54 protein-coding genes and 1 tRNA gene are annotated in these 43,000 nt (G+C 66.2%); 40 read left to right on the top strand and 15 right to left on the bottom strand.

Annotation, left to right across the window (positions count from 1 at the left end; all coding sequences use genetic code 11):
• The first annotated feature begins 111 nt into the window (after positions 1 to 111).
• Positions 112 to 705, top strand: a complete 594-nt coding sequence (locus tag ACFR9S_RS07350; RefSeq protein WP_379818352.1) for a DUF998 domain-containing protein — start codon at positions 112 to 114, stop codon at positions 703 to 705.
• Here the strand turns inward: ACFR9S_RS07350 and ACFR9S_RS07345 are convergent, their stop codons facing one another.
• On the bottom strand, positions 706 to 2,331 hold the full coding sequence (locus ACFR9S_RS07345; RefSeq protein ID WP_379818351.1) for a potassium channel family protein: 1,626 nt from the start codon (positions 2,329 to 2,331) through the stop codon (positions 706 to 708).
• Between the two features lie 50 nt (positions 2,332 to 2,381).
• The gene (locus ACFR9S_RS07340) at positions 2,382 to 3,170 is read right to left on the bottom strand and encodes an SDR family NAD(P)-dependent oxidoreductase (protein WP_379732181.1); all 789 of its coding nucleotides are present in this window, start codon (positions 3,168 to 3,170) and stop codon (positions 2,382 to 2,384) included.
• A 119-nt stretch (positions 3,171 to 3,289) separates the two neighbouring features.
• On the opposite strand from ACFR9S_RS07340, the gene ACFR9S_RS07335 reads away from it, so the two are divergent.
• Both ACFR9S_RS07335 and ACFR9S_RS07330 read left to right on the top strand, forming a co-directional pair.
• On the top strand, positions 3,290 to 3,559 hold the full coding sequence (locus ACFR9S_RS07335) for a CDGSH iron-sulfur domain-containing protein (protein ID WP_379732180.1): 270 nt from the start codon (positions 3,290 to 3,292) through the stop codon (positions 3,557 to 3,559).
• Positions 3,560 to 3,604: 45 nt separating this feature from the next.
• Entirely contained in the window at positions 3,605 to 4,093 is a 489-nt protein-coding gene (locus ACFR9S_RS07330; protein ID WP_379818350.1) for a metal-dependent hydrolase, read from the top strand.
• On the opposite strand, the gene ACFR9S_RS07325 is transcribed toward ACFR9S_RS07330, so the two are convergent.
• Complete coding sequence (locus ACFR9S_RS07325; protein ID WP_379818349.1) at positions 4,081 to 4,806, bottom strand: GNAT family N-acetyltransferase; 726 nt, start codon at positions 4,804 to 4,806, stop codon at positions 4,081 to 4,083. The two genes, ACFR9S_RS07330 and ACFR9S_RS07325, sit on opposite strands and share 13 nt — an antisense overlap.
• Before the next feature lie 71 nt (positions 4,807 to 4,877).
• Between ACFR9S_RS07325 and ACFR9S_RS07320 the strand changes: the two genes are divergently transcribed.
• Positions 4,878 to 5,459 carry a peroxidase-related enzyme gene (locus ACFR9S_RS07320; RefSeq protein ID WP_379732130.1) on the top strand — a complete coding sequence of 194 codons (582 nt, stop codon included), beginning with the start codon at positions 4,878 to 4,880 and terminating at the stop codon, positions 5,457 to 5,459.
• Between the two features lie 2 nt (positions 5,460 to 5,461).
• On the opposite strand, the gene ACFR9S_RS07315 is transcribed toward ACFR9S_RS07320, so the two are convergent.
• Positions 5,462 to 6,295 (bottom strand): ZIP family metal transporter, encoded by an 834-nt coding sequence (locus ACFR9S_RS07315; RefSeq protein WP_379818348.1) that lies wholly within the window; start codon positions 6,293 to 6,295, stop codon positions 5,462 to 5,464.
• Positions 6,296 to 6,396: 101 nt separating this feature from the next.
• On the opposite strand from ACFR9S_RS07315, the gene ACFR9S_RS07310 reads away from it, so the two are divergent.
• From ACFR9S_RS07310 to ACFR9S_RS07295, 4 genes are all read left to right on the top strand, one after another.
• Positions 6,397 to 8,037: a hypothetical protein gene (locus ACFR9S_RS07310; RefSeq protein WP_379732132.1), complete on the top strand. Its 1,641-nt coding sequence runs from the start codon at positions 6,397 to 6,399 to the stop codon at positions 8,035 to 8,037.
• A 65-nt stretch (positions 8,038 to 8,102) separates the two neighbouring features.
• Positions 8,103 to 8,978 (top strand): NOP5/NOP56 family protein, encoded by an 876-nt coding sequence (locus tag ACFR9S_RS07305; protein ID WP_379818347.1) that lies wholly within the window; start codon positions 8,103 to 8,105, stop codon positions 8,976 to 8,978.
• Positions 8,971 to 9,603: a fibrillarin-like rRNA/tRNA 2'-O-methyltransferase gene (locus ACFR9S_RS07300; protein WP_379732405.1), complete on the top strand. Its 633-nt coding sequence runs from the start codon at positions 8,971 to 8,973 to the stop codon at positions 9,601 to 9,603. Before ACFR9S_RS07305 ends, ACFR9S_RS07300 begins: the two co-directional genes overlap by 8 nt.
• A 59-nt stretch (positions 9,604 to 9,662) precedes the next feature.
• The gene (locus tag ACFR9S_RS07295) at positions 9,663 to 10,751 is read left to right on the top strand and encodes a glutamate--cysteine ligase (RefSeq protein ID WP_379732404.1); all 1,089 of its coding nucleotides are present in this window, start codon (positions 9,663 to 9,665) and stop codon (positions 10,749 to 10,751) included.
• Here the strand turns inward: ACFR9S_RS07295 and ACFR9S_RS07290 are convergent, their stop codons facing one another.
• On the bottom strand, positions 10,752 to 11,441 hold the full coding sequence (locus ACFR9S_RS07290; protein ID WP_379818346.1) for a DUF1028 domain-containing protein: 690 nt from the start codon (positions 11,439 to 11,441) through the stop codon (positions 10,752 to 10,754).
• Positions 11,442 to 11,557: 116 nt separating this feature from the next.
• Here ACFR9S_RS07290 and ACFR9S_RS07285 point away from each other — a divergent pair, with 116 nt between their 5' ends.
• Positions 11,558 to 11,875, top strand: coding sequence for a hypothetical protein (locus ACFR9S_RS07285; RefSeq protein WP_379730895.1), 318 nt, complete (start codon positions 11,558 to 11,560; stop codon positions 11,873 to 11,875).
• Positions 11,876 to 11,918: 43 nt separating this feature from the next.
• Here the strand turns inward: ACFR9S_RS07285 and ACFR9S_RS07280 are convergent, their stop codons facing one another.
• From ACFR9S_RS07280 to ACFR9S_RS07255, 6 genes are all read right to left on the bottom strand, one after another.
• Positions 11,919 to 13,079 carry an ATP-binding protein gene (locus tag ACFR9S_RS07280; RefSeq protein ID WP_379730894.1) on the bottom strand — a complete coding sequence of 387 codons (1,161 nt, stop codon included), beginning with the start codon at positions 13,077 to 13,079 and terminating at the stop codon, positions 11,919 to 11,921.
• A gap of 205 nt (positions 13,080 to 13,284) precedes the next feature.
• Positions 13,285 to 14,007, bottom strand: a complete 723-nt coding sequence (locus ACFR9S_RS07275; RefSeq protein WP_379730893.1) for a M48 family metallopeptidase — start codon at positions 14,005 to 14,007, stop codon at positions 13,285 to 13,287.
• Complete coding sequence (locus ACFR9S_RS07270) at positions 14,000 to 16,957, bottom strand: type I restriction endonuclease subunit R (RefSeq protein ID WP_379730892.1); 2,958 nt, start codon at positions 16,955 to 16,957, stop codon at positions 14,000 to 14,002. Before ACFR9S_RS07270 ends, ACFR9S_RS07275 begins: the two co-directional genes overlap by 8 nt.
• Positions 16,950 to 18,242: a restriction endonuclease subunit S gene (locus tag ACFR9S_RS07265; protein ID WP_379730891.1), complete on the bottom strand. Its 1,293-nt coding sequence runs from the start codon at positions 18,240 to 18,242 to the stop codon at positions 16,950 to 16,952. Before ACFR9S_RS07265 ends, ACFR9S_RS07270 begins: the two co-directional genes overlap by 8 nt.
• A complete protein-coding gene (locus ACFR9S_RS07260) occupies positions 18,235 to 19,737 on the bottom strand; it encodes a type I restriction-modification system subunit M (protein ID WP_379730890.1) in 1,503 nt (500 codons plus the stop codon). Before ACFR9S_RS07260 ends, ACFR9S_RS07265 begins: the two co-directional genes overlap by 8 nt.
• 163 nt (positions 19,738 to 19,900) lie before the next feature.
• A tRNA-Gly gene (locus tag ACFR9S_RS07255) sits at positions 19,901 to 19,971 on the bottom strand.
• A 242-nt stretch (positions 19,972 to 20,213) separates the two neighbouring features.
• Here ACFR9S_RS07255 and ACFR9S_RS07250 point away from each other — a divergent pair.
• From ACFR9S_RS07250 to secY, 25 genes are read left to right on the top strand one after another with little or no spacing between them, the layout of a single operon-like run.
• Positions 20,214 to 21,050, top strand: coding sequence for a putative RNA uridine N3 methyltransferase (locus ACFR9S_RS07250; RefSeq protein ID WP_379730889.1), 837 nt, complete (start codon positions 20,214 to 20,216; stop codon positions 21,048 to 21,050).
• 18 nt (positions 21,051 to 21,068) lie between these two features.
• Positions 21,069 to 22,085, top strand: a complete 1,017-nt coding sequence (locus ACFR9S_RS07245) for a 50S ribosomal protein L3 (protein ID WP_379730888.1) — start codon at positions 21,069 to 21,071, stop codon at positions 22,083 to 22,085.
• Between the two features lie 6 nt (positions 22,086 to 22,091).
• A complete protein-coding gene (gene rpl4p, locus ACFR9S_RS07240) occupies positions 22,092 to 22,838 on the top strand; it encodes a 50S ribosomal protein L4 (RefSeq protein WP_379818345.1) in 747 nt (248 codons plus the stop codon).
• Positions 22,835 to 23,089 (top strand): 50S ribosomal protein L23, encoded by a 255-nt coding sequence (locus ACFR9S_RS07235; RefSeq protein WP_053948483.1) that lies wholly within the window; start codon positions 22,835 to 22,837, stop codon positions 23,087 to 23,089. The genes rpl4p and ACFR9S_RS07235 overlap by 4 nt, the downstream gene beginning before the upstream one ends.
• Positions 23,090 to 23,092: 3 nt before the next feature.
• Complete coding sequence (locus ACFR9S_RS07230) at positions 23,093 to 23,824, top strand: 50S ribosomal protein L2 (protein WP_379730961.1); 732 nt, start codon at positions 23,093 to 23,095, stop codon at positions 23,822 to 23,824.
• Positions 23,825 to 23,827: 3 nt separating this feature from the next.
• Positions 23,828 to 24,250: a 30S ribosomal protein S19 gene (locus ACFR9S_RS07225; protein WP_379730962.1), complete on the top strand. Its 423-nt coding sequence runs from the start codon at positions 23,828 to 23,830 to the stop codon at positions 24,248 to 24,250.
• A gap of 3 nt (positions 24,251 to 24,253) precedes the next feature.
• Positions 24,254 to 24,721, top strand: coding sequence for a 50S ribosomal protein L22 (locus ACFR9S_RS07220; RefSeq protein WP_379730963.1), 468 nt, complete (start codon positions 24,254 to 24,256; stop codon positions 24,719 to 24,721).
• Entirely contained in the window at positions 24,721 to 25,668 is a 948-nt protein-coding gene (locus ACFR9S_RS07215; protein ID WP_379730964.1) for a 30S ribosomal protein S3, read from the top strand. Before ACFR9S_RS07220 ends, ACFR9S_RS07215 begins: the two co-directional genes overlap by 1 nt.
• A gap of 3 nt (positions 25,669 to 25,671) precedes the next feature.
• Positions 25,672 to 25,899, top strand: coding sequence for a 50S ribosomal protein L29 (rpmC, locus tag ACFR9S_RS07210; RefSeq protein WP_379730965.1), 228 nt, complete (start codon positions 25,672 to 25,674; stop codon positions 25,897 to 25,899).
• Positions 25,900 to 25,905: 6 nt separating this feature from the next.
• Positions 25,906 to 26,409 (top strand): ribonuclease P protein component 1, encoded by a 504-nt coding sequence (locus ACFR9S_RS07205; RefSeq protein ID WP_379730967.1) that lies wholly within the window; start codon positions 25,906 to 25,908, stop codon positions 26,407 to 26,409.
• Positions 26,394 to 26,723, top strand: coding sequence for a 30S ribosomal protein S17 (locus ACFR9S_RS07200; protein WP_053948476.1), 330 nt, complete (start codon positions 26,394 to 26,396; stop codon positions 26,721 to 26,723). The genes ACFR9S_RS07205 and ACFR9S_RS07200 overlap by 16 nt, the downstream gene beginning before the upstream one ends.
• A complete protein-coding gene (locus tag ACFR9S_RS07195; protein WP_053948475.1) occupies positions 26,723 to 27,121 on the top strand; it encodes a 50S ribosomal protein L14 in 399 nt (132 codons plus the stop codon). The genes ACFR9S_RS07200 and ACFR9S_RS07195 overlap by 1 nt, the downstream gene beginning before the upstream one ends.
• 2 nt (positions 27,122 to 27,123) lie before the next feature.
• Entirely contained in the window at positions 27,124 to 27,480 is a 357-nt protein-coding gene (rplX, locus tag ACFR9S_RS07190; RefSeq protein ID WP_379730968.1) for a 50S ribosomal protein L24, read from the top strand.
• A complete protein-coding gene (locus ACFR9S_RS07185) occupies positions 27,477 to 28,181 on the top strand; it encodes a 30S ribosomal protein S4e (RefSeq protein WP_379730969.1) in 705 nt (234 codons plus the stop codon). The genes rplX and ACFR9S_RS07185 overlap by 4 nt, the downstream gene beginning before the upstream one ends.
• Positions 28,174 to 28,698 carry a 50S ribosomal protein L5 gene (locus ACFR9S_RS07180; RefSeq protein WP_379730970.1) on the top strand — a complete coding sequence of 175 codons (525 nt, stop codon included), beginning with the start codon at positions 28,174 to 28,176 and terminating at the stop codon, positions 28,696 to 28,698. The genes ACFR9S_RS07185 and ACFR9S_RS07180 overlap by 8 nt, the downstream gene beginning before the upstream one ends.
• Positions 28,695 to 28,886 carry a 30S ribosomal protein S14 gene (locus tag ACFR9S_RS07175; protein ID WP_379730971.1) on the top strand — a complete coding sequence of 64 codons (192 nt, stop codon included), beginning with the start codon at positions 28,695 to 28,697 and terminating at the stop codon, positions 28,884 to 28,886. Before ACFR9S_RS07180 ends, ACFR9S_RS07175 begins: the two co-directional genes overlap by 4 nt.
• Before the next feature lie 2 nt (positions 28,887 to 28,888).
• Complete coding sequence (locus tag ACFR9S_RS07170) at positions 28,889 to 29,281, top strand: 30S ribosomal protein S8 (RefSeq protein WP_053948472.1); 393 nt, start codon at positions 28,889 to 28,891, stop codon at positions 29,279 to 29,281.
• Positions 29,281 to 29,817 (top strand): 50S ribosomal protein L6, encoded by a 537-nt coding sequence (locus tag ACFR9S_RS07165; RefSeq protein WP_379730972.1) that lies wholly within the window; start codon positions 29,281 to 29,283, stop codon positions 29,815 to 29,817. The genes ACFR9S_RS07170 and ACFR9S_RS07165 overlap by 1 nt, the downstream gene beginning before the upstream one ends.
• A complete protein-coding gene (locus ACFR9S_RS07160; protein ID WP_379730973.1) occupies positions 29,817 to 30,521 on the top strand; it encodes a 50S ribosomal protein L32e in 705 nt (234 codons plus the stop codon). Before ACFR9S_RS07165 ends, ACFR9S_RS07160 begins: the two co-directional genes overlap by 1 nt.
• The gene (locus ACFR9S_RS07155) at positions 30,518 to 30,985 is read left to right on the top strand and encodes a 50S ribosomal protein L19e (RefSeq protein WP_053948469.1); all 468 of its coding nucleotides are present in this window, start codon (positions 30,518 to 30,520) and stop codon (positions 30,983 to 30,985) included. The genes ACFR9S_RS07160 and ACFR9S_RS07155 overlap by 4 nt, the downstream gene beginning before the upstream one ends.
• Positions 30,985 to 31,542 (top strand): 50S ribosomal protein L18, encoded by a 558-nt coding sequence (locus ACFR9S_RS07150; protein ID WP_379730974.1) that lies wholly within the window; start codon positions 30,985 to 30,987, stop codon positions 31,540 to 31,542. Before ACFR9S_RS07155 ends, ACFR9S_RS07150 begins: the two co-directional genes overlap by 1 nt.
• Positions 31,539 to 32,192, top strand: coding sequence for a 30S ribosomal protein S5 (locus tag ACFR9S_RS07145; protein ID WP_379730975.1), 654 nt, complete (start codon positions 31,539 to 31,541; stop codon positions 32,190 to 32,192). Before ACFR9S_RS07150 ends, ACFR9S_RS07145 begins: the two co-directional genes overlap by 4 nt.
• A complete protein-coding gene (locus tag ACFR9S_RS07140) occupies positions 32,192 to 32,650 on the top strand; it encodes a 50S ribosomal protein L30 (protein WP_379730976.1) in 459 nt (152 codons plus the stop codon). The genes ACFR9S_RS07145 and ACFR9S_RS07140 overlap by 1 nt, the downstream gene beginning before the upstream one ends.
• Positions 32,650 to 33,153 (top strand): uL15m family ribosomal protein, encoded by a 504-nt coding sequence (locus ACFR9S_RS07135; protein ID WP_379818344.1) that lies wholly within the window; start codon positions 32,650 to 32,652, stop codon positions 33,151 to 33,153. Before ACFR9S_RS07140 ends, ACFR9S_RS07135 begins: the two co-directional genes overlap by 1 nt.
• Before the next feature lie 2 nt (positions 33,154 to 33,155).
• Positions 33,156 to 34,637, top strand: coding sequence for a preprotein translocase subunit SecY (gene secY / locus ACFR9S_RS07130; RefSeq protein ID WP_379731037.1), 1,482 nt, complete (start codon positions 33,156 to 33,158; stop codon positions 34,635 to 34,637).
• Positions 34,638 to 34,823: 186 nt separating this feature from the next.
• Here the strand turns inward: secY and ACFR9S_RS07125 are convergent, their stop codons facing one another.
• A complete protein-coding gene (locus tag ACFR9S_RS07125; protein ID WP_379731038.1) occupies positions 34,824 to 35,624 on the bottom strand; it encodes a TrmB family transcriptional regulator in 801 nt (266 codons plus the stop codon).
• 347 nt (positions 35,625 to 35,971) lie between these two features.
• Between ACFR9S_RS07125 and ACFR9S_RS07120 the strand changes: the two genes are divergently transcribed.
• Positions 35,972 to 36,751: a TrmB family transcriptional regulator gene (locus ACFR9S_RS07120; protein ID WP_379731039.1), complete on the top strand. Its 780-nt coding sequence runs from the start codon at positions 35,972 to 35,974 to the stop codon at positions 36,749 to 36,751.
• A gap of 47 nt (positions 36,752 to 36,798) precedes the next feature.
• Here the strand turns inward: ACFR9S_RS07120 and ACFR9S_RS07115 are convergent, their stop codons facing one another.
• The 3 genes from ACFR9S_RS07115 to ACFR9S_RS07105 all read right to left on the bottom strand — a co-directional run bounded on the left by ACFR9S_RS07115 (position 36,799) and on the right by ACFR9S_RS07105 (position 38,056).
• Positions 36,799 to 37,188, bottom strand: a complete 390-nt coding sequence (locus ACFR9S_RS07115; RefSeq protein WP_379731040.1) for a hypothetical protein — start codon at positions 37,186 to 37,188, stop codon at positions 36,799 to 36,801.
• Between the two features lie 50 nt (positions 37,189 to 37,238).
• Complete coding sequence (locus ACFR9S_RS07110) at positions 37,239 to 37,394, bottom strand: hypothetical protein (protein ID WP_379731041.1); 156 nt, start codon at positions 37,392 to 37,394, stop codon at positions 37,239 to 37,241.
• Positions 37,395 to 37,567: 173 nt separating this feature from the next.
• A complete protein-coding gene (locus tag ACFR9S_RS07105) occupies positions 37,568 to 38,056 on the bottom strand; it encodes a redoxin domain-containing protein (RefSeq protein WP_379731042.1) in 489 nt (162 codons plus the stop codon).
• A 333-nt stretch (positions 38,057 to 38,389) separates the two neighbouring features.
• On the opposite strand from ACFR9S_RS07105, the gene ACFR9S_RS07100 reads away from it, so the two are divergent.
• The 5 genes from ACFR9S_RS07100 (at position 38,390) to ACFR9S_RS07080 (ending at position 42,785) form a co-directional block, all read left to right on the top strand.
• Positions 38,390 to 38,629 carry a UPF0058 family protein gene (locus ACFR9S_RS07100; protein WP_379731043.1) on the top strand — a complete coding sequence of 80 codons (240 nt, stop codon included), beginning with the start codon at positions 38,390 to 38,392 and terminating at the stop codon, positions 38,627 to 38,629.
• A 170-nt stretch (positions 38,630 to 38,799) separates the two neighbouring features.
• Positions 38,800 to 38,985: a DUF7511 domain-containing protein gene (locus ACFR9S_RS07095; RefSeq protein WP_379731044.1), complete on the top strand. Its 186-nt coding sequence runs from the start codon at positions 38,800 to 38,802 to the stop codon at positions 38,983 to 38,985.
• A 76-nt stretch (positions 38,986 to 39,061) separates the two neighbouring features.
• The gene (locus tag ACFR9S_RS07090; protein ID WP_379818343.1) at positions 39,062 to 39,487 is read left to right on the top strand and encodes a universal stress protein; all 426 of its coding nucleotides are present in this window, start codon (positions 39,062 to 39,064) and stop codon (positions 39,485 to 39,487) included.
• The gene (locus tag ACFR9S_RS07085; protein WP_379818342.1) at positions 39,484 to 41,721 is read left to right on the top strand and encodes an amino acid permease; all 2,238 of its coding nucleotides are present in this window, start codon (positions 39,484 to 39,486) and stop codon (positions 41,719 to 41,721) included. Before ACFR9S_RS07090 ends, ACFR9S_RS07085 begins: the two co-directional genes overlap by 4 nt.
• A gap of 146 nt (positions 41,722 to 41,867) precedes the next feature.
• Positions 41,868 to 42,785: an alpha/beta hydrolase family protein gene (locus ACFR9S_RS07080; RefSeq protein ID WP_379818341.1), complete on the top strand. Its 918-nt coding sequence runs from the start codon at positions 41,868 to 41,870 to the stop codon at positions 42,783 to 42,785.
• Positions 42,786 to 43,000 lie beyond the last annotated feature (215 nt).

Here is a 43,000-nt window from a genome sequence, read left to right as displayed (position 1 = left end):
CGTCGGCGAGCGCTGAGTCACGTTCGGGGGGAGCGGTGGCTCGTACATCAATCCACTCACTCCGGACGCCCGGACCGAAGGGCTAACTGACGGGCGCCCCTGAGCCGAGCCGTGTCCGCTCAGCTCTCGCTGGACGCTACCACCCCACAGCGGGGGATCGCCCGCCTCACGGGACCGGTCGCGGTCGTCGTCTCGATCGGAGGAATACTCCTCGCAACCGCCCTCTCGCCGACGTTCTCTTGGACGACCGGGGCGCTCTCTGATCTCGGCGTGACGCCCGGGACCGCGTGGCTGTTCAACGGCTCGCTGATCGTCGGCGGCCTCGTCGGCGCGCCGTACGCGTGGGCGCTGTGGAGCGCCGCGGCCGATCCGCTGGGCCGCCTCCGCGCGGGGTCGTACCTGCTCGCGCTGATCGCGATGGCCGGCGTCGGCCTCGCTCCCGCCGGCCGGCCGCTGCACTTCCCGTTCGCGGTCTCGTTTTTCGCGCTCGCCGCGCTGACCGCGGTCGTCGACGGCGTCGCCCGCTTCCGCCTCGACAGCGGGAAGCTCGCGCTGGCCGTGGGCGTGCTCGCGCCCGTGGCGTGGCCGGTCTGGCTGTTGTGGGTGGGGAGTCCCGGGATCGCGGTGCCGGAGTTCGTCGGCGCGGCGCTGTTCGGCGTCTGGGTGGTCGCGCTCAGCCCCGAACGCCCCGGCCGCCCGGCGTAGCTACGCCGCGAGTTCGGCGAACGCGTCGACGGCGGCGTCGTCGCCGGCCACGACCAGCGTGTCCCCCTCCTCGATCCGCGTCCCCGGGTCGATCGACGTGATCGTCCGGCCGTCGCGCTCGATCGCGATGACGGTGCAGCCGGTGCGGGCACGCACGTCCGCGTCTTCGAGGGTGTGTCCCACGAGTGCGGGCGCCTCCCGCCGGACGACCTCGACCTGCGTCTCGGGCGTGATCACCTCCTCGTCCAGCAGTTTCGACGCGAGCATCCGGCCGCTGACGGTGGGCAGCGAGAGCACGTACTCGGCGCCGGCGCGGTAGAGCTTCGGCGGCGAGTCCGCCTCGTTGGCTCGGGCGATCACGCTCGTCTCCGGCGCGACCTGCTTGGCGACCAGCGCCGCGAACAGCGCGCTCGTGTCGTCGGCCAGCGCGAGCACCAGCGCCTCGGCGTTGTCCACCTCGGCGTCCTCCAAGGTCGCCGGGTCGGTCACGTCGCCGACCACGTCCACGCCGGGCTTGTCCTCCACGTCGACGATGGTGACCGGGACGCCCGCGGCGGTGATCGCTTCGGCGACCGCCGAGCCGACGACGCCGTAGCCCGCGATGGTGATGCCGGACCGCCCCGAGCGGTCCTCCGCGATGCTGCGCCGTTTCATCGTCTCGACTCCCTCCTCCGGCCCGGCGACAAGCAACACCGTGTGTTCGTCGATCACCTGATCCGGGTCGGGTGCCGAGACGAACTCCCCGCGGAACCACGCGCCGATGATGTTGGTCCCCGTCAGCTCCTCGATCCCGCAGTCGCCGATCGTCCTCCCCGCGAGCGGCGAGCCACGCTGGACCAGCAGTTCGCCGACCTCGAACTCGCCGGCGATCTCGACCGCGCCGCTCAGCTCCGAGGAGACCGCGGCCGACGCCTTCCCCGCCAGCGACTCCCCGAGCACGTCGCGAGGGTGGATCACCTCGTCGGCGCCGGCGTAGCGGTGGTAGTCCGCGTGGCTCTCGTCCTCGACGAGGCTCAGCACCCGCGTCTCCGGGGCGACGTGCTGGGCGGCGAGGATCACGCTGGCGTTCGTCTCGTCGTCGCCGGCCACCACCACCGCGCTGGCGTCGGCGGCGGCGACCGCGTCGAGCGTCTCGGCCTCCTCGGGGTCGCCGTGTACCACCTCGACGCCGTCGGCCTGTAGCGACTCGACGGCGTCGTCGTCTGGCTCGACCACGACGTACGGCTGGCCGCGGGCGCCGAGTTCGGTGATCAGCGTGTCGACCGTCGGCGAGAACGCGCAGATCACGACGTGGCCGTCGCCGTCGTACGCCCGAGGCGGTCCCGACGCCAGCGCCTCCGCGAACAGCGGCAGCACGAACGCCGGCACCGTGAGGAAAATCAGCGCGACGCCGGTGAACTGCATCGCGATCGACAGCGCCAGCATCGGCGTGGAGTTCCACTGCTCGGCCTGCTCGCCGTAGCCGACGGTGGTGAACGTCTCGACGACGACGTGCAGCGCCTCGATGAACCGCATCTCCACCCCCTCCAGCCGCGCCATCCCGAACTGGTAGAGGACGGCGTAGACAAGGATCACCGCGACCGTCCCGAGGAGGTAGAGCCCAACACGCCGTGCCGGGTTCGCCATACTCCGCGTTCCGGCGTGTGGGGCTTAAAGTCCGCCGACTACCGCACCGATCAGATGATCTGCCAGCCGCCGTCGACGTGGAGCAGTTCGCCCGTCACGTAGCCCGCGGCGTCGCTCGCGAGGAACACCGCCGCGGGCGCCACGTCGGTCGGGAACCCCGCCCGGCCCAGCGGGACCGGCTTGAGGAACTCCCCTTCCTCGGCGCCCTCCTGTGCCTCCTCGGTCCAGCCCTCGAGGAACTCCGTCGCGATCTGCCCGGGCGCGACGGCGTTGACGCGGATGTCGTGTTCCGCGAGTTCGAGCGCCGACCCGCGGGTGATCATCCGGATCGCCCCCTTAGTGGAGTCGTACTGCACCTGCCCGAACTGCGCGACGTTCGAACTGATCGAAGCGGTGTTGACGATGCTGCCCGCGACGCCGCGGTCGATCATGTCGTTGGCGGCGATCTGGGTGCCGAAGAACACCCCCTTGGCGTTGACCGCGTGAATGCGGTCGAACTCGTCTTCGGTGACCTCCCGCATCGGCCCGCCGATGTAGAGGCCGGCGTTGTTCACCATCACGTCGACGCCGCCGTACTCGCGGGCGGCCTCGACGGCGACCCGGATGTCCTCGGGGTCGGAGACGTCGGTCTCGACGAACTCGGCGGTGCCACCGTCGGCCTCGATCCGCTCGTGGGTCGGCTTCTCGGCGTCACGGTCCTTCGGCTCGGGGTCGATGTCGGCGTTAATCACGGTCGCGCTGGCGTCGGCGAACTCCAGTGCGATCGCGCGCCCGATGCCGGAGCTTCCTCCGGTGACGACGGCCGTCTCGTCTGCGAAGTCGTACTGGACAGTACCCATACGCCCGCCCACGGCCGAACCGCACTTAATTCCCGACGCGTTCGGGCAGCGCCGCCGCCGTCGGCCGCAGTCTGTCGCCGCGCCCAAGAGCTATCGGCCCGGGCGACCCATCGACGGCCGTGACCCGCCACGTGACTCGGGAGGAACACTCCCCCGAATATCTCGACGAGGAGGACATCGACCCCGAGAAGGGCGACATCGCGGTCTGTCGCTGCGGGCTCAGCGACGACCACCCGTTCTGTGACGGCTCCCACCGACGGACCGAGGACGAGGGCGACGGCGTGTACTGCTACGTCGACGGGGAGCGCCGCGAGATCGCGAGCGTCACGTTCGCCGACGGCGAGACCGTCGAGTACGGCGACGACGGGGTAGACGAATCCGGCAACTGACCCGCAGCCGAGTGCTTTAGGCCGATGGGGCGACCAGCGGTTCGTGTGTACCGGACCGGCCACCTCGGGGTGTCGATGCTGGTGTTCGCCCCGATCGGCTACCTGCTCGTCGCGGTCGGGCTGCCGCTGGCGGCGCTCGCGACCGGCGGCGCGATGCTCTGGCTGGCGATGCTGCCCGACGTGGACCACCGGATCCCCGGCGTCCCCCACCGCGGGCCGACCCACTCGCTGCTGTTCGCCGGACTCGTCGGCGGGGCGTTCGGCGGCGCGGGCGCGCTGCTGGCCGACGGCGTGGGGACGGTCCGCCGCCTCCAGCTCTCGCTGTTCGGCTTCTTCGTCGGCTTCGTCAGCGTCGGCGCCCACCTGCTCGGCGACGTACTCACGCCCGCGGGCGTGAACCTGTTCTGGCCGTGGGGGCGGACGTTCAGTCTCTCCGTCACCCGCGCGGACAACACGCTCGCGAACTGGGGACTGTTCCTGCTCGGAACCTTCGCACTCGCCGCCGCGGGCGCGCTGGCGGCTCAGGGCGTCTGATCGGTGGCGAGCACCGCGCTGGTCGCCCAGCGCTCGTACCCCAGCGACTCGGCGAGCGCGACTGACGCCGGCAGCGAGTCGCGGGTCCGGTAGCGAACGATGCCGTCCCGGTCCACGTCGAAGGCGGTTCTCGTGATCATGGAGACGACCGCGCGTCCGTAGCCGCGCCCGCGGTGCTCGGGGTCGACGACGACGCCAACGTCCGGGAACGGGAGGTGGGTCAGCGTCGCGACCGCCACGAGGTCGCCGTCCGCGAACAGCCCCGCGGTCTGCCCGGGCCGGAACACGGGCGATGCGCGGGCCCAGTCCTCGTCGGGGACGCGCTCCCGGAGCCGCTCGAACGCCGCCTCGTCGGCGCCGACGAGCAGCCGGGCCGTCGACTCGACGGGCGAGAACGAGGCCTCGTCGACGTAGCCGAGGAAGTACGGGCCGTGGACGCTGTCGATCCCGGTGCCCCCCAGCGCACACGACACGGCCTCGGTCGCGGGGAGGTCGGCGGCGTGGAGTTCGTCGGCGGCGTCGGCGAGCGCGTCGTGGAACTCACCGGGAGCGGCCACGACCAGCGCATCGCCGCGACGGAACAGGCGGATCGTCCCCTCGGTGGCCGTGTCGACGACCGTGACGCCCGCCGCCGAGAACGCCTCGGGCGAACAGTCCAGTCGCTCGGCCCAGTGGCGGGCAATCCGGTCCTCGGTGTCGGGCGCGAGCGTCATCGTTCCGGGTTCCGAGGCCCGAGGGGAAAAGAGCGGTCGTCTTGAAGTGGCCGCCAGCCCAACGGCCGGCGATGGCCGACCCAACACTCGACGACGACGCGATGACCCGCTTCGAGGTGCCCGAGTTCGAGGAGCTTCCCGAGGATCTGCAGGACCGCATCAGCGAGGAGACCGAGGAGGCCGGCTTCACGCCGAACGTGTTCTCGGCGTTCGCCTACAAGCCGAGCCACTTCCGCGCGTTCTTCGAGTACCACGACGCGCTCGTGGACGACACCGCGCTCGACCGCGAGGAGGTGGAGATGATCGTCGTCGCGGTCTCCGGACGGAACCACTGCTACTACTGCAACGTCGCCCACGGCGCGCTGACCCGCATCTACTCGGGCGACCCCGAGCTCGCCGACCAGCTGGTCGCGAACTACCGACAGGCCGACGTGAGCGAGAAGCGGATGGCGATGCTCGACGTGGCAGTGAAGCTGACCGAGCATCCCGACCGCGTGACTGAGGCCGACCTCGAACGCCTCGCGGAGGTGGGGTACAGCCCCGAGGCGATGTGGGACATCGCCGCCGTGACCGCCTTCTTCAACCTCAGCAACCGGATGGCGATGTTCGCGGACATGCGGCCCAACGCGGAGTTCCACACGATGGGGCGCTGAGATCAGGCCGCGACCGCGGCGTCGACGACGACGAGCAGCACGAAGCCGACGAGGAACGCCGCCGTCGCGGCGTCGGCGTAGCCGTGGCCGTGGCTGGAGGGGACCATCACCCGGAGGACGACCGCGAGCATCGCGCCCGCGGCGAAGCCGGCGGCGACCGGGAAGATCCCCTGTGCGATCCCCACGAGCGCGAAGCCGAACACCGAGCCGACCACCTGCGGGACGGTGCCCGAGAGCGTGGTGTAGAGGAACACCTTCGGCGTCGAGACGCCCGACTGGGCGACCGGGATCGCGAACGCGAAGCCGTCCGGGACGTTCTGGAGCGCGATCACGACCGCGAGCACGAGCGCGACCTCCTCCAGCCCCGAGGCGTAGGCGATCCCCATCGCCAACCCCTCCGGCGCGTTGTGGAGCGTGATCGCGCCGCCGACCAGCACGGCACGGCGGAGTCGGTCGTCGAGCAGTCCGTCGTCGCTCTCGCCGTCGCTCCCGTCTGTCTCGCCGTCGATCTCGTCCCCCTCGTCGATCTCGCCCACACCGTGGCCGCGCCGGCGGTGGTACTCCGTGTGGAGGTGCGGGATCACGCGGTTCCCCGCGAGCAGGCCGAAGCCGCCGAGGAACACGCCGATCATCACCGCCGAGAGCGCGCCCTGCTCGCTGCCGGGGATGATGAGGCCGAACACCGACGCCGCGACCATGATGCCGCCCGCCAGCCCGAGCGCGGCGTCGTACGTGCGGTGGCTCACGCGGGCGCCGAACAGCGTCGGGACCGCACCGAGGCCAGTGGCCAGCCCTGCCAGCGTGGTCACCAGCAGCATCGACTGGAACGGGTTCATGGAGGGGAGGAGGGTGCGGCGGGGATAAATACGCTCTGGGGAGAGTTCTAAAAGACAGACGGGGGTATCTTGAAGTTGATACCTTGCTAATTGATGTCAATATGGAATTGCGGGAGCTCGTCGATCAGGACTGGAACAGTCACGAGCGGAAACGGTTCATAAAGGACGAAACGAAAACGAAGACCGACTCTTTCGACCCTGAATCGTTCAAACATGACGGCTTCAGTGATCGTGAGAAATATCTCGAAACCTACGTTCCCGCACTCGCCGACGAAGAACGGCTCGAAACGGAGCTGAACGACTTCACTCCGCCGCGGTTGAACGCTCTCAACGACTCTCCCTATCAGGCACTTGTCATTCGTTACGGAATCCTCCGCCAACTGATTCAACAGCCCGACTACAGTATGCCCAAGGACGGGCTTCTCGAGAACGTCCAGACGTGGCAACTCGATATACTGAACACGTATTCGGAGGACGATTTCCCTGATTCCGACGACCTGCTCCACCTCGCCGAGGCTGCTGTCGACTACAAGAACGACGTCGATGATTCGGAGCTTCACATGGTGTACAGCTATTTCGAGCTGCACAACCGCTCCCGGGAGCGGAAACACGAGTACTACACCTGGCTGGATCTCTTCAAGCGCCTCTCAGCTATCGACCGGTTCCCGAAAGTCCGGCGTTCCGACAGCCCCGAACACGCCCTCGACACGATCGAGAAGGGGCTCTGGTCACTTCAGGAACAGGCGATCGTTTACGAGGTGAACACCGACAAGATGAACGAGCTCGTCGGTATTCCCGAAGAGTATATCGACTACGTCCGGGACTGGCTCTACTACGAGATGTCCGAGGAGAACTATCTCCGGATGCTAGAGACCCTCAAACCGTTCGACAGGCAGTCACTGCTCGTTGACGTCCGTGATCGGTACGGAATCGAATCGAAGACGGGGGGACGAAACGACAGACGCCGCGAGAGTATCGTGGAGGGCGGCGTATTCCCGAGCGAACTGCTCAGGTACGCGCTCACGAAAGACGAACTCAAGGAAATCGTTGATCGATACGGGCTCAACGCTCACAAACAGAAAACTGACGAGATGATCTCGGCGATCATCGACTACTTCGAGCAGTCTCAGAAGTCGGTCGGGGACGACGATCCGGCCGTCGAACTGTATCTGAGTGCGTACGAGGATATCGCCGACGGGACAGTACAAAAGATACCCCCACAGCTACAGGACCTCGTCGACGCGGACAATCCGGGTGACAAGCTAGATGTGCTCTTCGAGGACGCGACGGCCGAGATTTTCAGCGAAGTGTTCAACCTCGATGGAACGAATCTCCTTGGCCAGCAAGCGAGCGGAGTCGTCGCCGACGGGGAGATCGAACAGGACGGCAAGTGGCTACTGTGGGACAACAAGCGTCGAGCCCGGGAGTTCAAACTGGGCAGCACCGCACGCAGCAAGATCAAGAGCTACATCGACACGAAGGCTGAACAGCATCAAGTAGAGTGGTTCCTTATCATCGCCCCGGAGTTCAGTAAGAACGCCGAGGCCCACGCTGAACAGCTCGAGATGCAGGTTGGCCGTGATATTCGACTTGTACGCGCAGCAGACTTCAGGCAGTTAGCCGAACAGTGGCGTGAAGAGTACGCCGACGACGGACACGAGCTACCGCTCTCGATATTTTTCGGCTCCGGGCTGTTCGATCCAGACATGGCGATGCAGGTTCTGGAGCAGCAGTTCTCGTGACGGACGGGCTCAGCTACTCTCCCAGTTCGAGAATACATATACGGGCCCGCATTCATTAGGGGAGTATGAACGATCTGAGATCCTCGAGTGCAGGATGGTTCGCCGGCGTCGACCCCGGCGACCCCGAGGCCGCGGCGGCGGCGATCCACGAGAGCGAGGCCGACGAGCCTCGCGACTGGCCCGCGCTGGCCGTCGACGCCGGGTTCGCCGCCGACGAGGACGAGTACTACGACCGGCTCCACGAAGCGACCGTCGAGGCCGCCCGCGAGGCCGCACGCGCGGCAGAGCGCGCGGACGACCAGCAGTTGATCCACGCGCTGCGGGCGATGGACGACGCCGAGCGCACCGCGAACGAGCTCGCCGAACGGCTGGAGGAGTGGGCCGGCGCGCTGCTCGACGTGGAGGAAGACGCCACGGGACTCGACTTCGCGGCCGTCGTCGCCCAGCGCGACCCCGCGGACGCCACCGAGGAGCGGGCGATCTCGCTGGCCGAACGCGTGGTCGACCTGCGGGAGGAACGTGACGAACTGCGAACCTTCCTCGAGCGCCGCGCGCCCGAGGTGGCGCCGAACCTCGCCGAGATGGCCGGTCCCGTGCTCGCCGCGCGGCTGATCTCGCTGGCCGGCGGGCTGGAGTCGCTGGCGAAGAAACCCTCCGGCACCGTGCAGGTGCTCGGCGCCGAGGACGCGCTGTTCGCCCACCTCCGCGGGCACGCGCCCTCGCCCAAGCACGGCGTCATCTTCACCCACGAGTTCGTCCGCGGTACGCGGCCCGATGACCGCGGCTCGGCGGCCCGCGCCCTCGCGGGGAAGCTCTCGATCGCCGCGCGGATCGACTACTACAGCGGCGACCGCCGCGAGAGCGTTCACGAGGACCTGCGCGATCGAATGGAGACGATCCGCGCGCGTGCGGCGGACGACGAAGAGGTGGACGATGAGTGAGCTTCCCGCCGGGGTCGAGCGGCGTCCTGTCGCCGGCGAGGACCGCTTGACGACCGAGGGCGAACCGGTGTACGGCGAGCCGACCGTCGACGGCCGGCGGGTGTGGGACGCCGGGCGGTCGAAGCTCGGCGCGATGCTCGAACTCGGGATGGACACCCGCCTCTCGGGCGGCGAGTCGGTGCTGTACCTCGGCGCCGCCTCCGGGACGACCGTCAGCCACGTCGCCGACTTCGCGGGACCGACGTACGCGGTGGAGTTCGCGCCGCGCCCGGTCCGGGATCTGGTGGACGTGGTGGAGAGCCGGCCGAACCTGTTCCCGCTGCTCGCCGACGCACGGAAACCGAAGGAGTACGCCGGCGTCGTGGAGTCCGGGCTGGACTGCATCGTCCAAGACGTGGCGACCCGCGGGCAGGCCGAGGTCGCGAACCGCAACGCGGCGTTCCTCGCCGACGACGGCCTGCTGCTTGCGGCGATCAAGGCCCGCAGCGAGGACGTGGTCGCGGAGCCGGATGAGGTGTTCGAGGACGTCCGGGGGACGCTGCGGGAGGAGTACGAACTGCTCGAAACGGCGCGGCTGGACCGCTACCACGACGATCACCTCGGGATCGTCGCCCGGAAGCGGTAGCACTCGCCGCGTTCCGGAGCCGGCACCCTATTTAGTTGGGGACCCTCACTATGGAGCAAATGGAGGAACTGGGCTCCCGCGAGAGCTTCGACCGGATGGGAACCCTCGGCGTCGAGGAGGAGTTCTACGTCGTCGACAGCGAGGGGTTTCCCGTCTCGGGCGTCGACGAACTGGTGTACGGCGACGACGAGCCGCCGGCGCCGCTCGCGGGGAAACTGGACCACGAACTGTTCAAGTTCACCATCGAAACCCAGACCCCGCTGATCGAGGACGTTGGGGCGGCCGAGGACCACCTGCTCGCAGTGCGGGAGGCGCTGGTCGAACACGCCGAGACCCACGGCTATCAAATCGCCGCAGCGGGGCTTCACCCCGAGGCGCGTTGGCGCGAACTCGATCACGCCGAGAAGCCGCGGTACCGCTCCCAACTCGAACGAATCCAGTACCCACAGCACCGCAACACGACCGCGGGGTTGCACGTCCACGTCGGCGTCGACGACCCGGACAAGGCGGTCTGGATCGCGAACGAGCTTCGGTGGGAGATGCCGCCGCTGCTGGCGCTGTCGGCCAACTCCCCGTTCTGGAACGGGTTCGACACGGGGCTGGCCTCGGCGCGGGCGAAGGTGTTCGAGAACCTCCCCAACACGGGGATGCCGACCGCGTTCGAGGATTACGCGGCGTTCGAGCGCTACGAGCGACGGATGGTCGAGCAGGGCGCCGTCGAGGACCGCGGCGAGCTCTGGTTCGACGTGCGCCCCCACACCGGCCACGGCACCGTCGAGATCCGGACGCCGGACGGGCAGGTCGACCCCGCGGTCGTCGACGCGTTCGTCGAGGGGATCCACGCGATGGTGATCGACCTCGCGGAGCGCTACGAGGACGGGAAGCGCGACTCCCTCGGCGCGGGGCTGCGCCGGGAACTGCTCGACGAGAACAAGTGGCGGGCCATGCGGCACGGCCACGACGCGACGTTCGTCGACCGCGACGGCGAGTCGACGATCGGGCTCAGCGAGGCGATCGAGCGCACCTGCGACCGGATCGGCAACGACGCGCTGACGGCGCTCCTCGATCGTGAAAGCGGGAGCCAGCGACAGCGGCGGATCCACGAGGAGCAGGGGAGCGAGGCGCTGCGGGAGTCGCTGGTGCTGTAGTCAGTAGCGGATCGGGTACTCGCGGATCGTCTCGGGGACGGTGTCGCCCCAGAACTTCTGCATCTCCTCGTCGTCCATCCCGCGTTCGGTCTCCAGCGCGGACTCGTAGGCCTCGCGCAGGTCCGAGATCGGCTGGCCGGGCGTGTCGACCCTGAGGTTGTGGTAGAGCTTGTGCGGGTCGCCGTACACCAGCACTGCGGCGCTGAGGTTGTCGCCGCGCTTGTCGCCGCCGGCGGACTCGCTGGCCTCGAGCGCCGTCAGGAGGCGGTCGGTGAACCGTCCGGTCGCGCGCTCGAACCCGGCGGCGACGGCGTCGATCACCTCGGGGCTCGCGAGTAGATCCCCGCCGACGGTGTACTCCTCGCCGACGTAGTGGTCGGCGTGCTCGACACACTTCTCGCCGGTGTGGGCGTACGTCCGCCCCTCGGCGTCGATCCCGTGGAGCTGGAGTCCTTTCGACCCCGCCCGGCCGGCGACGAACGCCTCCGCGGCGGTGGGGAGGGCGATCCCGCGATCGAGCAGGCCGAGCAGGGCCTCGCCGTAGTCGGCGCCGGCGTCCCACGACTGGGTGACGACGGCGCCGTCGGCGCTCACCCACGGGCAGACCGCCCCGACCGCGGGGAACGCCGACGCGACGGCGACGCCGACCTGTTCGGACTCGGGATCGCGGGCCGCGATCGAGATGGTCACGGCGGCCGCCCCCTGCTCGTGGTACTCTCAGTCACACCCCGACTGAGGCTGTCGCCGGCTTGAACGTTCCGGCCTCGGCCGAACGTTTTTGCCCGACCGCACCGCCACGGTCGACCGTGTACCTCTCACACCCGGTTCGGCGGATGCGGGACGACCCCGGCGAGGCGACGGCGGCGCTGGTCGTCGAACTCAGCGACGACGCCGCACCGTCGAGGCTCCGCGAGACCGTCGCGGACGCCGGCGGCGAAGTGGTCGAGGAACTCGGGTTCGACTGCTGGCTCGTTCGCCTGCCCGAAGCGGGCGTCGACGAGCTCTGCTCGCTCGCGGGCGTCGTGCGGGTGGAGACCGACGCGACGCTGGAGCGGACCGTCGACGAGACGGTCGAGGGGGAGGGGAGCAGTCCCGCCGAGAACGAGGATACGCGGGAGGTCTGACGGCACTCGCCGGAATCGACGGCGCCGCGGCGCGTCTGCGGGGCTACTGCGGGGGCGACGATGCGGTCGGTGGCGACTCTCGCTGGGGGGAGTCGGTCCCCGGTTCCGTCTCCGCTCTCGGCAGCGTCACGGTGAACACGGTGCCGCCGGGGCCGGTTTCGGTGAGTTCGACGTTCCCCCCGTATCGGTCGACCAGTCGAGCCACGATCGTGAGGCCGATACCGTGGTCCGTCTTCCCCGTCACCGGCTCGAACAGCACGTCGCGCTCGGCCTCGGGGATGCCCGTCCCGTCGTCCGCGACGCGCACGTCGACGGTGTCCGGCGCCGGCGACACCGAGACTGTCACGTGGGGGTGGCCGCTCTGGTTGTGTTCGACCGCGTTGTTGAGTAGGTTCGAGAACACCCGCTTGAGGAGTTCGTCCGCGCGGACGTACACCTGATCGGGAAGCTCCGCCTCGGTCTCGACGTAGCCGTATCGGTCCTCCAGCTTGTCGAGCTCCTCCTCGAGCAGGTCGGTGAGATCGACGGGGGAGAGATCGGTCCCCTCCTCGAGCGACTGCAGCAGCAGGCGTACGTCCTTGGTCGTCCCGGTGAGTTCGGTCGCCTGCCGCTCGATGATGTCGAGATACTCGTAGGCGGGGTCGTCCTCGTCGGCGCGCTGCTTGAGCAGGTCGGCGTAGCCGCTGATGACGGCGGCGGTGTTCAACACCTCGTGTCGGAGCAGCGAGTTCAGGTCGTCGAGCATCTCCCGTCGCTCCTCGGACTCCCTCGCCTGGATGGACGCGCGCTCGGCTCGCACGGCACGCTGCACCGCCCGGGCCTCGTAGTAGCCGATCAGGAAGCCGCCACCGGCGCCGATGCTGAGCGACCATCGCGCCCATCCGACCGCGATCAGGCGGTTGGCAGGCGGCATCGTGAGCATCAGCATCGCGTTCACGAGCAGGAAGCCGCCGCCCCCGGCGACGGACCACTTCAGGACCCGGAACTGCTGGTCGGTGGAGAGCGACGAGCGAGACAGGTACACGCCACCCGCGACGAGTCCGACGACGCCCGGGATGGTCGTCGCGAGTCCGACGACGTACACGTCGTTTATCAAGTAGAGGCGGTTCGAAAGTGTAAGCCAGATGAATTCGATCGCCACAATCGCTCCTAATAGACAACCGAGCGCGACCAGAAGCGTGTTTGCGCGGTTGTCAAACTTCACTCGTTACGCCGTAAAAAACGGCTTAATACTCATAATCGTTCCGGGGATTCTCGCATCGAGAGTCCCACCGTTCAACGGTAGGAGAGTTCTGCGGCAGGATATCGGGGGATGGGAGTCGGCAGTGGGGGGATCACCACCTCCTGTGTTCGATCGGAGATGGCGAAGCTGTTCGGGTATTCGAGAAAAGACACCGTTCGTCTGCTACTCAAAGATCGTCTTCAGAGAACACTAGCCGGGCGCTGTTCTCCGTGAGCCATTCGGAGTGATCTTCGTACTCGGGGTCATGCTCCGCAACGAGCGACCAGAAGTCGGAACCGTGGTTGGCCTCTCGGAGATGAGCGATCTCGTGAACGACGACGTAGTCAACGATCTCCGGCGGAGCCATCATTAGCCGCCAGTTCAGCCCGAGCGTTCCGTTCGAGGAACAACTTCCCCACTTAGTACGCTGGTTCCGAACCTCGATCTTCTCGTACTCAACGCCCATTTCCTTCGCGAAGTGATCAGCTCGCCGCTCGAACCGTTGACGAGCGTTTCGTCGGTACAGCGTTTCCAGAGCACGTTCGATAGAGGTGTCCTCGACATGGTGTTTCGCAAGACGGAGGGTATCATCCCCGACGCTCGACGAAGGACGCTGTTCGACGACAACCTCGTGTTCCTCCCCGAGGTACGGGAATGATTCGCCCTCCTCGAACTGACGCTCCGGTACTTGCTCCCGGTACTTCTCGAACCCTCTCATTTTCTCGACGACCCACGCGGCGTTGTCGCGGAGAAGTTCTGCCGGCGTGACTGACGAAGGCTCAGGGAGAACGACCGTAACGCCGTGAATATCCACGTCGATACGGGGTTTCGAGGCGTTGATGCTGTGGCGTACTTCGTACTCGATGGTGTTCCCCAACAGCTCGATCTCGTGGAGCTGTGCTTCAGCCATGGTTCTGGATGAGGTAGTTCCGGAGCGCGTCCACGAACTCGTCGTCCCGGATCAGGTGGCCGAGATCGTACTGCTTGACCATCACGTCCAGCAGGATGCGCTCGATTTCCGAGATGGTCTGCTGGTTCGTCTTCCAGCCGGGGTAGTCGCGGTCAACGCGGTCGTGGAACTGCGAGACGATCTCCTTAGCGATTTCTTCGGCTTGTTTCTCTGACTCGACAGCGTCGGGTGTCTCCTCAGTGAGGTGCGTGTAGATGGCGAACTCCGCGTCGTCCATTCCCTGTTTCTCAGCGTCTTCTTTGACGCTCAGCACCGCATCTTCGACCGACTTCAGCGCCTCGACAGCCTCGGGGTCGCTGATCTCCTCATTCTGCCAGCGTTCGACAATGTCGGTCACGCGTTCGCTCAGGCGCTTGTATCGCGGGTTCTGGTTCTCCCGTGGGTGCAGGTGTTCCCGAGTGGCGTGGGCGACCTGCGACGCCTTCACGCCGGGATTGTCGAGATCTTCAACGTCTTCGAGGTACTCCTCCCCGAGCTTGTAGGTGGGGAAGTCGTCCTTGATCGCTGTAATCTCGACGTTGTCGCTGATGATCTCTCGTGTCTTCTCCCGCATGTCCTCCTCGGGATCGTCGTCGCCCGAGGTGGTACGCTTGAAGGCGACGTGGACTCGGCTCAGCCACTTGTAGTCGTCCTCAACGTCTTCCTTGACCAAACGACCATCAGGGGCGACCGCCTCGTAGAGGTTCTGGAGCCGTCGGAAGCCCTGCTTGAACTGCCGTCGCTCAGGATGGGTGCTTACCCGACTGACCGCCTCGTAGGTCGCTTCCTGCGTGTCGGTCTTCGGAATCCCGTCGAAAATGTCCATCACGGAGTTGACCTGCTCAACGAGATCGTCGAACAGCTCGTCCTTGTTACGGGCAGCATACTCCTTCGTCTCGGCGTCGTAGTCCAGCGCGTCGTCGATGTTCTCGAACACGCCCTGGAAGTCCACGATCTCCCCGTTTTCCTTCCCCGCAGCAGGCCGGTTCGTCCGGGCGATGGCCTGCATGAGATTGTGGTTCCTCAGGTTCCGGTCGAGGTACATCGTCTTGAGGATGGGCGCATCGAAGCCCGTCAGGAGCATGTTGTGGACGACGAGGAGTTCGGGGTTGCTGTCTTCCTTGAATGCCTTCACGATGCTGTCGCGCTCCTCCGCGTCGGTGTGGAACTGCTCGATAATGTCGGGGTCGTCCTTCGTGGCGGTGTAGAGTACTTCGACCGCGTCCTCCCCACGCCGCTCGACGAGTCGTTCCCCGTACATCGCCGCCGACCGACGACTCGGTGTGACGACCATCCCTTTCCAGCCGTTCGGGGCGACGTGCTGGTCGTAGTGTTGGTCGATCTCCTCGACGGCGCGGTCAACGCGCGGTTCGATCTCCGCGAGCGTCGTCGCGTTCACGTTGTCGCGGATGAACTCCCGTTTCTGCTCGGTCGTCATCCGACTGAACTCCGCCTCGAACTCCTCGTCCAAGCCCTCCTCGTCGATCTCCCACTCCATCTCGTGCCGGAGCGTGAAGTACACGGGCAGAATCAGCCCGTCCTCGATGCCCTGTTTCACGGAGTAGCGGTGAAGGTAGTCTTCGCCCTCGGGGGAGAACTCCCGGAACGTGTTCTTGTCCTTCTCGCGTTCGCCCTCGCGTACGGGCGTCCCAGTAAACCCGAAGTGGTAGCAGTCGGGTAAGGCCGCATCGAGGCGGCTCCCGAGGTCGGCCTCCATGAAGCGGTGGGCCTCGTCGGACATGACCACCACCTCGTCGTTGCCCTGGACATCGGGGTCGACGTCCTCGAACTTCTGGATGGTCGTGAGAACGAGTTCGCTCTGGCCCTGCTCGATGAGCTCCTGCAGGTGGTCGATACTCTCTGCTTCCGTCCAGCGCTCAAGCGAGAGATTCGCCAGCTGGTCGCGCATCTGGCTGTTCAGCTTGTCCGTATCGACGATGATGAACACCTGCGGGTTCTTCGCCACGTCGGAGCGTTTCAGCAGGTTCTCGGCGGCGTACAGCATCGTGAACGACTTCCCCGATCCTTGGGTGTGCCAGACGAGGCCGCGTTTGTGTTCGCCGGCATCGACGCGGTCGAGGATTCGGTTCACTGCGTAGTACTGCATGTAGCGCGGGACGATCTTGGCGTCGCCGCCGGCCCGCCGTTCGTAGAAGACGAAGTGCTTCACTAGGTCGAGCAGCGTGGAGGGGTTGCACAGCGCCTTCACCGCCTGCCGCATCTCGTTCTCGTCCTCGAACGTCGCGGGCGCGTCGTTCCACGGCTCGTAGAACTCCTTGGGTGCGCCGACAGCGCCGTAGCGGAGTTCCATCGTGTCGGCGGCGATGTTGAACAGGCCGGGGACGAACAGTCGTGGCACGTCCTCCTGATAGGCCAGCAGGTCGCGCACGGCGTCGTGCCAGTCGTTATCCTGTGCGAGACTTTTGAGTTCCATCGTCACCAGCGGAATCCCGTTGACAAACAGGTTCACGTCCGGACGGATGGTCGTCTCGCGGGAGACGGAGAACTGATTCACCGCATGGAAGCGGTTGATCTCCGGGTTCTCGTAGTCGATCAGGTCGACGTAGATCGTCTCGCTCGTGCCGTCGTCGTGCTGGACGGTGAAGCTCTTGCCCTTGGTGAGCAGTTGGTAGAACTCTCGGTTGCCGTCCATGAGGTTCTCCGCATCCAGGTCGCGTCGAAGCGAGGAGATGAACTTCTCGACGTTCTCCTCGGTGACGGCGTCGTTGAGTGCGACGACCTGCTCGGCGAGGAGGTCCCAGTAGATGACCTCGTGGCTTTCGCGGCTGAAAGCCTCGTCAAGGGTTTTCGCACCTCTGTCGCCGTCCTGCCCGTACGTTTCCCATCCGACGCCGTCGAGCCACGAGAGGAGCGAGCGTTCGACGCCGTACTCGGATGGGGTGCTAACCATGTTGGGCGATTTCTTCGGGTACCTCTATGTTAGTGTTGGTTGTTCTGACTTTCCCCGAGAGGAGGTCTTGCATGAGGCCCTGTTTGAGGGCCTGAAGTTGCGATTTATAATCTTTCTCGTGCTGTATCCGAGCTTGGTATGTGTCAAGCACTTCAATAATTTTCTCTTGTTCTTCCTCGGTCGGAATTGGGAATCGCATGTTTAGCAGGTCAGAACCTGCCAGATTCTTCTGTACTCCTCCTTTTGCACGACGGTTAACTCGTCGGCGCCCGAGTGAACTATTCACGTAATACTTCATGAAATTAGGGTTGAGTGAATCTTTGAAGCGGAAACGTATGAGGAAGGCTCCGGGAATAGTCGGTTTATGATGATTTTCCCATACCGTGCCTATACCCGTAGTCCCGCTTCGTGTGATCATAAAGTCTCCCGGCTTCAAAATATGTTCCTCAACTTCATCATATTCGAGGTCAGCTACCGGCATATCATCAAGATCGATATGACCGTTGTCATCAAGATCGGTTGTGCGAAGTGTGGCTATCTCTCCATCCTCATCATACCTCTCAGAGCCGAACCTTGGGCCAAACGCACTTTCCTTAGTATGTTCTGAAAGCTGATCAAAATTCCAATCACCCGGGATTGTTACTAAACGGGTTTGCTCAATAGTATCATGGTCGAAGTACCCCTCCCGGAAAAGGTGTTGCTCAACTCCACGTTGGATTTGTTTTGTTCCTTCAATCATCTTTTCGGTCTTCTCAATAGCTTGGTCAACCGTGTAGAGTACGGTGGCGATTTTGCGCTGTTCAGGGAGTGGAGGAAGGAGGAAATTGAAGTTGCTAAATAGATTCCACGATGTTCGTGGCATCCGCGTTCCTGCCGAAGTACGCCGGGCGTAGTCATACGCAGGTTTGGAACTCAACCGATACAATAGCCACTTAGAATTCACATCCGACTCTGCGACTATTGGAAAAATGTCGGTTGACGCAACGCCTTCGAAGTCGGGTTGTGCCGATTTCTCCAGATTCGGGCGAAGCTTCGCAAAGAGAATATCCCCAGTTTCAAATCGTCGCTTAGTGCTTGAAAGGTCATCAAGAGACTCCCAATCAGGCACCGGGTCGTTTGGGTCAATATGCTCTAATCCGATATGCTTCTCTAATTCCACCTCTTGAGGATCAACATTGTCCGACCGCTTGTAGGCTACTTCGTGGAGTTGGACTTCTTCCCACTTTTGTTCCTGTTTATCACTCTCCTCTGGAACGAACTCGCTCAACGTGGATTCCTCATTCATAGTTCAACGCCTCCATGTGCTCCGTCATTGTCGCCTCGATCTCGTCACGCTCCGCCTGCAATTCGCGTAACTTCGCCAGTTCCTCCGCTACATCAATATCCTCTTCCGGTTCGGTCGTATCGACGTACAGCGCGATATTCAGGTTGTAGTCGTTCTCTCGGATCTCGTCCAGCGACACCGTCCGGCTCACACGCTCCTCGGTCGCCCATCCCCGGAAGTTCTCAATAATGTGATCGAGGCCGTCCTCCGTGAGTTCGTTCTGGTTCGACAGCTCCTCGTAGAAGTCCTCGTCGGCGGCGTGGATGAACTGCACCTCGTCCTCACGCTCCTCCGGCTTGTCCGTGTTCAGCACGAGCACCGCCGAGGGAATCGCGTTGTTCTGGAACAGGTTCTCAGGCAGGCCGACGATGGCCTCCACTATACCCTCTTCCAGCATATACTCCCGATAGCGTGATTCGTGCTTCCGAAATAGCACACCGTGGGGAACGACGATGGCCGCCTTCCCACCAGCGCCATCCTGATCAGGACGCTTCAACTGCTTCGCCATGTGCATGATGAAAGCGTAGTCGCCTCGGTCGGCACGCGGCAGTTTGTCGTGCCAGTCGAAGCGGTCATACGGGTCGTCCTGAAGCCCGTCCTTGTCCCAATCGGCGGAGAACGGGAAGTTCGCCAGCACGCGGTCGAAGCGCGTGAGTTCGTTCTCCTCGTCGTTCGTGAACGCGGGGTTGGAGAGTGAATCTTCGCGCTGAATCTCCCCATCGAGGCCGTGGATAGAGAGGTTCATCTTCGCTATCGCGGCAATGTCGGGGTTGATCTCCTGCCCGGTGAACTTCATCTTCGAGGGGTCGGCGTTCTGCTCCTCGCGGTAGTACCGCGCCGCCTCGATGAGCATCCCCCCGGAGCCGACAGTCGGGTCGTGGAACGTCATCCCGTCCTCGAACTCATCGACGAGTCGAACGCAGAGGTTGACGATGTGCGGCGGCGTGAAGAACTGCCCACCGGACTTGCCCTCCTCCTCAGCGAAGTGACGCACCAAGTCCATGTACGCCTCCCCGAGCATGTCCGGTGGCACGCTGTCCCGGTCGAGATCGTAGGTGTCGAGGTGTTCGATCAGTCGCCCGAGTCGGTCGTCGTCGAGGGCGTCGGCGTCGATGAAGTCCGCGCGGAAGACGCCGGAGAGTTCGGGGTTCTCCTCAACGAGCGCGTCGAAGGCTTCGTTGAGGGCCTGATCGACATTGTCGCTGACTGCGCGGAGGTCGTCCCACAGGTAGCCTTCGGGGACAACGGGAATGTCGTATAGGTTCTCTCGTCGGGCGAAGTCCTCGCCGTACTCGTCGACGTTCCGTTCGTACTGGACCTCGAACTCGTCGGAGATGGATTTGTAGTAGACGAGCGGGAGGATGTACTCCTTGTAGTCGGTCGGGTCAACGGCGTCGCGGATTATGTCGGCACATTTGAAGAGGTGAGATTCGAGCTCGTCCAGGGAGAGCGGCATACCCCGAGGGTGCCACCGTACCAATATATCTCCTGTGGTGGGTAGTCGACTGCGCGCAGTCACACGTTACGCGCGAGGAAGCGATGCACCGTTGGGTCAGTAGTGTATCGACGCCGACTCGCGGTCCGCAAGCTCACCGCTCGAACGTTGGCGTTGAGAGAAGTGCGCTGGCTGGGATTTGAACCCAGGTTGTGACCATGGCAAGGTCACGTGATACCACTACACTACCAGCGCGTTCCTTCGTATTCCCACCAAGTGCGGTTTTCTTCTTAAGACTTCCGAAACGCTCCCAATCGACTGCCGGCGGCGGGGTATCGTCGCCGTCTCGATCCGACATCCACGACAGACACTGACGAACGAAAGAAACCGACCAACGGGGGTCTGGGGCCGTGTGAGGCCGTCACAGCCCGCGTGAAGAGTCGCTACCCTTTTACGGCGTGGTTCGGAAGTGAGAGTACAGTCCAGTGGCGAGGCACATGACGGGCGACAACACAATCGTCGTACCGTCGTCGCTCGTCCGGGAGGCCGAGGACAAGCGCGAGGCGACCCGAAAGCTCGGGTACGTGGCTCGCGCCGCGGCCATCTACCGGATCGATCGAATCCTCGTCTTCCCCGACCGGGAAGCCGAGGGCCGCTGGGGCGGAGAGTTCGTCCGCACGGTGCTGGCCTACGCGGCCACGCCACCCTACCTCCGGAAGAAGGTGTGGGACGAACGCGACGAACTGCGCTACGCAGGCGTCCTCCCCCCCATGCGTGTCTCCCCACGGACCGGCTCCGAGGGTGAAACCCCGGAGTCGAGAGAAGGAATCGTGACCGAGGTCGGACCTGACGACCGCGTCCGGGTCAATTGCGGACTGCAACACCCGATCTCCCTGCTCGTCCCGCCGTCGATGGCGGTCGAGGAGGGGGAGCGCGTCACAGTCAGGGTCTCTTCGCGAGAACCCGTCCGCGCACGGCTCGTCGACGAGGACCCACCCGGGTTCACCGTCGACGCCTGCGGGGACATCCAGGAAGCCCTCGCCCGCGAAGACGCGGGCGTCCGAATCGGCACGTCGCGCCACGGGGACGAACTCACCCGTTCGCGGCTGGCCGAGATCGCCCCGCTCTACCGGGACGGCGCCACCGTCGTCTTCGGCTCGCCGGGCCGCGGGCTTCCGGAGATCTTGGGGGTATCCCCCGACGATCTCCCCGTCGAACCCGACTCGCCCGGGTTCGACCTCTGGCTAAATACGGTTCCGGACCAGGGCAGCGAGGTGGTGCGCACCGAAGAAGCGGTGTTCGCCACGCTCGCCCCGCTCGCGCTCAGGGACTGAGCGCGGAGGAAAACGAACATGCCACAACCAAGCAGACCACGAAAAGGCTCGCTGGGCTTCGGCCCGCGAACGCGTGCGGCGTCGGAAGTGCCGCGTATCCGCTCGTGGCCGGACGACGAGGGCTCCCCTGCACTCCAGGGGTTCGCTGGCTACAAGGCCGGCATGACCCACGTCGTGATGGTCAACGACGAGGAGGACTCGCCGCGGAACGGGATGGAGGAGTCCGTCCCCGTTACCGTCGTCGAGACCCCGCCGATGCACGCGATCGCCGTGCGAGCCTACGAGGACACGGCGTACGGAGCGAAGCCGGCAACCGAGGTTTGGGCGACCGAGTTCCACGACGAGCTCGATCGCGCGCTCGACCTGCCGGCCGAAAACGACTTCGAGGGCGACGCTGACGAACTGCGGACGCTCGTCGAGGAGGGTGCGGTCGACGACCTCCGGGTCATCACCCACACCACTCCCGCGACGCTGCAGAACGTCCCCAAGAAGGAACCCGACGTGATGGAGACGCGAGTCGGCGGCGGCTCCCTGCAGGAGCGCGCCGAGTTCGCGCTCGACCTGGTCGAGGACGGCGGCGAACACGAGTTCGGCGACGTCTTCCGAGCGGGCGAGTACCTCGACGCCTCGGGTATCACCAAGGGCAAAGGGACGCAGGGTCCCGTCAAGCGCTGGGGCGTCCAGAAGCGGAAGGGCAAGCACGCCCGTCAGGGCTGGCGGCGCCGCATCGGTAACCTCGGCCCGTGGAACCCGAGCCGCGTTCGCTCGACGGTTCCCCAGCAGGGCCAGACCGGCTACCACCAGCGGACGGAGCTCAACAAGCGCCTGATCGACTTCGGCGAGGGCGACGACGCCTCCGTCGACGGCGGCTTCGTCAACTACGGCGAGGTCGACGGGCAGTACGCGCTCGTGAAGGGCTCGCTGCCGGGCCCCGACCAGCGCCTCCTGCGCTTCCGCCCCGCGATCCGGCCGAACGACCAGCCGCGCCTCGATCCCGAGGTGCGCTACGTCTCCACGGCCTCCAACCAAGGGTAACACACAATGCAAGCAACTATCCGAAACCTGGACGGCTCGGACGGCGACGAGGTCGAGCTCCCGGCGGTGTTCGAGACGACGTTCCGCCCGGACCTCATCAAAGGCGCCGTGCAGGCCGCCCAGGCCAACCGAAAGCAGGCGTACGGCGCCGACGAGTACGCCGGGCTCCGCACCCCCGCCGAGTCGATGGGGTCGGGCCGCGGCATGGCGCACGTACCTCAGGAGAACGGACGCGCGCGGCGTGTCCCGCAGGCCGTCGGTGGCCGCGCGGCACACCCGCCGAAAGCCGAGAAGGACCAGGGCAAGAAGGTCAACGACAAGGAGCGCAAGCTCGCGACCCGCTCCGCCATCGCCGCCACGGCCGACGCCGAGCGCGTCGCCGAGCGCGGCCACGCCTTCGACGACGACCTCGAACTCCCGCTCGTCGTGAGCGACGAGTTCGAAGATCTCAACAAGACCAAGGAGGCCGTCGAGGCCTTCGAGGCGCTCGGCATCCACGACGACGTGGAGCGCGCCGACGAAGGTCGGGGCGTCCGCGCCGGGCAGGGGAAGGCCCGTGGCCGGAAGTACGACGAGCCGAAGTCGGTGCTCGTCGTCACCAGTGAGGAGCCTTCGCGTGCCGCACGCAACCTCGCCGGCGTCGACGTGGCGACGGCCGAGGACGTGAACACCGAGGACCTCGCACCCGGCACCGACGCCGGCCGACTCACGCTCTGGACCGAGAGCGCCGTCGAGGAGGTGGCCGACCGATGACGGGGATCATCGAACACCCGCTGGTCACCGAGAAGGCGATGGACCAGATGGACTTCGACAACACGCTCCAGTTCATCGTCAACGTCGACGCGGACAAGCCCACCATCGAGGCGGAGATCGAGTCCAGCTACGACGTGACCGTCGACTCGCTGAACACGATGGTCACGCCGCAGGGCAAGAAGAAGGCGATCGTCCGCCTCTCCGAGGAGGACGACGCACAGGAGATCGCCTCGCGAATCGGGGTGTTCTGACACATGGGACGACGAATTCAGGGGCAGCGGCGTGGCCGCGGGACGCCCACGTTCCGGGCGCCTTCCCACCGCTACAAAGCTGACCTCGAACACAAGAAAAGCGAGGAGCAGGACACGATCTCCGGCGAGATCGTCGACATCGAACACGACCCCGCCCGCAGCGCGCCGCTGGCGGACGTCGAGTTCGAGGACGGCGACCGCCGGCTCGTGCTCGCTCCCGAAGGTATCGCCGTCGGGGACACCCTGCAGGTGGGTGTCTCCGCCGAGATCAAGCCCGGTAACACGCTGCCGCTCGCGGAGATCCCGGAGGGGATCCCGATCTGCAACGTCGAGAGCCAGGTGGGCGACGGCGGGAAGTTCGCCCGTGCCTCCGGCGTCTCGGCGCAGCTGATGAGCCACGACCGCAACGTCGCGGTCGTTCAGCTGCCCAGCGGCGAGGTCCGCCGGCTCCCGCCGGCCTGCCGTGCCACCATCGGCGTCGTCGCCGGCGGTGGGCGGACGGAGAAGCCGTTCGTCAAAGCCGGCAACAAGCACCACAAGATGAAGGCCCGCGGGACCAAGTACCCGCGTGTCCGCGGGGTCGCGATGAACGCCGTCGACCACCCGTTCGGTGGCGGTGGCCGCCAGCACCCCGGTCAGCCCAAGTCCGTCTCGCGGGACGCCCCGCCGGGACGGAAGGTGGGCGACATCGCCTCCAAGCGCACCGGCCGCAGCGGTGGCAAGGGGGGAGAGTAAACCATGAGCTCGGAATACCGAACCGGCCGCGAAGGGGAGTTCACCTACCGCGGTCACACGCTCGAGGACCTCGAAGAGATGGATCTCGACGAGGTCGTGGAACTGCTACCCGCCCGCGTGCGGCGAACCATCGACCGGGGACTCGGCGTCGACCACCGCAAGCTGGTCGAGGAGGCCCGGGAGGCGACCGAGGAGGAGACGGCGAACGATCCGCTCCGGACGCACCTCCGGGACATGCCGATCCTGCCCGAGTTCGTCGGCCTCACCTTCGAGGTGTACAACGGCCACAGCTTCGACCGCGTGAAGGTCGAGCCGGAGATGATCGGCCACTACCTCGGTGAGTTCCACCTCACCCGATCCACCGTCGAGCACGGTCAGGCCGGCATCGGCGCGACCCGGTCCTCGAAGTTCGTGCCACTCAAGTAACCTATGGGAATCAGCTACAGCGTCGACGCCGACCCGGAGACCACGGCGAAAGCCATGCTGCGGGAGCGTCAGATCAGCCTGAAGCACAGCAAGGCCATCTCGAAGGCCATCAAAGGCAAGACGGTCGCCGAGGCCGAGGAGTACCTCGACGCGGTGATCGAGGGCGAGCGCTCGGTGCCGTTCAAGCAGCACAACAGCGGCGTCGGACACCGGTCCGACATCGACGGCTGGGACGCCGGCCGCTTCCCCGAGAAGGCCAGCGAGGACTTCCTCAAGCTGCTGACCAACGCCAAGAACAACGCCGACCACCAGGGGTTCGACGGCGAGGAGATGACCATCTCCCACGTCGCGGCCCACAAGGTCGGCGAGCAGGTCGGCCGGAACCCCCGTGCGATGGGGACCGCCGACCCCTGGAACACTGTCGAAGTGGACGTCGAAATCATCCTCGAAGAAGAGGAGGAGGATAACTGATGGCGGACGAACAGCAGTTCATCGAGAACGGGCTCCAGCGGAGCCAGATCGACGAGTTCTTCGCGGACGAGCTCAGCCGCGCCGGCTACGGCGGCATGGACATCGCGAAGACGCCGATGGGGACCCAGATCGTCCTCAAGGCCGAGAAGCCCGGTATGGTGATCGGCAAGGGTGGGAAGAACATCCGGAAGATCACCACCGAGCTCGAGGACCGCTTCGACATGGAGGACCCGCAGATCGACGTGCAGGAGGTCGACGAACCCGACCTCAACGCACAGATCGTCGCGGACCGACTGGCCAACGCGCTCGAGCGTGGCTGGTACTTCCGCAAGGCGGGCCACACCACCATCGACCGCATGATGGAGGCCGGCGCGCTGGGCGCGGAGATCGTCCTCTCCGGGAAGGTCACCGGCGCCCGTTCGCGCGTGGAGAAGTTCAACCGCGGCTACATCAAGCACAACGGCGAGCCCGCCCAGTCGGTCGTCGACGAGGGTCAGGGCGTCGCCGTGATGAAGCTCGGCACCATCGGGGTCAACGTCAAGGTCATCGGACCGGACGCGGAGCTTCCCGACGACTTCGAGATCACCGAGACCTCGGAGCCGCCGGAGGTCGAGCAGGCCGAGACCGGCGAGGGCGTCGAGGAACTCCTCGCCGACGTCGAGGAGGAGGAGATCCCCGAGGCGCCTCAGCACGAGGAGCCCGAGATCCCCGACGAGTCCCCCGAGGAGGTCATCGACGAGGAGGTCGTCGAGGAGGTCGTCGAGGCCGCCGAGGAGACCGACAGCGTCGAGGAGGACGACGTCGAGACCGCCTCCGAAGAGGCCGTGGAGACGGCCGACGAGGAAGAGGAGCTCGACGAGGACGTCGAAGAGGAAGCGGCCGACCTCGTCTCCGAGATGGAAGAGGAGGCCGAGGACGCCGAATCCGACGAGGAAACGGAGGAGTAATACATGGCGATTCTCTACACTGAAGAGATCAGAGACATGACGCCCGCCGAGCGGGCGGCCGAGCTCGAGGAGCTCGAGACCGAGCTCCTGAACGCTCGCGCCGTGCAGGCGGCGGGTGGCGCGCCGGAGAACCCCGGCCGCGTCGGCGAGCTTCGCCGGACGATCGCCCGGATCAAGACGATCCAGAACGAGGAAGGCGACGACGTCGAAGCGGCCGACACCCAGGAGTAACGTACGATGGCACTCACACCCGACACCCTCACACGACACGAACTCAACGGGCTGCCCGTCCGGGTAGCCGACGCCGCCAACCCCGACCTCGTCGGGATCAGCGGCCGCGTCGTGGTCGAGACGATGAAGACGTTCCACGTCGACGACGGGCGTCGGGTGCGGCAGGTCCCCAAGGCGGGGAGCTGCTTCGAGTTCGCTATCACGAACGCGGAGGACGCTGCGAGAGCCAGCGTCGCTCCCGCCGCAGATGAAGCCGCGGACGCCGCCGAGGCGTCCGGGTCCGTATCCCAACTCGGGACGGAAACTGCCGGGGTCCGCCCCGGCAAGTCTGGCCCGTCCGCCCCGCCCCGGAGTCAGGGTCGGGGGGCGAGTCGGTTCGACGGGGAGGACTCCCCCCGAACGGACGAGTGCCAGGATACGGTCTACGTAACGGTGGATGGCGAGAAACTGCTCTCACGACCCACCGCGCGAACCGAGCGCGGGGGTGATTCGACATGGCAATCGGACTAAACGTAGAACAACCGGAGGAGACCTGCTCCGACGAGAACTGTCCGTTCCACGGGGACCTCTCCGTGCGCGGGCAGACGCTCGAGGGTGAAGTCGCCTCCACCGACATGGACAAGACCGTCGTCGTGGAGCGGGAGTACGACGTTCGTGTGCCGAAGTACGATCGGTACATGAAGCGTCGATCCCGCGTCCCGGCACACCTGCCGCCGTGTGTGGACACGGAGGAAGGTGACACGGTCCGCATCGCAGAGACTCGACCGCTCTCGAAGACCAAATCGCACGTCGTCGTCGACGTTCTCGACGACGGGGGTGAATGATGGAGGCGCTCAAAGCCGACGTCACGCAGGGTCTGGAGAAGGGCTCGAAGATCGTCTGCGCCGACAACACCGGCGCCCGCGAGCTCAAGGTCATCAGCATCACCGGCTACTCGGGGACGAAGAACCGTCACCCGAAAGCCGGCATCGGCGACAAGATCACCGTCTCGGTCACCAAGGGCACGCCCGAAATGCGCCGCCAGGTGCTCGAAGCGGTGGTCGTTCGCCAGCGGAAGCCGATCCGGCGACCGAACGGCGAGCGCCTCAAGTTCGAGGACAACGCCGCCGTCATCATCGACGAGAACGAGGAGCCCCGCGGCACGGAGATCAAGGGGCCCGTCGCGCGTGAGGTCGCAGAGCGGTTCGGCACCATCGCCAGCACGGCGACGATGATCGTCTAAGCATGACACGACAGCCACGCAAACAACGAAACCAGAAGCGAGACGCCCCCCTGCACGAGAAGCAGAAGCAGGTTCGGGCCACGCTGACGGCCGACCTCCGCGAGGAGTACGGCCAGCGGAACGTCCGCGTCAACGCGGGCGACACCGTCGAGGTGCTTCGCGGTGACCACGCCGGCGAGGAGGGCGAAGTCCTGGAGGTCGACCTCCGGGAGGAAGTCATCCACGTCGAGGAGGTCACCGTGGAGAAGACGGACGGGGAGGAGGTTCCCCGGCCGCTCGACGCCTCGAACGTCCGCGTGACCGAACTGGATCTCGACGACGAGATCCGGCAGGAGCGTCTCGAGGAGGACAACGAATGACGAAACACCAGAAGCGACTCTCGGTACCGAACTCCTGGCCGGTCGAACGGAAGGAGGAGACGTTCACGGTCAAGGCCGACGCCGGTCCCCACGGTGAGGACGGGGTTCCCCTGCTCATCGTGCTCCGGGACGTGCTCGGCTACGTGGACTCCCGCAAGGAGGCCCGCTACGCGCTGAACAACGACGCGGTGCTCGTCAACGGCGACGAGATCGCCGACGAGGCCCGGCCGATCGGGATGTTCGACATCCTGGCGTTCCCGGCCCGCGGCGAGTACTTCCGCGTGTTCCCCGGCGAGGGCGGCCGCCTCGCGCTCACCCCGATCGACGAGGAGAGCGCGGCGTCCCGACTCGGGAAGATCACCGACAAGCGCCAGGTCAGCGGCGGCGCGTTCCAGCTCTCGCTGCACGACGGCACCACCCTCCACGTGGAGGACGCCGACGAGTACAGCGCGGGCGACTCGCTGGTGATCGACAACGAGGACAAGGAGATCGTCGCGCACTTCGAGTACGGCGAGGGCGCGCTCGTCACCGCCGTCGACGGCCAGCACGCCGGCGAGATCGGCGAGGTCGAGGAGATCCTCGTCACCCCCGGCTCCGGCCGCAACAGCGTGACCGTCTCCACCGACGACGGCTCCTTCGAGACCGTCGAGGAGTACGTCGTCACCATCGACGAGAACTTCGTGGGTGATGACGATGAGTGAAGCCGAAGCGGAGTTCCACCCGATGCGCGAACCGTCCATCGAAAAGGTCGTCGTCCACATGGGCGTCGGTCAGGGCGGTCGCGATCTCGCGAACGCCGAGGAGATCGTCGAGGAGATCACGGGCCAGCAGTCGGTCCGGACCTCGGCGAAGAACACGGTGCAGGCGTTCGACATCCGCGAGGGCGACCCGATCGGCGCGAAGGTCACCCTCCGGAACGAGGACGCCCGCGAGTTCCTCGAGACGGCGCTGCCGCTGGCGGAGATCAGCGCCTCGCAGTTCGACGAGGCCGGCAACGTCAGCTTCGGCGTCGACGAACACACCGCGTTCCCGAGTCAGGAGTACGACCCCAACACGGGGATCTACGGGCTCGACGTGACCGTCACGCTGGTCCGGCCGGGCTACCGCGTCGCCAAGCGCGACCAGGTCACCCGGTCGATCCCCGAGAAGCACCGCATGACCGCCGAGGACGCCATCGCGTTCCTCGAGACCGAGTTCGACGTGGAGATCGACGAATGAGTGAACTAGACGGCGAACACACCGGCAACGAAGAAACCGGCGAGCACGCCACCCAGGGTAGCACGCAGGAGCGGCAGTGCCGACGCTGCGGCCGCACCGAGGGGCTGGTGAGCAAGTACGGCGTCTTCGTCTGCCGACAGTGTTTCCGAGAGATCGCCCGCAGCATGGGCTTCCGGAAGTATCGATAACTATGGCAGGAAACGACCCACTGGTGAGTGCCCTCTCCGGCATCGACAACGCCGAGAGCGTCGGGCACCTCGACCACACGGTAGCACCCGCCTCGAACGTGATCGGCAGTATCCTCGAGGTCTTCTACGACCGCGGGTACATCGGCGGCTTCGAGTTCGTCGACGACGGCCGAGCAGGCAAGTTCGAGGTCGAACTGAGTGGCGCCATCAACGACTGCGGGGCGGTCAAGCCCCGCTACTCGGTCGGCGCTGACGAGTACGAGCAGTGGGAGAAGCGGTTCCTCCCGGCCCGTGACTACGGGTCGCTCATCGTCACGACCAGCCACGGCGTCATGAGCCACTACGAGGCCCGCGAACAGGGCATCGGTGGCCAGATAATCGCATACGTCTACTGATGAGCAGGACAGAACTCACTATCCCGGACGACGTCTCCGCGGAGCTCGACCACCTCGACCTGACCGTCGAGGGTCCCAACGGCTCGGTCACCCGACGCCTCTGGTACCCCGACGTCGACGTCAGCGTCGAGGACGGCAGCGTGGTGATCACGGCGCCCGAGGACTCGGACGCCAACACCCGCGCGACGGTCGGCACCTTCGAGAGCCACGTTCGGAACATGTTCCACGGCGTCACCGAGGGCTGGACCTACGAGATGGAGGTCTTCTACGCCCACTTCCCGATGCAGGTGGAAGTGCAGGGCGACGAGATCGTCATCGAGAACTTCCTCGGCGAGCGCGCCCCGCGGCGGACGCCGATCCGGGGCGACACGCAGGTGGAAGTCGACGGCGAACAGCTCACCCTGTCGGGCTCCGACAAGGAGGCCGTCGGGCAGACCGCAGCGGACATCGAACAGCTCACGCGGGTCAGCGACAAGGACAACCGCGTGTTCCAGGACGGCGTGTACATCACGCAGAAACCAACGGGTGATGCCTGATGGCTGACGACGCACCCGAAGAGATCGAGGACATCAGCGGCGTCGGGCCTTCCAAGGCCGAGACGCTCGCGGAGGCCGGCTACGACTCCGTCGAGGACCTCAAGGCCGCCTCGCAGTCCGAACTCGCCGAGGTCGACGGGGTCGGCAACGCCCTCGCGGCCCGGATCAAGGCCGACGTCGGCGGCCTCGAAGTCGAAGAGGAGACCGAGGCCGAGATCGAGGACGAGGCCGAAGAGGAGGCCGAGGAAGAGGAGGAGGTCGAGACCGAGCTCCAGCCTCGCGGCCACGCCGACAAGACGCCCGACCTCGACGACGAGACCGCGGCCGCGCTCGCACAGAAGCACCGCGAGGGTAAGCCGCAGTTCAACCGACAGGACTACCACAAGAAGAAGCGCGTCCCCACCTCGTGGCGGCGCCCCCGTGGTACCCTCTCGAAGCAGCGCCGCTCGATCAAGGGCAAGGGCCCGAAGGTCGAGGCCGGCTTCCGCTCGCCGACGGCCGCCCGCGGCCTGCACCCGAGCGGCTTCGAGGAAGTGTACGTCCACAACGTCGACGACCTCGACGGCGTCGACGGCGACACGGAAGCGGTCCGTATCGCCTCGAAGGTCGGCGCCCGCAAGCGCGAGCGCATCGAGGAGGAGTGTGAGGACGCCGGCATTCGCGTCCTCAACCCGACCTACGTCGAAGTGGAGGTAGAGGAATGACGGATCTGAGCGCACAGAAGCGACTCGCAGCCGAAGAGCTGGACGTCGGTGAGAACCGCGTCTGGTTCGACCCGGAGGCACAGGACGAGCTCGCGGACGCGATCACCCGCGAGGACATCCGCGACCTGATCGCGGACGGAACGATCCGCGCGGAAGACGAGAAGTCCAACTCCCGCGGCCGTGCCCGCGACCGCAAAGCGAAGCGCGACTACGGGCACCAGACCGGCGCCGGCTCCCGGAAGGGGAAGTCCGGCGCCCGCCGCAGCGAGAAGGACGAGTGGGTCAGCCGGATCCGCGCACAGCGCTCCCGGCTGAAGGAGCTTCGCGACGACGAGGAGGTCCTCGACGCCTCCCAGTACCGCGAGCTCTACAACAAGGCCAGCGGCGGCGAGTTCGACAGCGTCGCCCGACTCGAGGCCTTCGCGGAGAACAACTACGACGTCGAGATCGGAGGCGACGACTAATGGCAACAGGACCACGATACAAGGTGCCGATGCGTCGTCGCCGTGAGGTCCGAACGGACTACCATCAGCGGTTGCGCCTGCTGAAATCTGGCAAGCCTCGCCTGGTCGCCCGGGTGAGCAACAAGCACGTCAGGGCGCAGCTGGCCAGTCCCGGACCGGACGGCGACGAGATCCACGCCGCAGCGTCCAGCGAGGACCTGTCGGAGTACGGCTGGGAGGCCCCCACGGGCAATCTCCCGAGCGCGTACCTGACGGGCTACCTCGCGGGTCTGCGCGCGATCGAGGCCGGCCTCGAGGAGGCCGTGCTCGATCTGGGTCTCAACACGGCGACGCCCGGCAACAAGGCGTTCGCAGTACAGGAAGGTGCAATCGACGCGGGGCTCGAGATCCCCCACAGTGACAGCGTCCTCGCGGACTGGTCGCGCAACCGCGGCGAGCACATCGCCGCCTACGCCGAGCAGCTCGAGGACGATCTGTACAGCGGGGAGTTCGACGCCACGGAGCTGCCCGAGCACTTCGACGAAGTGCGCGAGACGCTCCAGGAGGACCACGAATGAGCCAGAACGACGGCTGGGAGCCGGTAACCCGGCTCGGCAAGCAAGTGCAGGACGGAGAGATCACCTCCATGCAGGAGGCGCTGGAGTCCGGGCTCCCGCTGAAGGAGCACGAGATCGTCGACCAGCTCCTCCCCGGCATGGAGGACGAGGTACTGGACATCAACATGGTCCAGCGCATGACCGACTCCGGCCGGCGGGTGAAGTTCCGCTGTGTCGTCGTCGTGGGCAACCGCGACGGCTACCTCGGCTACGCCGAGGGGCGAGACGATCAGGTCGGCGGCGCGATCCAGAAGGCGATCGAGGTCGCGAAGCTGAACGTGATCAGCGTCGACCGCGGCTCCGGCTCCTGGGAGGACCAGGCCGGCGGCGTGAACTCGCTGACCCGGCGTGCCGAAGGCAAGGCCGGCTCCGTCGAGGTCGAGGTCATCCCGGCCCCGCAGGGGCTCGGGCTGGCCGGCGCCGAGACCGTCCGGAACATCCTCGAACTGGCCGGGATCCAGGACGCCTGGACCCAGTCCAACGGGAACACCCGGACGACGGTCAACCTCGCGAAGGCGACGTTCAACGCGCTCGAGAACGCCTCGCAGGCACGCACGCCTGACCGCGCGCGACGCGTCCAGCGAGAGGCTGAAGACGGGGTGAGCAACTGATGCGAGCGGTCGTCCAACTCCGCGGCAACATCGACATGACCGCGGGCCAGCGCGACACGCTGGACATGCTCAACATCGGCCGCGTCAACCACGCGACGCTCGTCCCCGAGACCGACACGTACGACGGGATGGTCGCGAAGGTCAACGACTTCGTCGCCCACGGCGAGCCCTCGGTGGAGACGCTGGCGCTCGTGCTCGAGACGCGTGCGGACGCGCTCGACGCCGAGGCCGACGTCGACGAGGAGTACCTCGCCGAGGAGACCGACTACGACAGCTTCGAGGCGCTGGCGGAGGCGCTGCTGGCGGAGGAGACGACGCTGCGCGAGCAGAACATCTCCCCGACGCTGCGGCTCCACCCGCCCCGCGGCGGCCACGACGGCATCAAGCATCCGGACAGCACGGGCGGCGAGCTCGGTCCCCACGAGGACATCGACCCGCTCCTGGAGGCGATGCGATAATGACCAGCAAGAAACGACGCCAGCGCGGTTCCCGCACGCACGGCGGCGGCAGCCACAAGAACCGGCGCGGTGCCGGCCACCGTGGCGGCCGCGGCAACGCGGGCAGCCGCAAGCACGAGATGCACCACTACGGGTCCTGGGCGAAGCACGGCTTCACCCAGCCCGAGGACGCACAGGACACCGTCGCCGAGGTGCGCGTCCAGAAGATCGACGAGGACGCCGCGCTGCTGGCGGCGGAGGGCCTCGCCGAGAACGACGACGGCGCCTACACCATCGACGCCCGCGACGTGGCCGAGGACGGCTGGGAGGCCGACGTGGTGAAGGTGCTCGGCAACGGGCAGGTCCGACAGGAACTGCACGTCACCGCCGACGCGTTCAGCGACGCGGCAACTGAGCTGATCGAGGACGCCGGTGGCTCGACCACCGTCTCCGAGCGCGCCCAGGAGCGTGCCGAGCGCGAGGCGGAACAAGCCGCCGAATCTGAAGAAGCCAGCGAGGACTGACAATGAGCTGGAAGGAGACCGCCGAACCGGTGCTCACGCGGATGCCGACAGTCGCGCGGCCGGAGGGGCACGTCCCCTTCAAGCGCAAGCTGCTGTGGACCGCCGGCATCCTCGTGATGTACTTCTTCCTGACGAACGTCACCCTGTACGGGCTCCAGACGGGGGGGACTGACTTCTACGGCCAGTTCCGCTCGATCCTCGCGGGCGCGTCCGGCTCGATCCTGCAGCTCGGGATCGGGCCGATCGTGACGGCGTCGATCGTGCTCCAGCTGCTGGGCGGGGCCGACCTGCTCGGGCTGGACACCGAGAACGACCCGCGGGATCAGGTGCTGTACCAGGGGCTGCAGAAGCTGCTGGTCGTCGTGATGTGTATCCTGACCGGCGCGCCGATGGTGTTCGCGAGCCCGATCCTGAGCGCCGACCCGGTGGTCGCCGAGTCGCTGGGGATCGGCCTCCGCGGCGTCGAGGCGATTCTGTTCGCCCAGATCCTCGTCGGCGGGATCCTGATCCTGTTCATGGACGAGATCGTGAGCAAGTGGGGCGTCGGCTCCGGCGTCGGCCTGTTCATCATCGCCGGCGTGAGCCAGCGCCTCGTCAGCGGCCTGTTCGGCTGGCAGGGGCTGACGGGCAACAGCGGCTTCGTCTCCTCCTGGATCGGGATCATCACCGGGAGCGCCGAGCTCCCCGGCTCGCCGCTGACGACCGAGGGGCTGAGCGCGATCTTCCTCGGACAGGGGATGGTGCTCGCCATGATCACGACGGTGCTGATCTTCGTCGTGGTCGTCTACGCCGAGAGCGTCCGCATCGAGATCCCGCTCTCACACGCCCGCGTCAAGGGCGCCCGCGGGAAGTTCCCCGTCAAGCTGATCTACGCCAGCGTCCTGCCGATGATCCTCGTCCGTGCGCTGCAGGCGAACCTGCAGTTCCTCGGGCAGATCCTCCACAGCCAGTGGAGCGGCATGCCCGCGTGGCTGGGCGAGTACGACACCCAGACCGGGCAGGTCGTCGAGGGGATCTTCTGGTACCTCAAGCCGATCCAGAGCCCCGACCAGTGGATGTGGTTCGTGGGTGCGACCGTCACCGCCGACTGGTGGCAGGTGCTGCTCCGGATCGGCATCGACCTGACGTTCATGATCGTCGGCGGGGCGATCTTCGCGATCTTCTGGGTGGAGACCACCGGGATGGGCCCGGAGGCGACCGCCCAGCAGATCCAGAACTCCGGGATGCAGATCCCCGGCTTCCGACAGAACCCGCAGGTGATCGAGAAGGTGATGGAGCGGTACATCCCGCAGGTCACCGTCATCGGCGGCGCCCTCGTCGGGCTGCTGGCGGTGATGGCGAACATGCTCGGCACCATCGGGCAGGTCTCCGGAACGGGGCTGCTGCTGACGGTCTCCATTACGTACAAGCTGTACGAGGAGATCGCCGAGGAGCAGCTGATGGAGATGCACCCGATGATGCGCCAGATGTTCGGGTCGGAGTGAGGCGTATCCGGGCCGCAGTGCCCTGATACCCTCGGAGCCGCTCTCCTTCCATATTCGACGCGACACCCGATAGCGGCTGCTGAACCACGCGACGATCACGACGAACACGCGTCGGAAGTACGAGGGAAAATCACCGCCGAGAGGCTCGACGCGGCGGCGGACGTTCGCCACGCCGGCGCGACAGAATCAGTTGGTCGGGTCCCGGGCGGGGATCAGCCCCTGTGCCATGAGGCGCCGGGCGATCACGACCAGCCCGTTGCCGAACCCCTCGCCGAAGATGGCCTGTTCCTTGCCGGTGTCGGGGATGATCGAGCTCACCAGGATCGTCGAACGGTCGACCAGTAGGAGCCGCCCGATCGCCGTCTCGTCCTCGGCGTCCGTGCCGTGGAGCCACTCCAGCCCGGAGACGAACGTCGTGGCGTCGGGGACGGCCACCTGAACCCGGCTCTGGAGCGGCTCCGTCAGCGCGCCGATGACGAGCTCGATGTCGCTGTCGACGTCGTTGAGCGTCGCGACGAGCTCCTCGGTCAGCAGCGACTCGTCGCCGATGACGAGCACGATCTCCTCGGTCGCGGTCTCGAGGAGTTCGTCGGTCCGGTTCTCGATCGCCTGCCGGCCGTTCATCGCCCACACCTCCTGAATCGGGGACTCCTTCTCCCCGTCGACGGCGGAGACCGATCCGAGCGAGTCGTGCAGTCGCTCGATTCGGTCCTCGTACTGGTCGCGGAGCGTCTCGGTCGCCTCCTCCAGCGAGACCGCGCGGAACTTCTGGGGGCTGGAGTGCTGGATCTCGACCAGCCCCTTCGCCTCCAGAACCCGGATTGCGTCGTACACGCGGGTCCGGGGGACCTCGGTCAGGTCGCTGAGCGACTTCGCGGTCCCCGTATTGAGACGAGTCAGACCGACGAAACACCGAGCCTCGTACTCCTTCAAGCCGAGCTGTTGGAGTACCTCGATCGCCTCCCGCACGTTTTCAGGTGTATCCATATGAGCCGACCGTCCGAGAGAACCCGGGGGTCGACACAATGTTTCGGCCGTGTAGGGATAGGTTTTGTTACTGAGTATATAACAGAACGAACAGCCGAAGCACCTTTCGAGAGCGCCTATCGGGAGTCCCTTCTAACCCTCAGGAATCCGTAACTCCCGAAGTGACACGGTGGCGAAACGATTCACGGTGAGCTCGCCCGCGGTGGTGCCGAGGGAAGTAACTCGTTTAATCACAAAAGAGATAACCCGATAGACGCGGCCAGTACGGTACACGAGAGCGCGCGGCGACACCCCGACGGCAGTCCCGCCACCGGCCGGGTGGCAGTCACCGCAAGCCACCACAACCGATGTCCAACGACCCACACCAAGATCCGAAATCGGAGGCTATCGAGCAGCTCGAACGGTTCGGGCTGAACACGTACGCCGCCCGGACGTTCGTGGCGCTCGCGAGCTTAGGCTCCGGAACGGCCCGGGACGTGAGTCAGGTCGCGGAGGTACCGCGCACCCGGGTGTACGGCGCGGTCGAGGAGCTCGAGGACCGGGGACTCGTCGACACGGTCCAGTCGTCGCCCAAGCAGTTCTGGGCCATCTCCAGCGAGACCGCGGGCCGGACGTTCGAACGGGAGTTCGAACGCCGGCTGGAGGTGCTCCGGACGGCGCTGAGCGAACTGGAGCCGACGGAACGCCGGACCGAACAGCGGGGGATCTGGACGGTCGAGGGCCGGACGGCCGTCACGGATCGGCTGCTGGAGTTCTTCGACGTCGCCGAGGAGCGGATCGTCTACCTGACCGCCGAGGAGCGCATCCCCCCCGAACTGGTCGAGGGGCTGCAGGTGGCCGCGGATCGGGGGGTCTCGCTTAGGCTCACTGGCGGGTCGACGACCGGGCAGGAGCAGCTCCGATCGCAGCTCCCGGACGCGACGGTCACCGAGCCGACGTGGGGGTGGTCGGAGACGCGGGCGGGGCGGCTCATGATCGTCGACGGCCAGAAAGTGCTGGTGAGCATCGTCGGCGAAGGCGAGGGGGGCACGGAGACCGCCATCTGGAGCGAAGGAGCCTCGAACAGCCTGGTGATCGTGGTGAAGGCCATCTTCGACGGCGTTCCGGAGCCAGACAGTCCGGCGTAGCGGGCGTCGCCGTCCCGGCCTGTGTCGACCGGATCAGGAACGACGGACTACTCGGTGCCCGAGGAGGGTCGAGGCGAGACGCTGTCGGGGGAGCCGTGTTTCAGACACTCGTCGATGAACCCCGTCAACTGACTGGCTGCCTCCGGCTCCAGCCCGACGATCGCGCCCTCCGTCTCGTTCCACGTCAGGTTCAAAAGCACCGCCTCGTCGCGTACTTGGAGTGTCGCGTACCGCTCGCCCATCTCGTCTTCGATCCCGCTCGGCCCGAGTCCCGTTTTGACGCCACCGTAGATCTTCTCCGTCCGTTCCCGAGCCATCCGCCTGTCGAGATCGTCACGCAGATACGTGATCTCCCACGCGCTCTCGTCGTACGCCGCGACTGCACGGAGGTGGCTCCCGGCACGTCGCCGTAGGTACGCGATCAGTTCCTCAGTCATGGTCCCAAAGCGGGCGGGCCGTGCCGCCGATAGAGCCGGTCGAGTCCTGCTTACTCATCGAGCGCCCCGAACTGGTACTGCAACGCGGTTCGGATGTGGAAGTTCTTCGTCTCGATGGTCTCCGCCTGTAGTGCGAGGTTGAGGTGGTCGATTGCTCCCTCCGAGAAGCTCTCCTTGCGTGTCGCGGCTGTGGTGGACGTTTTCATCTCTGTTCACTCGGTAATAGGCTGCTACGCGTTTAATGAGCCTCATATTACAGATAAGGATTTTTGTGATTGAACGAGTGACATCACTCGATATCGGCCCCCAATATCACCGTGAGAGAGCCTGTTCGAGGGAGAATCAGCCGCCCCCGACTGCCGAATCCGCTCGACCACCGCTAGCAGTACTCCTCCTCGAGAGACAGAACGGTCTCGTGGAGTTCGTCGTAGTTCGGGCTCTCGTAGGCGTCCTCGGTGTGCCACTTGTACCGAATCTCGTTGGACTCGTCGATGGTCACGAGCGCCCGTTTCGGGACGCCGACGTGGTGCTCCCACTCGTCGTAGTTCAGCCCGAACTGTTCGGTGACGCGGCCGGTCGAGTCGCTCAGCAGGGGAAACGGGATGTCGTACCGATCGATGAACTCCTTGTGGGCGTAACAGGAGTCGAGCGAAATCCCGACCACGTCGACGTTCTCGGTGAACGTGAGGTACTCGGCGTCACGGAACCGACAGAGCACGTCGGTACAGACCGGGCTGAAGTCGAAGGGATAGAAGACGAGCACGACGGCGCCCTCCTCCGTGTACTCGCTCAGCCGGTGTTTGCGTATCTCGTCTCCCGCCGTCCCCGGGAGTGCGAAGCTGTGGGCGCTGCTCTCTAACTCTGTCACGGATACACGATCTGCCCGCGGAAGCGTATAATGTTGTATCTTTGAATAGTAGAGGATGTTTGATTAACCGAGTGACAAGACTCCAAAACTGCAACTCGTCGGACGGTCCGTCACGGACAGCATGACGAGACGTTACCGACCTCCGGGAGAGTCAACCCCAGTGTGCCCGACGGACCCGTTTCAACGGGCGGCACAGCGCTGGCCGCTCCACGTAGTCGGGTCGTCAAGTGAGAGGACCCCGTCAGTACGCGCCCGAGCCGACGGACCGCCGGGGACCGTGGTACTCCGACTCAGAGTAAGGTTATAACCCTCCGGCCGATATAGCCGGTGACCATGAAGAAGCAGGAGCTCATCCACCTGCACGGCCTTCTCGCGGAGCTTCAGAGCCAGTTCGACGCTGCGGGGGACACTGTCTCCGAAGAGTACCGGGAGCTGGGCGTGCAGCCGACATCCATCCACCGATCGAAAACCGACCACAAGGCAGCCGTGTTCGCCCTGATTCACGGCGTCACCGACGAACTCGAAGACGACGAGGAGGCGGAGACGGAGACGATCGCCGCCACCGCCGACTGATCCTGCGGCCGCGGCCCGGCCCCGACCACAGACCGAACAGCGACTGCCACGCCGGTTCTCGCCCCGACCGAACGTTCGATTCACGCCGATCGGTACTGAAGCGTTTATCCGTCTACCCTGCGTACTGTCAGGTGAAGCGTGGCGGCCAAAACGCTGGACGAGGGACCACAATGAGTGTACAACAGACGCCATCGGCCGACCCGCTGGCATCGTACCCCGAGTTCGGGCTGAGCTGTCTGTACGACGACGACGACGATCCCTCGGAGGTCACCCTCTTCCCCGGGGAGGAGATGTCGACCACCGAGTGGGTCACCGCCGACGTCGACAGCGCCGTCTCCCTCGACGAGCTTCGGTAGCCGATACCGCCGTTTTTCCCGACCCTGTGACCCGACGGGCACAGCATTAAACCCGGCGGGCACAGTACCGCCGCCCATGAACGACGAGCCGGCAGCCGCACTTTTGTCACACCTACTCGTTCCGGTCGCGACCGAGAAGGACGCCCGCGAGACGGCGGTCGCGCTGGCCCCGTACGACCCCGAGCGCGTGACGGTAGTCCACGTCGTCGAGAAGGGTGGCGGCGTCCCTGACAAGACGCCCGTCGAGCAGTCCGAGTCGATCGCCGAGGCCGCCTTCGAGGCGTTCCGGGAGCAGTTCCCCGACGCCGAAACCGAGACGGTGTACCGCCGCGACGTCGTCGAGGGCGTCATCGACACCGCCGCCGAGATCGGCGCGAGCGCGATCGCGTTCCAGCCCCGGGAGGGGGGCCGCCTCCAGCAGTTCCTCGCGCGCGACCGCACCCTCCGGCTGGTGACCGAGGCCGACCGCCCGGCCATCACGCTGCCGGGACGAACTGAATGAGTGCCGACGAAGAGCTCGCAAAGGACCTCGGCCCGCTCGCGGCGCTGACCATCGGCGTCGGGACGATGATCGGGGCCGGCATCTTCGTCCTCCCGGGGGAGGCGATCACCCGTGCCGGCTCGTTTGCGATCATCTCGTTCGTCCTCGGTGGTGGGATCGCCCTGTTCACCGCGCTGTCGGCCAGCGAACTCGGCACCGCGATGCCCCGTTCCGGCGGCGCGTACTTCTACGTCAACGAGGCGCTGGGGCCGCTGTTCGGCTCGGTCGCCGGCTGGGCGAACTGGCTGGGGCTGGCCTTCGCCAGCGCGTTCTACATGGTCGGCTTCGGCGAGTACGTCGTCGGAATCGCCGGCCTCCCGGACGGGTTCCTGATCGCCGGGTTCACCGTCCCGTGGATCAAGTTCATCGGCTTGATCGCGGCGACGCTGTTCGTGCTCGTCAACTACATCGGCGCCAAGGAGACCGGTCGGCTCCAGAACGTCATCGTCGTCGTGTTGGTGCTGATCCTGACCGTGTTCACGGTGTACGGCGCGACCCGTGCGAGCCCGGCGAACATCCCGGGTTCGAAGGGGTTGACGCCGATGCTGGAGACGACCGGCCTCATCTTCGTCTCCTACCTCGGGTTCGTCCAGATCACCAGCGTCGCCGAGGAGATCAAGAAGCCCGGCAAGAACCTCCCGCGGGCGATCATCGGCTCGGTCGTCATCGTGACGATCATCTACGCGCTGGTGTTGGTCGTGATGAGCGCCGCGGTCGAGCCCGGGTTCATTCAGGCCCAGTCCGAGGCCGACAACATCGCGGTCGTCGAGGTCGCGCGACTGCTGATGGGTCCCCTCGGCGCGGGCGCGATGCTGTTCGGCGGCCTGCTCGCGACCGCCTCCAGTGCGAACGCGTCGATCATGGCGTCCTCACGCATCAACTTCGCGATGGGGCGGGACCGCATCGTTACTCCCGACCTCAACGAGATCCACCCACGCTTCGGCACGCCGTACCGCTCGATCGCGCTGACAGGCTCGTTCATCCTCCTGTTCATCGTCGCCGCACCGATCAACACGCTGGCGTCGATCGGGAGCTTCCTCCACCTCGTGATCTACGGCCTGCTCAACGTCGCGCTGGTCGTGATGCGCGAGGCCGACGCCATCGACTACGAGCCCTCCTTCACCGTCCCGCTGTACCCGTTCACGCCGATCGTGGGCGGACTGCTCTCCTTCGCGCTCATCTACTACATCGAGCCCGTCCCGCGGCTGGTCGGTGGCGTTATCGTGCTGTTCGCGGCGATCTGGTACCTCGGCTACGCCCGAAGCAGGACCGAGAAACAAGGATTGTTGAGCGAGTACATCCTCTCCCGGCAGGAGGAGATGCCCGACGCCGCCGTCGACGCCGCCGAGAGCGTTCGACCGACGGGCGACAGCCAGTTCCGCGTGATGGTGCCGCTGGCCAACCCCGCCCACGAGAAGGAACTCATCACGCTCGCGAGCGCGATCGCCAAGCAGCGCGGCGGGGTCGTCGACGCGGTCCACGTGATCACCGTGCCGGACCAGACCTCGCTGAGCTATGCGGCCGACCACATCGACCGGGTCGAGGAGAACCACCGGACGGTGCTCGAGGACGCCCGGACCGACGCCGAGACGTTCGGCGTCGAGATCGAGGCGCGTACGATTATCTCCCACCGCGGGGTCGAGGAAGTGTTCGACGCCGCGAAGGACCACGAGGCCGACCTCGTGGTGATGGGCTGGGGTCCCGACAGCGGGGGCCGCGTCGAGGGCGCCGTCGAGGAGGTCACGAGCGACCTGCCCTGTGACTTCCTCGTGCTCAAGGACCGCGGCTTCGACCCCGAGCGGGTGCTGATCCCCACCGCAGGCGGCCGGGACTCCGAGCTCTCCGTCGAGATCGGGAAGCTGCTCCAGTCGGAGTTCGGCTCCGATCTCACGCTGCTCCACGTCGCCGACGACGAGGAGGCAGGCCGGGAGTTCCTCGACGGCTGGGCCGAGGCCCAGGGCGTCGACGCCGAGCACCGGGTCGAGACCGGCGACGCCGAGCGCGCGATCGAGGATGCGGCCAGGGATGCGACGCTGGTGATCCTCGGCGCGACCGAACGCGGCGTGCTCTCGCGGATGCTCACCGGCTCGCTGGTGCCCGACGTGGTCGCCGACGTGGACTGCTCGGTGCTGCTGGCCGAACGCAAGCGTGACCGGAGCGTGTTCGAACGCCTCGGCGGGATCCTCCGCCGCTAGACGCGCCGGTCACCCGATCTCGGTTTCCCGCTCTCTTCTCGACCGCCGCCTTCCCCCGCCACCCACGGGAACGCTTTACTCCACGCCGGCGCAACCGCCGCCATGGACCGACTCCGTTCCGATCGCCGGCCCCGCAGGTGGTCGCCGTGAGCGGGAGCCACGCTCGCCGCGGGAAGCCGAGCCGCTACGCGTTCTCGACCCGCGACGTGGGGATCGACGGGCGGCAGGCCCACCTGTTCACGCCGGACCGCCCGACGGACGCGCCCGTGGTCGTGCTCGCCCCCGGCGCGGGACTGCCGTGGCGGCCGACGCTCGAAGCGACCGCCGAGCGGTTCGCGGAGCGGGGGTACGCGGCGCTGGCGTTCGACCACCGCGGCTTCGGCAGCGTCGACGGGGACCGCCTGCTCTCCCCCGGCCGCCAGCGCGCGGATCTCGACGCCGCGATCGAGGCCGCACGGGACGCCCCGGAGGTCGACGGTGACCGCCTCGGGGTGTGGGGGATGGATCTCTCGGCGGGCACCGCGCTCGCGGCCGCCGCGGACTCGTTCGCGGTGGACGCGGTGATCGCTCGCTTCCCCGTGCTCGACGGCGCCACGCTGCTGCCCTCGTGGCTCCGTCCCCGACTCCGCGGGCTGACGCGGGGCGTCGCGGACTACCCCGCCTCGGCGCTGGGACGGCTCCGCGGCGTCGACGCCGACGAGCGAGGGGTCAGGGTGCCGCTGTTCGGCGACGCCAGTGAGGTCGCGGCGGTCGCTGCGACCGGCGCCGCCCGGGACGTGCGCGACCTGCTGGGGCGCGAGCCCGGCACGACGCCCGCACGATCGCTCGTGAAGCTCCAACGCCACGATCTGAGTTCGGTCGTGGCGGACGTGAACTGCCCGACGCTGTTCGTCGCCGGCGAGCACGACGAGGTGGCGCCGCCGGAGGCGGTTTCGGCGGCGAGCGAGTCGGTTCGGGACGCCTCGCTTGTGCGGGTGCCGAGTTCGCACTACGCCGCGCTGGCGGGCGTGGAGTTGGAGCGGACGCTGAACCACGAACTCGCGTTTCTGGACGCTGAGTTGTAGGGTTGTGTTGGGGTGGCGGGTGTGTTTTCTCGAGCGTCGCAGTGGATGTCGATAGGGTGTTTTCCGGACTCAGCAACAGCGTCTCGATCGTTGACCACTTGCGACCGCAGTGCGCCGGGCACGAGGCCCGTCATCAGAAATCGGAGATTTCTGATTGGCAGACGAGAGCTTCGCTCTCGTCGACGGCGCAGCGCCGAGTCCCCACCCCTCCCCCC

It is taken from the genome of Halolamina salina, assembly GCF_042678005.1.
In the GTDB taxonomy this organism is placed as follows: Archaea; Halobacteriota; Halobacteria; order Halobacteriales; family Haloferacaceae; genus Halolamina; species Halolamina salina.
The sequence above is the reverse complement of the archived record's forward strand: the minus strand, read 5'-3'. Positions and strand labels throughout refer to the sequence as shown.

Excerpts from the sequence above, each read along its gene's own strand:
- ACFR9S_RS07170 (WP_053948472.1), top strand. The coding sequence starts at position 28,889 with ATGGCAGGAAACGACCCACTGGTGAGTGCCCTCTCCGGCATCGACAAC.
- ACFR9S_RS07315 (WP_379818348.1), bottom strand. The coding sequence starts at position 6,295 with ATGAACCCGTTCCAGTCGATGCTGCTGGTGACCACGCTGGCAGGGCTG.
- ACFR9S_RS07225 (WP_379730962.1), top strand. The coding sequence starts at position 23,828 with ATGAGCTCGGAATACCGAACCGGCCGCGAAGGGGAGTTCACCTACCGC.
- ACFR9S_RS07345 (WP_379818351.1), bottom strand. The coding sequence starts at position 2,331 with ATGGCGAACCCGGCACGGCGTGTTGGGCTCTACCTCCTCGGGACGGTC.
- ACFR9S_RS07250 (WP_379730889.1), top strand. The coding sequence starts at position 20,214 with ATGACGGGCGACAACACAATCGTCGTACCGTCGTCGCTCGTCCGGGAG.
- ACFR9S_RS07245 (WP_379730888.1), top strand. The coding sequence starts at position 21,069 with ATGCCACAACCAAGCAGACCACGAAAAGGCTCGCTGGGCTTCGGCCCG.
- ACFR9S_RS07325 (WP_379818349.1), bottom strand. The coding sequence starts at position 4,806 with ATGACGCTCGCGCCCGACACCGAGGACCGGATTGCCCGCCACTGGGCC.
- ACFR9S_RS07265 (WP_379730891.1), bottom strand. The coding sequence starts at position 18,242 with ATGAATGAGGAATCCACGTTGAGCGAGTTCGTTCCAGAGGAGAGTGAT.
- ACFR9S_RS07195 (WP_053948475.1), top strand. The coding sequence starts at position 26,723 with ATGGAGGCGCTCAAAGCCGACGTCACGCAGGGTCTGGAGAAGGGCTCG.
- secY (WP_379731037.1), top strand. The coding sequence starts at position 33,156 with ATGAGCTGGAAGGAGACCGCCGAACCGGTGCTCACGCGGATGCCGACA.
- ACFR9S_RS07200 (WP_053948476.1), top strand. The coding sequence starts at position 26,394 with ATGGCAATCGGACTAAACGTAGAACAACCGGAGGAGACCTGCTCCGAC.
- ACFR9S_RS07230 (WP_379730961.1), top strand. The coding sequence starts at position 23,093 with ATGGGACGACGAATTCAGGGGCAGCGGCGTGGCCGCGGGACGCCCACG.
- ACFR9S_RS07305 (WP_379818347.1), top strand. The coding sequence starts at position 8,103 with ATGAACGATCTGAGATCCTCGAGTGCAGGATGGTTCGCCGGCGTCGAC.
- ACFR9S_RS07205 (WP_379730967.1), top strand. The coding sequence starts at position 25,906 with ATGGCACTCACACCCGACACCCTCACACGACACGAACTCAACGGGCTG.
- ACFR9S_RS07125 (WP_379731038.1), bottom strand. The coding sequence starts at position 35,624 with ATGGATACACCTGAAAACGTGCGGGAGGCGATCGAGGTACTCCAACAG.
- ACFR9S_RS07115 (WP_379731040.1), bottom strand. The coding sequence starts at position 37,188 with ATGACTGAGGAACTGATCGCGTACCTACGGCGACGTGCCGGGAGCCAC.
- ACFR9S_RS07275 (WP_379730893.1), bottom strand. The coding sequence starts at position 14,007 with ATGGCTGAAGCACAGCTCCACGAGATCGAGCTGTTGGGGAACACCATC.
- ACFR9S_RS07100 (WP_379731043.1), top strand. The coding sequence starts at position 38,390 with ATGAAGAAGCAGGAGCTCATCCACCTGCACGGCCTTCTCGCGGAGCTT.
- ACFR9S_RS07270 (WP_379730892.1), bottom strand. The coding sequence starts at position 16,957 with ATGGTTAGCACCCCATCCGAGTACGGCGTCGAACGCTCGCTCCTCTCG.
- ACFR9S_RS07095 (WP_379731044.1), top strand. The coding sequence starts at position 38,800 with ATGAGTGTACAACAGACGCCATCGGCCGACCCGCTGGCATCGTACCCC.
- rpmC (WP_379730965.1), top strand. The coding sequence starts at position 25,672 with ATGGCGATTCTCTACACTGAAGAGATCAGAGACATGACGCCCGCCGAG.
- ACFR9S_RS07235 (WP_053948483.1), top strand. The coding sequence starts at position 22,835 with ATGACGGGGATCATCGAACACCCGCTGGTCACCGAGAAGGCGATGGAC.
- ACFR9S_RS07110 (WP_379731041.1), bottom strand. The coding sequence starts at position 37,394 with ATGAAAACGTCCACCACAGCCGCGACACGCAAGGAGAGCTTCTCGGAG.
- ACFR9S_RS07155 (WP_053948469.1), top strand. The coding sequence starts at position 30,518 with ATGACGGATCTGAGCGCACAGAAGCGACTCGCAGCCGAAGAGCTGGAC.
- ACFR9S_RS07180 (WP_379730970.1), top strand. The coding sequence starts at position 28,174 with ATGAGTGAAGCCGAAGCGGAGTTCCACCCGATGCGCGAACCGTCCATC.
- ACFR9S_RS07150 (WP_379730974.1), top strand. The coding sequence starts at position 30,985 with ATGGCAACAGGACCACGATACAAGGTGCCGATGCGTCGTCGCCGTGAG.
- ACFR9S_RS07165 (WP_379730972.1), top strand. The coding sequence starts at position 29,281 with ATGAGCAGGACAGAACTCACTATCCCGGACGACGTCTCCGCGGAGCTC.
- ACFR9S_RS07295 (WP_379732404.1), top strand. The coding sequence starts at position 9,663 with ATGGAGGAACTGGGCTCCCGCGAGAGCTTCGACCGGATGGGAACCCTC.
- ACFR9S_RS07085 (WP_379818342.1), top strand. The coding sequence starts at position 39,484 with ATGAGTGCCGACGAAGAGCTCGCAAAGGACCTCGGCCCGCTCGCGGCG.
- ACFR9S_RS07185 (WP_379730969.1), top strand. The coding sequence starts at position 27,477 with ATGACGAAACACCAGAAGCGACTCTCGGTACCGAACTCCTGGCCGGTC.
- ACFR9S_RS07220 (WP_379730963.1), top strand. The coding sequence starts at position 24,254 with ATGGGAATCAGCTACAGCGTCGACGCCGACCCGGAGACCACGGCGAAA.
- ACFR9S_RS07145 (WP_379730975.1), top strand. The coding sequence starts at position 31,539 with ATGAGCCAGAACGACGGCTGGGAGCCGGTAACCCGGCTCGGCAAGCAA.
- ACFR9S_RS07160 (WP_379730973.1), top strand. The coding sequence starts at position 29,817 with ATGGCTGACGACGCACCCGAAGAGATCGAGGACATCAGCGGCGTCGGG.
- ACFR9S_RS07310 (WP_379732132.1), top strand. The coding sequence starts at position 6,397 with ATGGAATTGCGGGAGCTCGTCGATCAGGACTGGAACAGTCACGAGCGG.
- rplX (WP_379730968.1), top strand. The coding sequence starts at position 27,124 with ATGACACGACAGCCACGCAAACAACGAAACCAGAAGCGAGACGCCCCC.
- ACFR9S_RS07120 (WP_379731039.1), top strand. The coding sequence starts at position 35,972 with ATGTCCAACGACCCACACCAAGATCCGAAATCGGAGGCTATCGAGCAG.
- rpl4p (WP_379818345.1), top strand. The coding sequence starts at position 22,092 with ATGCAAGCAACTATCCGAAACCTGGACGGCTCGGACGGCGACGAGGTC.
- ACFR9S_RS07260 (WP_379730890.1), bottom strand. The coding sequence starts at position 19,737 with ATGCCGCTCTCCCTGGACGAGCTCGAATCTCACCTCTTCAAATGTGCC.
- ACFR9S_RS07175 (WP_379730971.1), top strand. The coding sequence starts at position 28,695 with ATGAGTGAACTAGACGGCGAACACACCGGCAACGAAGAAACCGGCGAG.
- ACFR9S_RS07215 (WP_379730964.1), top strand. The coding sequence starts at position 24,721 with ATGGCGGACGAACAGCAGTTCATCGAGAACGGGCTCCAGCGGAGCCAG.
- ACFR9S_RS07140 (WP_379730976.1), top strand. The coding sequence starts at position 32,192 with ATGCGAGCGGTCGTCCAACTCCGCGGCAACATCGACATGACCGCGGGC.
- ACFR9S_RS07135 (WP_379818344.1), top strand. The coding sequence starts at position 32,650 with ATGACCAGCAAGAAACGACGCCAGCGCGGTTCCCGCACGCACGGCGGC.
- ACFR9S_RS07320 (WP_379732130.1), top strand. The coding sequence starts at position 4,878 with ATGGCCGACCCAACACTCGACGACGACGCGATGACCCGCTTCGAGGTG.
- ACFR9S_RS07090 (WP_379818343.1), top strand. The coding sequence starts at position 39,062 with ATGAACGACGAGCCGGCAGCCGCACTTTTGTCACACCTACTCGTTCCG.
- ACFR9S_RS07300 (WP_379732405.1), top strand. The coding sequence starts at position 8,971 with ATGAGTGAGCTTCCCGCCGGGGTCGAGCGGCGTCCTGTCGCCGGCGAG.
- ACFR9S_RS07340 (WP_379732181.1), bottom strand. The coding sequence starts at position 3,170 with ATGGGTACTGTCCAGTACGACTTCGCAGACGAGACGGCCGTCGTCACC.